Source organism: Candidatus Thiopontia autotrophica (genome assembly GCF_982804495.1).
This window is the reverse complement of record NZ_CEYDPX010000001.1, coordinates 125,760-182,168: the sequence shown is the minus strand read 5'-3', so window position 1 is coordinate 182,168 and position 56,409 is coordinate 125,760. Positions and strand designations below refer to the sequence as shown.

Here is a 56,409-nt window from a genome sequence, read left to right as displayed (position 1 = left end):
GCCTGGTTGCCCAAGCTGTGAGGTAGTGAAGAAAACCGGATCAATTTTTGCGAAATCACCCTCCTCACGCATCCTCTGCATCAGAACCGAGCCAACCATGCCACGCCAACCGACAAAACCTACTTTCTTCATCTTAATCGAACCTTCTGTTTTCCGGATCCCCGCCTTCGCAAGGATGACGGTTTTCTTTGAAAAAGCGCTATAATCTAGAATTCTAGAATTGCTGATCACCAACCACCTAAAAGAGCGATGATAGCCAAAAAAGGCTATGATAATCCTTTCAGCAACATAGCACTACGAGAAAATGGGCAACACCTCCATAACGGATCCTCTGGACAGGCTTCCACCAATTCTTAAAAAAGATCTGGACCGCCATCTATGCACCTGCAACGAGGTGATAAAGATGGATGTAATCAATGCCATTGCAGATGGAGCCGTCTCCGTGGAGGCTATTAAGGAGCAGACCTACGCCACCGATGGAAATGGCTGTTGCAGACATCAGGTAGAACGTTTAATTGAGTTCATCTGCATACCGGAAACGGAGACATGAATCGCCTCGAAAGTATCGACAATCATCCTCTCAGCGCAGCTACCACCGCATCACCCATAGCAGAACAGCTCACCTCCTGCATCCCTTCTGAGTGAATATCTCGGGTACGCAGACCACTATTCAAAACCTTATCAACTGCCTGAGAAATTCTGTCAGCCATATCTGCCTCGTCCAGACTATAACGTAACATCATGGATACCGAGAGAATGGTTGCCAACGGGTTGGCCACATTCTGTCCAGCAATATCCGGAGCAGAGCCATGAATCGGCTCATACATGCCCTTACCATTGGCATCCAGTGAGGCAGATGGCAACATTCCAATTGAGCCTGTCAACATCGCGGCACAGTCAGAGAGGATGTCACCAAACATATTTGTGGTAACCATTACATCAAACTGCTTGGGTGCACGCACCAGCTGCATGGCTGCGTTGTCTACATACATATGGGAGAGCTCCACCTCTGGATAATCCCCAGCCACACGCTCCATCACCTCGCGCCACAACTCTGTAGACTCCAGCACATTGGCTTTATCGACAGAGGTGATACGCTTGTCACGCTTCATTGCGATCTCGAATGCGGAACGGCCAATACGCTCAATCTCATGCTCTGCATAGACCAGAGTATTAAACCCCTGACGCTCTCCACTATCCAAGGTACGGATACCGCGTGGCTGGCCAAAATAGATGCCTCCTGTAAGCTCGCGCACAATCATCAGATCCAGACCAGAGACAACATCCTCTCTTAGAGTAGATGCGCTTGCCAACTGTGGATATAGAATTGCCGGACGAAGGTTGGAGAAGAGATCCAGACCTGCCCTGATTCCGAGCAACCCTTTCTCTGGACGCACCGCAATATCCAGTGACTCCCACTGATAACCACCTACAGCACCCAACAGAACTGCATCAGCCTCTCTGGCAATCTCCATAGTCTGATCCGGCAGAGGGGTTCCATGCACATCATATGCGGTACCACCGATCAATCCATCCTCGGTCTCGACTGACAACCCAAAATCACTCCGCAGAACATTCAGTACCTTGATTGCCTCTGCAACAATCTCCTGACCAATCCCGTCACCGGGCAACACTGCAACTTTCTTACTCATCAACTTGTACTCTTAAAAACTGAAAATTAATAAACCAAAAATCATTATCTCGACAATCCATCTACCTGAACAACCATGGAGCCTCAGAGCTGCGGCGTGCCTCATATACCCTGATGGAATCCTCATGCTGTAGAGTCAGACCAATATCATCCAGCCCATTTAAAAGCCGATATTTGCGAAACTCATCAATCTCGAAGGAGAAGGAGCCACCTTCCGGAGTAGTTACCGTCTGTGCATCCAAATCAATCTGCAATTGATATCCGCTACCCTCTGCCTCCTCCTGAAAGAGCTGCTCAATCTCATCCTCACTAAGGGTGATAGGCAACAGTCCATTCTTGAAGCTGTTATTAAAAAAGATATCAGCAAAACCGGGAGCTATAACCGCTCTGATACCGTAATCTGTCAATGCCCACACCGCATGCTCCCGCGAGGAGCCACAACCAAAATTCTCACGTCCCAAGAGAATTGTTGCCCCCTTATACTTATCATTATTAAGTACAAAACCGGGGTTTGGGCGACGGCTTGCGTTATCAATCGAGAGATCTCCCGGATCAAGATAACGCCAATCATCAAACAGGTTGGGTCCAAACCCGGTGCGCTTGACCGACTTCAAATACTGTTTGGGGATAATCGCATCAGTATCTACATTGGGACGATCCAACGGTACCACCAACCCCTGGTGCCTGGTAAATTTTTCCATTACCGACTCTCCCTCAACAACTCTCTAACATCTGTAAAGTGACCAGTCACTGCAGCCGCAGCGGCCATTGCCGGACTAACTAGATGGGTACGACTTCCCTGCCCCTGTCTTCCCTCAAAATTTCGGTTGGAGGTAGAGGCACAACGCTCACCAGGGTCAAGGCGATCCGCATTCATCGCCAGACACATGGAACAACCAGGCTCTCTCCACTCAAACCCGGCATCGATGAAAATCTTGTCCAGCCCCTCTGACTCCGCCTGCTTTTTGATCAAACCAGACCCGGGAACAATCAGCACCTGCTTAACATTGGGGGCAACTCTTCTGCCTGCAGCAACCAGCGCTGCCTCACGCAGATCCTCAATTCGCGAATTGGTACAGGAACCAACAAAAACCTTATCGACAGATATGGAGTCAATCGGAGTATCCGCATCCAATCCCATATAGGCCAGCGCCTTCTCCATACCACTCTTTTTTACACCATCTGTCTCATTTGCAGGGTTGGGAACACTATCCTCAATTGATACCACCATCTCTGGTGATGTCCCCCAGGTAACCTGGGGTGCTATTTCTGCCCCATTCAACTCAACCACTGAATCAAACTGTGCGTCTATGTCACTGTGCAGATCCTGCCATGCCTCTACCGCCTGCGGCCATAACTCCTCATCAGGTGCATATGGTCTCCCTTTTACATACTCAATAGTTTTCTGATCAACTGCTACCATCCCGGCACGGGCACCAGCCTCGATCGCCATATTACAGACTGTCATCCGTCCCTCAACAGAGAGTTCCTCAATTGCCTCGCCAGCAAATTCGATTGCATATCCGGTACCACCAGCAGTGCCGATCTTGCCAATGATCGCCAATACAATATCCTTGCCAGTAATCCCAGGACCAACAGATCCATTGACCTTAACCAGCATGTTTTTCGATTTTTTCTGCACCAGGCACTGGGTAGCCAACACATGCTCTACCTCGGATGTTCCGATACCAAAAGCAAGCGCACCAAGCGCACCATGAGTTGAGGTGTGTGAATCACCACAGACAATAGTCATCCCCGGAAGGGTTGCCCCCTGTTCAGGACCAATCACATGGACGATTCCCTGACGAATATCTCCCATGGCAAATTCTGTAATCCCGAAATCGGATGTATTCTGTCCCAGGGTTTCTACCTGGGTACGTGCAACTGGATCGGTAATTCCCATCTCCAAATCCCTGGTAGGAACATTATGGTCAGGCACAGCCAGACTGGCGTCCACCCTCCACGGTTTACGGCCTGCCATGCGCAGCCCCTCAAAGGCCTGTGGAGATGTCACCTCATGAAGCAGCTGTCTATCGATGTAGAGCAATGAACTTCCGTCCTCTTCCTCTCGAACAACATGTGCTTCCCAGAGTTTGTCGTATAGGGTCTTTCCGGCCATGGCTTCTGTTATCGGTCCCTGAATAAGTGGATAGCGTGAAAGCGGCCCATTTTACTCCCTGCTGTCCCCGCTGTAAAAGTGTTGATGTTGCTAGCGAATCCAGCGCCAGGTCACAACAAATGCAAGCGCTGTAAGTATGGTTGAGAACAGAAAGATCGATGATGAACCCATTGTCGTCCAGACCACACCGCCCAGCAGACTACCAACCACACCACCAGCCCCAAAACTGATGCTGGAGTAGAGAGCCTGCCCCCTTCCCTGCAATTTTCCACGAAACAGATCATGCACCATGTGAATGGAGACCGCATGGATGATGCCGAAACTGGCGGCGTGGATACTCTGCGCCACAAACATCAAACCCAGACTTTCGGGGAAAAACGCGATCACAAGCCACCGAATAGCCCCCAGGAACAGACTGATCAATAACAGGTTACGCTCCCCGAAGCGAACCATCCAGCGCGACATCACCATAAAAACCGCCACCTCGACCCCAACCCCAACCGCCCAGAGCAGACCGATCAGCCCCTTGTCATAACCAAATGACTCCATGTAGAGGGTATAGAAGGTGTAGTAGGTTCCATGTGCTGCCTGGTTGAGAAAGGCAACTGCCAGCAACGCCGCCACTACCGGGCGACGCAGTACATTTTTCAGAGATAGATGTCCATGGCCATGCTCTGGATCTGGAACTGTCGGAACGGACAGACTACTAACCCAGATTCCCACCATCAGGATCATCAGCGCAACCGGCACCAGACTCACGCTATACCACTCAAGCATTGGTCCCAGTATCGCTACTGTAACGATGAAACCAACCGACCCCCAAAGTCTGATCGAGGAATAACGCTCTACCTTCTCTCCAAGATGGTTCAGCGTCACCGCCTCGAACTGCGGTAGTGAGGCATTCCAGAAAAAACTGAATAGGGCAATTACCAGTGCCAGCCACCAGTAGCCACTACCAATAAAGACCCCTGCGAAAGCAACAATTGATGCCAACGAAGCAAAACGGACTATTGATAGATGTTCTCCCCTTCTGTCAGCCCACCATCCCCAGATATTTGGTGCCACAATCTTGGTTGCTGCCAGAATTGCTGTCAGCTCTCCAATCTCACGAATAGAGAAACCAAGACTCTCCAGATATGGCCCCCAATAGGGGATCAAAACCCCCAGAGTGGCAAAATAGAACAGGTAAAAACTGGATAGTCTCTTGTATAGAGATCTATATGTAAGAGCAGTAGTCACACGATACCCGAGAATCTCAGATTACAGGCGTATCTGAATGTGCAGCTCCATTCTGGCTTCGCTGACGCAGTGCATGGTCAAGCAAAACAATCGCTAGCATTGCCTCGGCAATTGGGGTCGCACGAATCCCTACACACGGATCATGTCTGCCCTCTGTTACTATCTCAACAGGATCTCCAGCATTATTGATGGTATCTGCCGGAATCCGCAGACTGGAGGTCGGCTTGAGCGCCATAGAGACCAGAATATCCTGACCGGATGAAATCCCACCCAAAATTCCACCTGCATTATTACTCTTGAACCCATCTGGTGTCATCTCATCACGGTGCTCTGTACCCTTCTGCTCAACAGAGTCAAATCCTGCACCGATCTCAACCCCCTTTACTGCATTAATACTCATCATTGCATGGGCGATATCAGCATCGAGGCGATCAAATACAGGCTCCCCCCAACCGGGAGGCATACCGGCAGCAACCACATTGATGCGGGCACCAATAGAGTTTCCCTCTCTGCGCAACTCATCCATATAGGCCTCCATTTCGGCAACCTTGCTGCTGTCTGGAGAGAAAAAAGGATTCTGATGAACCTGATCCCAATCCAGATCCTCAACCTTTATGGGGCCAATCTGGGATAGATAGCCATGAATCTCGACCCCAAACTGGGCCTTTAGAACAGCCTTTGCAACCCCCCCTGCAGCAACCCGCATTGCAGTCTCTCGGGCAGATGATCTGCCTCCGCCACGATAGTCACGAAAACCACCATATTTCTGATTATAGGTATAGTCCGCATGGCCAGGACGAAAGCGGTCGGCGATACCGGAGTAATCCTTCGAGCGTTGATCCTCATTGCGAATCAGTAATCCGATAGGGGTTCCCGTGGTTTTTCCCTCAAACACCCCAGAGAGTATCTCTACCTTGTCAGACTCCTTGCGTTGAGTAGTATGACGAGATGTTCCAGGCTTTCTCAGGTCAAGATCTTTTTGCAGTTCAGCCTCTGAAATCTCGACCCCCGGAGGACAGCCATCCACAATACAACCCAGTGCTGCACCATGGCTCTCACCAAACGTAGTGACAGTAAAAAGTTTTCCAAGCGAATTTCCAGACATGTTCTGAATTATACATGGTTCGTAACCATGCGCCCCGTGGTTCATGTGTATAATTTCCCCATGAAAAAATCACGCCCATCAACTTATATCTCAACCCTGCTATTTGGTATCACTCTCTGTGTATCCCTACCATCCAGTGCTGACTTGATTTCGGCAAAACGGGCCATTAGTGATGGCAATGGAGAGCTAGCCATAATGGAGTTAAGCCGCCTGGCAGGGATGGGGAACAGTGAGGCCCAGTACGAACTGGGCAAACTGTACGCACAAGGAAAACTTGTTCCCGAGGATGCCAACCGTGCCATGCTGGCTCTTACCCTTGCTGTTGAAAATGGTTTCCGCATGGCAGAGTCGCTACGCAGTGCGCAACAGAAAAAAATCAATCTTATGCAATTGGCTGCTCTACAGGAACAACTCGGCACCCTGTTTCAAGAGGGTGGGCCAGTCGCAATCGACCCAAATCGTGCAACCGCATGGCTTGAAAACCGGACCCTGAACCCGGTGCCATTCACCAATGAAGAGCGCGGAGAGGTGGCCCGCAAGATAGGCAAAATATATGAAGAGAAGATCTTCAGCTTTACAGCCGCACATACCTGGTACACCCTGGCCGAGGCCTTTGGAACCGAGAGAGCACAAAAAGATCGCAAAAGAATGGAGCTATTTCTGCAAGAGAAGAGTGTTTCTCAATCCAGAATTGATGCTATTGAAAAATACAAAAGCTATCTCAAAAACCACAAGAGGATGGTGGATGGAAAACTTTAGAAGTACTCTATTCTCACGCAACCACCCTTACTACCTGATGCATGGGAAAATATAGAACCAGCTTCTGCGGACGATCCTCCATCTGCTGTAGCACCTTGCCATAACGTTGTAGCTGTGGGGTATAACGAGCCACCTCCTCATCAAGAAAACCATCCAGATTACCGCCACTATGGCTACTGGTCTTCCAGTCCACAATCCAGCGAACTCCATCCTCATCAACAAAGGTACGATCGATAGTAATATTGAATCGCTCATCTCCAATCCTGGCTGACAGACTCCATTCACTCTTTGCTTCTGCGTGGTCAGAGAGCAGATAGCAGCCCTTATCATCCTCCAGCACAAGTCGTAGTGCCTCCATCACCTTGTCTGCCGCCTCAACCATGGTCTCTGATGCCACCCCGAGCTGCCTTAGCTGGTTTTCAGCTCTCTTGCGAACGGAGCGCAGCTTGTCAGAATCACGCCAGCTCTCGACACCAGCATCTGCAATCCACTGCAAAATCGCATGCACCACTGTGCCAACATGTACAGCACTGGCTGCCGCCCACTGATAGACAACCCGTTCACTCTCAAATGTCTGTTGACCTGCGGATGGGGTGGCAGCTGGAGGGTGAGGTTGCTCCCATATAGTGGAGATACGTTGTGGCCTTGCACTGCCTTGTATAACCATCTTTCTGTTTTTTGCTGACTCCAGATCAACAACCCCCGAATCAAACAGCTGCTCATATTTGCTCTTCACAACTGGCCATAGCTGCTCAAGCAGGGAGCCAGATTGGGGACGACCAAGCTCCCCCTCAGAATCTATTTTGCTGGCACCCAGCAGGTGCAGCTTGCGTCTGGCACGGGTAGTTGCCACATAGAGCAGGCGTGATAATTCATTACGTTCGCGCGACTGCTCCACCTTGCGAACATATCGTCCCAATCTATCCTCATCACTACCCTGCTCCGCTGGACGCACCGGAGAGAGCAACAGCTGCATGCTCTCTGCAGAATTCTCACCAACTCCAGGGATCTCCAACCAGTGCAATAGCTTCTGCTGATCTCCTCTGGGTTTTCTGCCAAGCCCGGGAAGGATCACCGTATCAAACTCCAGCCCCTTGGACTTATGGATGGTCATCACCTCTACCCGACTATCTGGATCTGCCCCGGAACGAACTGTCTGCCTGTTCAACTGCTCTCGAAGGTAGTCGAAGTCAGTTAGTTCACCGCCCTCACTCATTCGTCCAAGCAGATCAAAAAACGATGCAGACTCTCTCTCTGCCTGACCAGCAACCCCCATCTGCTCATGGATGGCTGCACCTCCCAACAATACCCATGCACGCTCCACCCATAAATCGACTACCGCTTCGCCACGCTCGGCAAAAACAGATTCGAGCATGTTTCGTAACCACCTAACTCTCTCTGCACCAATTGCTGAGAGCTGCTCCAGACGGGAGTCATCAAACAGTAACGACCAGATTGTTCGATCTGCTGCCCCTGCTGTCAGAGAGAGTAGATCCTGTAGTGAGATCCCACTCCATGGCGCCCTCAATATGGCCAGCCACGCCTCCCTGTCTGCCTGATGAAAGAGGGCACGGGTTAGAGCCAGGAGGTCACGTACTACCGGCCGATCTCCCAGGGACTCAATCTCAACCGCATTGTAGGCTACCCCCGCACTATATAGCTGCCAGGTAATCTGGTTAAGATGGCTACGAGAGCGAACCAGAATGGCGATCTTGTCCCCGCTCTCCTGCAGCAGTGGAATCTCCTCCCTGACCAACTCCACCACCTTTGACGCCTCAGCCTCATAATCTGCCAGCAGTGACGGATGAACTACTACTGATCTCTCAGCAGGTTGGGGCCTTGTAGAGATCGATTCAGAGTAGTGAATAGCCCCACTAAAACGGTCCGAGTGGGCAGGAAATATTGTGCTAAAGCTCTGGTTAATCCATCTCACCACCCCCTCCTCAGAGCGGAAATTTGCCAACAGTTTTTTATACTCAAGCTGTAGTCCGCCAACCCCATCTTTGATCGCCTTGATAAAGAGCCCCACCTCGGCATGGCGAAAACGGTAGATTGACTGCATGGGGTCACCCACCAGAAAGAGGGTACGATCCTTATCCTCATTTGACCACTCTGCAGTCAGACGGCTCAACAGATCAAACTGACCATGAGATGTATCCTGAAACTCATCAACCAGAATATGGTGTATCTGATAGTCCAGGCGCAGTGCCAGATTGGTGGGCTCAGCCTCACTGCCAAGGGCCTGGAGGGCACGCCGTGCAATCTCGTTATGGTCAACTACACCCTTCTCTTCAAACCACCCCATCAACTCAATCTGAGCTATCAACAACACCTGAAACAGTGAGGTGATAGTCTCCCACTGTGAATCCTCATAACGTACTGGTGGCAGCAGTGGAATCTGCTGAATTGCCACAGCTGCCTCATGATCTGATTCAACTGTCTGCAGCAGGGAGAGCATAAGCTGCTTTAACTTGCCCCCTGCAGCTCCAGGGGGGAAGCCGTTATTCTTGTTCCAGCTATTTTTCGATACCCTGAACTTCTCACCACCCTTGAGAAAGAGCGACGCAATCCCCTGCCACTGGGGCAGAGAGAAGGCATCTGCCTCTGGCAACCTATCCATGGCAGCACAGGCAGAGACAGGCTGATTGTTGGCACCACTATTCACAACCTCCGCAGCAGAGGCGGCAAGAGTGACTAGCTGGTCAACCCCGCTCTCCCCCAAAACTCTCAACAACCCATTCCTGGCGTTCTGTAGTGACTGCTCAACCGCCGTACAGAGTGTCTGCTCCAGTGAGTCACGATCAACCACACCACCCACCCCCGCGGCCACATGCGGCAGCCACTGATCACGATGTCCCAACATATCTGTCAACATGCGCTCAAGCTGGCCTACATCATTATCCAGCCATGCCAAAAGCTGAGCTACTGCAGCCCTATCCTTTTTCTCAAGATGCTGAATTGTTCGTCTGGCTGCTCCGGAAAATGCCTCTTCTGCATCATCGCTGATTCCTGGAACCCCCCCAAATGCCGCCATTACCGGCATCTGTCGAACCAGCTTTGCATTAAGACTGTCCATGGTGCGGATCTCCAGACGCCCAGGATTAGTCAACAGCTTCCACCCTCTCTCGCTGTCCCTCTTCAGCACCTCGCTGGCCAACCGCCATGTCACTGCCTTGTGTGGTTCAGCTGGAGATCTCCTGGAGGCCGCCATCATCAATGAATCAAGCAGTCGTGTACGCATCTCTCCTGCAGCCTTGCGGGTAAAGGTGATCGCGAGGATCTCCTCCGGCTCTTTAACGCCAGCCAATAGAGAGAGAAAACGCTGAATCAGCAACTCGGTCTTTCCCGATCCGGCAGGAGCCTGAACTATTGCAGACAACTCAGGGTTTAGCACCTCCTCACGAACAGTCCTCTCCTCCTCCATCTCTATCGACTGCATCACTTCTCTGCTACCTCATACTCAACCCGACAGAGAGACTCCAGTCCACAGTACTGACAACTGTTTTTTCCCTTTAGTGGATCAACCGTCGCAACTCCCTCTCTAAACTCAACAGCCAAATCTGTTACGACAGCACGCCACTGACCAATCTGCTCTCCCCACCCCCCACTGACAACTACTTTTCGTCTTCCTCCCCTGCCCTTTCCATCAGCCCCCTTAAGCAGACTCTCATCTTCCTGCTCCCCCTTATAGGCGACCTCACCAACCTGAACCTGACCAAAGAGCACCGCAGCGACATCATCAAGCAGGGTGGTATAGAGCGGCAACTGCGGCTCTTCCGGACGCTCCCCCTGCCAACTTGCGCTACTAACCTTGCCACTTTTGTAATCAATCAACACCCTGCGTCCATCCTCCAGCCTGTCCACTCTGTCCATCTTCACCGAGATGGTTATCCCATCCAGTGCAATCGTATGCAACTGCTCCATCTCCTCAATCCTGAACTCGGCTACACGCCCTCGATCCAGCTGTAGAAAACGCATCGCGAGCCGGCTCAATCTGGCAGCTTCATTGGCTGCAAAATCATCACCCATGCGATCCTTTCTGGAGTGCCTGAACTTCTCAACTGTCTCTTCTGCCACTGCCGCAACCAGTGATCTCAATACCTGCTCATCAATCTGCTTCAACTTTATGGACGAGAGCCCCAGTTGTTGCCAACATCTTTCGAGCAGATTGTGGACCAGGGTACCCCGTTCTCGCGGATCAAGTCCAAGCTGCTCTCGCTCCACACTCTCTGCCTGCAGGCGATGGCGGACAAATGCCCTGAAGGGACATTGTGACTGGTTTGCAAGAATTGAACTTCCACCACGAACCCTTGATCCATACTGCAGAGAGAGTGCACCCTCATCAATCTCTTCCAGTGAAATGTTGTCACTATCCAGCCACCACTTTTCAACTGTAGTTTTTAGACCAAGAGATTGATAATCCATAAATGGAACATCACCAACCATGGATGTCGCCCGCAGACTCTCCTCACCACCCTCACCCTCACTGCTCTCGGCAAAACTGAAGAAGACCTTGTCTGCTGCAACAGAGAAACCGGCAACCATCTCTTCTGCTATTTTCAGATTATTGCCGCAAGCTGCCATTGGCACCTGGCCACGCTGCCACTCCAGGGAGAGAAAAGGCGAAAGCTCTCTTCTGGCTGGCCAGCTCCGATCATCCATCCCCATCACCCATAGTGCGTCATAACCTACTCCCCGTGCCTCCTCTGGAGTCACAATCTCAACAGCTGCATCAACCGCCTGGTCATACTGAATATCCATTCTGGCAAGAATCTGCCTGAACTCCAAAATAGCTGCAGAGAATGAGATGACTCCAGTAAAGTCTCCAATCGAGGAGAATCGATCCAGTCCGTCTCGCCAGCTGTTATAGGCAGCGAGAGCAATATCACTCTTCTCACCATTTTCGGCCCACTCGAAAAATGCGAGGACACGACTAAAGTTGCCTGCCCACTCGGTCGTGGTTAATCTGGCCTCACTCAACCACAACCCCTCAAGCGCCCTCAGGGCCCCAAGAAAACGTGTGGCATATATGCCGCCATCTACACTCTCCTGCTCAAAAAGGCGAATCAGCGTAGCCAGAGATACCTCTGGATTACGCCAGTGGCGCAATCTCAGCTCAAGTATCGACCTCACCTCAATCTCTGCACCCTGCAGAAGCCAGGGTGAGCGCAACAGAGATGCCGCCTCCTGCAGAGGCAGGCCTCTACCTGCCAACTCCATGAGCTGCATTGCCGTATTTATACGCGGATCCTGTAATAGAGATGGTCCAGATGAAAATCTATAGGGCAGAAGATTGTTCGACAGAGACCGAACCCTGGTCTCAGGCATCAGAATGAAGCCAAACAGCCTCTCAAGACGATTCCGCCTCCCATACAACCCTGGAACCACAACAGCAACCTTGTGGCCCGGATTATCCTGCAGATAATCTCGCAACCAGTATGCAACCGCCACCTCCTCCTCACTCTCACTGGGCAACGAACTCTTAACCACTACACTGCTTATAGATACTCCGCCCTCCTCTCTTACCTCACAGCCAAGCTCGTTCAACTGTTCAATAATTTGTCTCTCGGATCTGCTGAATTGTGATGCCCCATAGATTGAGACAGTCTCTGGCAATATCTCCATGCCCCCATCAAACAGCAGCTCTCTTAACCACTCTGCAATACGTGCATGCTCCAACAAATCATGGCGTTCACAATACTCCTTAAACTGTAACTGCCAGCGCCGGAAAAGCTCCTGCTCGTCAACATGTGAATCTATGGGGAGCCCAGCGCCTCTCTCTCTCCAGCGGTTAAATATCTGGTTAGCCACTATCGCATGCTCAACCAGATCCCCCTTACGCAGAAACGACTCCTCCCCCAACAGCTCATGCGGAATTGTCTGGCGCCAAACCACCCGTTCCTGCTCGGCAGATAACAGATGTGGAAGATCAGCCCCTCTCTGTAGTTGCCGATCCCACTGCTCTCTTATCCAGGCCGACACAGACAGGATAGCTGGGGTTTCCCATACAGCGACTCCTCTCTGCAACTGGTCATCGCCCCACCGATCCCGGAGATATCGAGCCTGTCTGGCAGTTGCAGTTAACGTAAGATTCATCCAACAGACCTTATCACCATGGAAAAAATGGATCGACAGTAAATGACGAATCAGTCCATAATTAAGCCTCCTCTAATACAACGGAATACAACTCTTATGAGCACCAACCCAGATGACAAAGGACAGATTCGTGAAATCCGCATAAACCCGATTGTCCCTAGTGAATCCGTACTGGTGGCAACCGCCCGCAGTATGCGTCCTGTAACAGAGGAGGAACAGGCCCCGCGAGATACCCGCAGCCATGTAGAGAGCTGTCCATTCTGCAGTGGAAATGAGGAGAGAACTCCTCCTGCAATAGCCACATACCCCAATGAGGATGAATGGGAGATTCGTGTCGTGGAAAATCTGTTTCCAGTACTCGGAAAGGCCAGTGATGAGACTCAGGCAAACCTTAATTTTGGCCTCCAATCTGCCATCGAGGGGTACGGTCACCATGAGGTGATGATTGACCACAACAACCATGGGGCAGTAGTCAACGATATGAGTGAAGAGCATCTAACCATGCTCTTTACCGCCTATCAGGATCGAATGCGTGAGCTCTATGAGAGCAATCGAATCCGTTTTGTGCTGGTTTTCAAAAACTACGGCCCAGCTGCCGGCGCCAGTATTCGCCACACCCACAGCCAGATTATTGCAATGCCGGTGGTGCCACAGAATGTCCATGATGAGGTGATAAACAGTGCCGCTCACTACCAAAAATATCATCAATGCATATTCTGCACCCTGATTGATGAGGCCCTTACCTTCGAGACCACAATATATGACCGTCACTCAGGCGAGGTTCGCAGAAAAATAAATGTAGGGCAGTATGTAGTCGACAGATCAGACCACTTTATTGCCATCAAGCCATTTGCCAGCCGCTTCGAGTGGGAAGTCCATATTCTGCCACTGGTTCATCAAAGCGATTACCTGAACACCTCCGCAGAAGAGCTGGCAGACTTTGCAAAAATTGTAAAACGGACCATGCAGCGACTGGATGCAGTTCTGGGCGGGGTACAGTACAACTACTTCCTCCACTCCATTCCTCACAATGAAGATTGTGAGAGCTGTCACGCAAGCTTCCACTGGCATCTTGAGATCGTTCCCCGCACCAGTATCCCTACCGGATTTGAGTTGGGGTCAGGACTCTTTGTAAACACCATTAGTCCCGAGCAGGCTGCCGAGCAGCTACGTAACACAGTAGTGGAGTAAGGAGCCCACAAAGGAGCCTGCGGAGATTGCAAATCTTGTCTGATTCAAAGAGAATTACGCCCCTCTAATATAGGCCTGAAAATAACAAAATGACTACAACAACCAAGATGAGTGATGAAGAGTGCCGTTTTTGCAATGCCAGCCCCAACCGACGTATCTTGATCGAAGGAAAATACGGTTTTGCAGCACTGGATCGCCACCCCGTCAATGATGGCCATTTTCTGGTTATACCCTACCGCCACTTTCCAGATTACTTTGAGATAGGTGATGAGGAGCGTGAAGATCTATGGTCACTCGTAGCTCAGGGGAAAAAAATAGTTGACGAAAAGTACAATCCAGATGGCTACAATATCGGCATCAATGTAGGCGAGTCTGCTGGCCAATCAGTCCCTCACCTTCATATCCACGTTATTCCACGCTATAAAGGTGATGTAGAAAATCCCAAGGGCGGGGTTCGCGGAGTTGTCCCTAAACGAAAACTATATACCCTTCAACCCGATTAACTAAGTCACTTCGTGACCCAATCAGATCTCAAGACAAAAAAAGCCCAGCTCACTGAGCTGGGCTCTTTTATTTGTACTCTGTAAACGGTGTTACGGAGTTTTTGGAGTCTCGTATGGGACCTCTGTCTGGAATGACTCCCAGATGGTCTCATAACCAACAAAGCCCTGCTCGGTTGGCTCTTTCTGGCGGGTTGTCAGGAAACGGCTATGCCCCGTAGGGACAGTTGGTTTTGTTTTTTCTTCGCTCATAAATCACCTCTTGTCTAAAAAACACAGGATGGCCACCACAAGGGATTGCAGCTTCAAACCATCTTGAATTGTTATAAAAAAAATCCTCTATCATTAAACTGGCACAACTTATAACACCTTAAGGTACCGTTCTGTTACTCGGTCAATTCTACCATATTCTCAATTTCTGGCTCAGGCTCAATCGGGCCACCCAGTTCGATCTCCTCCTCTGTCGCATCACGCACAGTGAGAATCTCGAGCTTAAAGAGAAGATCCCGGCCACAAAGTGGATTATTGCCATCAATGGTCACACTCTTCTCATCAACCCGGGTCACCAGAAAGTTTTTTGTCTCCCCTTTATCATTCTCCATGATAATGGTGGTGCCAACCTCACGGTAATCTTCCGGCACATTCTCCAGATGATCGGTAATCACCAGGGACTCATCACGTTCACCATAGAGCAAGTCACCTTCAATTGGCACCTCAATGACCTCACCACTAGAGCGCCCCTCCAATGCCTCCATAATGGGGCCAGAGAGAATCTCGTTGCGTCCATGAACATAACCGACGGGAAATTCCACAGCAGTCAATTCTGCACCGCTCTTCTGATCCAAAACCTGGTAGGTCAGTTCAACCAGCTTATTTTCCTGAACAGTCTCACTCATAACGTTCTACACCACTAGAAAATGGAGGCGCTAAAGATTTTTACATCATCCTTTTCGTAACCCAGCACCATTCTACCGAGCCACTCTCCATCCTTCTCGGTGCTTCGCACCCGGAACAGAACAGTGACATGTTCGCCACGACGGATCATCCCCAGGTAGTCTGACTCCTCTGAGAGGTTTCTTGCCAGTTGACTCTTGGCAAACTGCTTTCCAACCTCTATCTCATTGAGACCCTGCAAGAGCTCATAAGAGAAGTGGCGGGTAAACATGCCGTACTCACCTTCATTGGAATACTTAATCAAGTCATGCCACATGGGAAGGCCAGCTTCCAGAATCTCCTCGTCACTATTGTCGATAATATTCATTCAAAAATCCTGAATTTCCCACTTTATAATCAAACTATCCTCGAACAGGTCCAATAAAAAAGATCAACAGACGAACATTTACACATTCGAATGTTGATCCTTTATTGAACCGATCCAACAAGGATCAGACTAGCTCTCTCCAGACTTTATATCTGCAAGAGCCTTATCCTCGATATCTCCAACCAGGTGATACAGTGGAGCTTTCTCCATAGTATATGCACCAGTCTTCGGATCACGACGAGATACTGTCAGAACATGCCAGTTCTTGTCATCTACCTTCATGGCATCACCACGGTAGTAGTAACCAGGCCAGCGTGTCTCCTTACGGAACAGGGTGTGCTGCATAACAGACTCAGAGGCAAGCATACGATGCTTCAGCTCCCAGGCACGTAGCAACTCGTGGATATCCTCTGCAGCAATCTTCTCAAGATCCTCTTCCAGGATCTTCATCTTCTTCAGACCAATGTTCAACAGCTTATCATTGGTCATGTAGTTAACAGATGCACCACCAGCGTACTCATCCATCATCTTCTGCAGACGATCAAGACCCTGGCGTGGGTTGATGTAGTTAGGGTTAACTGAACCAGCAACGATATCGTTACGATAAACCTTATAGTGCTCCATTGGCTTATAGATATCTTCCTTGCGGTCACTGATCTGCTTCTCGGAAACTACGATTCCATCAGCCTTGCCATCATCGATGTACTTACAGGCAGCCTTGGCAGCCAGACGACCCTCTGTGAATGAGCCAGAAGAGAATGCATGTGGAGTACCACCAACAGCATCACCAGCACCAAACAGACCTTCAACTGTGGTCATACGGTTGTAGCCCCAGAAGTACTCATCAGGAGATACATCCTCAGGACCAGAACACCATGCACCACAACCGGTAGCATGTGAACCCATAACGTATGGCTCGGAGGTTGTCAGCTCAGGATTCTCATACTTTGGATTGACGTCAGTCGCAGCCCAAAGTACAGCCTGACCAACAGTCATGCCGAGGAAGTTGTGCCAACCGATCTCCTCAAGATGCGGATCCTGGAATGAGTGCATGGTTACCATGTGAATTGGGCCACGTCCTGCATTGATCTCATTGATCAGTGCATGGTTACGCAGACAGGTTGGAATAGGACGATGAGTTGCGTGTGACGCTTCTGGATCCAGATACTCCTTGCCTACCATCTTCTGCAGATCAGGGAACCACTTGGACTCATACTCTTCACCATTACAGTTCTGAGTGTAAGTCTTAAGATGCAGGAAGTATGCACCAACAGGACCATAACCATCCTTGAATCGAGCAAGTACGATACGGTTTTCCATCTGAGTCATCTTGGCACCAGCCTGAATCATCAGACCATAAGCAGAACCAGAAGACCAAGGTGCGTACCATACACGACCAGCACCCTCACCAACAGAACGTGGCTTAAAGATATTGGATGCACCACCAGCACCAACGACTACAGTCTTGGACTTGAATACGTGATAGTTACCAGTACGTACGTTGAAACCAACAGCACCAGCAACACGATTCTCTTTACTCTCATCCATCAGCAGATGGGTAACACAGATACGGTTGAACACCTTGTCGGCAGACTTCTTGGCAGCCTCAGCCACAAGTGGCTTGTAGGACTCACCATGAATCATGATCTGCCAGCGTCCTTCACGCAGATAGGCGCCAGTCTTCGGGTCACGCATGATTGGCATGCCCCACTCCTCAAACTGATGTACTGCAGAGTCAACATGACGTGCCATATCAAAGGCAAGGTCCTCACGAACCATGCCCATCAGGTCGATACGGGCATAACGAACATGATCTTCCGGATTATTCTCACCGAAACGGGTTCCCATATAGCAGTTAATTGCATAGAGACCCTGTGCAACTGCACCAGAACGGTTAATGTTTGCCTTCTCGGCAACAACAATCTTCTTGTCCTGGCCCCAGAAGCGTGCCTCCCATGCTGCACCAGTTCCACCGAGACCTGCACCAGCAACCAGGACATCGATATTATCTTCTACGATAGTTTTATAAGCCATTAGTAGTACACCCCTTCTTTCATTTCCAGACCATTGGACTCGAGGGTGTGTAAACTACCTTCATCGAGACGAATATATTTTGGTTCATTATATAGGCGCTGGTTGTCATCACGCTGCTCCTGACTTGGTGCAGGAACATCAGCCAGCTGAGGAATTGTCTCACGCCATGGCTTGGTCGTAATTGGTGCCAACAGATTCAGATCCATCTCTCCACTACGTGATTTAATGCGCCAGGCGATAACGCCCTTCTCCTCATCACGGTCCACACGTACCGAGTGACCCAGAGGGGCAAAGTCGGCATAACCACGGACATCGATTGCATGGTGAGGACAGGCCTTCACGCATGAGTAGCACTCCCAACACATGTTGGGCTCAATGTTATAGGCACGACGATATTTATCATCGATGTGCATAATGTCGGATGGGCAGATATCAACACAGTGACCGCAACCATCACAACGAGTCATATATACAAAAGTAGGCATAATCTTTCCTTTTTGTCTAGATTAATCTTATAAATCAGTAATGCTTTGGCTCTTCATTCTTGATGCCAAGCCCCATATAGCCAGGGTTCTTACCCATATACTCAGGGATATCAGGGAATCTTGCGTGTAGTTCAGCAGATGCCAGATCAGGTATCTCGGGCAGATTCTCATTAGAACCATCAGCATGAACTGTACGCTTGTTATAAGCTGCAGCAGGCTTGAAGAACATATGAGAGAACTTGGACCAGTAAACCCCACCGAATAGTGAAGCTGTAGAGAGGATCACCAGGATAAACCAGACTCCGGTGCCGCCACCAGTTAAAGACCAGACCAGAGCTGTAGTTGATGTAGCCATCAGTGAGAGGCTGAACATATCTCTTCTAATCTCGATATTTGTCCATGTATTACCCTCGGCAGCAACATCTACCTTGAATACAAACCAGAACCACCAGCTACCTACAAACAGACTGATAGCGCCCAGGTGCCAGAACAGATTCAATGTTGAATCGGCAGCATTATCACCAAAAATCATCATTGCAGTAGCTACATTGAATGAGATAAAACCATACATAGTCAGCAGATGTACAAGTCTGCGAGTCTGGTTACAGAACTCTCCAGAGAGTGCTACATCGGTAACAATGGTCTTGACCAGAATAGAGGCTGCAGGAGCAGTTTTTGTGGCATTCTGCTTCTCTTTTGCAGCTTTCTCGAAGAAGTATTGAGCACTCTTCTTATGCATCATGTCCAGCACAGTCATAACAATAACGAGCGCAACCATCACCATTACATACGTCTGCATTGACGCATATGTGATGCCTGCATCCACTAGTGACTGGATAGGGGTATTACTTAACATAGTATTTTCCTTTTAAAATTCAACAACAAAAATAAACATTAACAACCATCAAAAACAACTTACTGGGCAGAGTGCCCCTTCATCTCAATCTTCACATTCTCATCATCACTAAGAGTTGCGTAGTAGTCCTGAAGCACCTTGGCAACCTCTGGACGGCTGAAGGTAGCAGGTAGAGCCTCACCTTCGGACAACATCTTGCGCACCTTGGTGCCAGACAACAGAATACGATCATCCTTGCCATGAGGACAGGTCTTCATTGATGCCATGCCGTCACAGGCATTACACCAGAAGGTCCAGTCGATCTTCAGTGGCTTGGTCTCCAGAGCATTCTCTGGAATCTCGTCAAAGATGGACTGCGCATCAAATGGGCCATAATAATCACCGACACCAGCGTGATCACGACCAACAATCAGATGAGAACAGCCATAGTTCTGACGGAAAACAGCATGTAGCAGCGCCTCACGAGGACCGGCAAAACGCATATCCAGTGGATAGCCTGCCTGAACCACACTGTTTGGAACAAAATAGTTATCAATAAGAGTCTGAATCGCCTCAGAGCGAACCTCTGCAGGAATATCACCCTTCTTCAGCTTACCGAGTGTAGAGTGAACCAGCACACCATCCAGAGTCTCTACTGCAATCTTTGCAAGATACTCATGGGAACGGTGCATCGGGTTACGGGTCTGGAATGCAGCAATGGTATTCCACCCCTTTGACTCGAACAGGGCACGGGTCTGCTCAGGTGTCATGAACTGATCACCATAAGTCTCGGGGAAACCGCCCAGAGAGAGCACCTTGATTGGACCGGCAAGATTAACCTCACCCTGATCCATCACCATCTGTACACCTGGATGCTCCAGATCAGTAGTCTTGTAAACCGACATGCACTCATGCTCTTTATCGATACCGTACTTCTCGGTAACTGTCATGGTTGCAACAACATCTCCACTCTCACCATCAACCAGCGCAACATCAGAACCCTCATGGGTAGTATCTGCTGTGGCACTATCAGTAGATAGAGTTACCGGAATAGGCCAGAACAGGCCGCTCTCCATAGTGTATGAATCACAAACACCCTTCCAATCGGCATGGTTCATAAAACCATCCAGTGGAGTAAATCCACCGATACCCATCATATAGATATCACCAGCCTCACGCGAGGTAATAGTGATTTTTGGAAGTGTCTCTGCACGCGCCTTCTCATCCTCAAGGGCTGTGCCCTCAAGCAATAGTGATTTCAACTCACCGCCACCATGTGGTCTGACTAGATTTGACATCGTTATCCTTTCCATTTGAATTTTCGACCGTGCAACTCTACTGTTTCCGCTACACCGTTCAAGCAGGTAAATCTTCTTTTGATATAAGCTTCACTTATTGGTTAAAGATAATTTTATGATAGGCTGATATTAGAGCTGAAAAACAGCGCCAAAAAAAACTGCTGTTTTTATTTTAGCTGTTAAATATCATCTAGTTACAATAAGCAACCTGACACATCAACCAACCTCTGCTACACTCCGTTTAACCAACTTTTTTACTCAACTATAGCACCCATATTGATGACAAAATCTTTCCCATGCCCTTTTGCCAAGGCCATTTTGAATGGACATTCCCGCTGTAAATTCAGTGAAACATTCCATATTTCAGAGCGCCACGGAGTACAGTGCACCCAGCCCTCAACCCAACAACTCTGCGCACAACTATCTTCTCAGCTCCACCACCAGAGCCACTTCGCCCTTGGAGTAACCAGAATACCAAAACAGATTACCAGCAATATGGAGTTAAGAATTCAGTGCGGAGGGCTAAATGGTCTGCAACAGTGCACATCCAGGGAGGATGAAACTACAGATATAGCAACACTGATAGAGATGGCAACCGAAATGTTTGGTGCTATAGATAAAATGCCATACCAACAGATAATACAATCAATAAGTCAATGGGCCCCCAAAAGAAGAGGACGCCAACTGCCATGAACCTCCAGGAAGTTACCCCTTATCCTGCTTGGACTGATAATCCTCAACTGCAGCCTTGATTGCATCCTCAGCCAGCACAGAACAGTGCACCTTTACCGGCGGCAGCGCCAACTCCTCGGCAATATCTGAATTCTTGATCTGCTGGGCCTCATCCAGAGTCTTGCCCTTGACCCACTCAGTCACCAGTGAACTGGAGGCAATTGCAGAACCACAGCCATAAGTCTTGAATTTTGCATCCTCTATCACACCATCCTGGTTTACCTGAATCTGCAACTTCATCACATCGCCACAGGCCGGTGCACCCACCATACCGGTACCGACATCATCTGCATCCTTATTCATCACCCCAACATTTCTTGGGTTTTCGTAATGGTCCATCACCTTATCACTGTAAGCCATCTAACTGCTCCTGGAAAACTGCCCAAATAAATACTTGACCTTTTTACTATACTATAGGCCAATCAAGCTTGCATTAAATATCAGTGACGCATTATATTCCAATTAATGGTATCTGATTAGAAGATCGATAAAAAAACGCCAGACATCATCCTGATGTCCGGCGTTACTAACTCCTCCTCTCCCTCCTCGAAGTCCATCTCGAGGGACACTCCTCCAAGTGGGTCGAAGAACTCTACACAGCGTGTAACCCATTGTCAAACAAGATAACGCTCCAATTATGACCAAAATATCTTGCTTACACCGTCACCCCCGCGCAAGCGGGGTGGAGGATCCAGAAAACAGGCAGGAACGGGCACAGAAAATACCCATATCTAGGAATATAAACCGCACTACAGTTGTGACATCATTGCCACTCAATAATTTCATGTAGGAGGAGTTATGGAGGTAACAGCAGGTGAACTGCTTGAGGATCGCACCTCAGCAAAGACCGTATCCAGGGTGATGGCAGCGATGGCACACCCAATCAGAATGAAAATTCTCTGTCTGTTGATTGATAACGAGATGAATGTGAACGAGATACTTGCCGAGGTTGGCAGCTCTCAATCAAACATCTCGCAACATCTTGATGCCCTGAAAGGTGCCAATCTTGTGCAGGTAAGGCGCAGTCAACAACACAGCTACTACTCCCTTACCCATAACGAGACATCCAGAATAATCTTGCTGGTCCGGGATCTATTCTGCCCCGGACACGCCAGGCTATTGCGTAGCAGATCGTAGCTATAACCCTTTATGACTCCTGGTTTACGATAGTTCTCCCTTAACCAGAGAGGGTTTTACAGCGACATGGCCGGCATCCACTCAATGTGTATGCCGGTTTTTTTGTTCAGCGTCAGCTTACCGCATAAACGGCATCATCAGTTTTTCAGGCTTGGTGAACTTATTGATGTCGTAGGCCATACGTCCCATGTTCTGGTCCATTGTTGCCATCGAACCCTGCATATAACCAATATCCCCACTCATATCTACAATACTGTTCGACATCAGAGCGATATTCTCGGACATCCCCTCAATCTTGCCGGACATGGAGTTGATGTTAACGTTGAGCTGATGCATATCCTTGCTCATGTTGCCGATATTTCCGGTCATCGACTGCATACCCTGACGTACCAGAGCAAAATCAGCAGACATCACCGCCTGCCCCTGCTCCATACTCTTTGCCATGGTAGCCATGCGGACACGCATCTCTCGCATATCAGTTGACATACTGTTTACATCGCTCCCCATCTGCAAAACAGCACTCGTCATTCGGTGCATGTTCCACCCCATGCTCGCCATAAACAGTGCCATTCCCGCACCCGCGAAAACCATCACCGTTGTGGCTGTAACCCCTGGTCTCTTATCCACTACCTGCCACACCCTCCTCTGTTCACAACAATAGTTGCCGGTATTCTAGCATTATCTAAATTACAATAATGCAAAACCCATAAAAAAACACCGATACCGTCGAAGAGCGGTATCGGTGCTATCTTCCCACATTTCTCCACCCAAAAAGGAGAGAGAGGAGAGGTCTGATCCCTTACTTTGAGGCCTTGGTACCTGTACCGGTAGCGCCCTTGTTATCGGTCCAGGTTACGGTGATCTTGTCACCCTTCTCACCTGCAACCTTGATACGAAGGTATGGGTTTTTTGAGACTGTAGTGTTGATATCGGCGTTCATGAATGCAACGCCATTCTTCTCTGCAACCACGGTCTGGATAAAGTGTTCAGGAATAACATTTCCTGTCTTCTTGTCCTTTCTAAGTCCAGTCTCCATGGGGTGGGTCAATAGACATTTGACATCAATTACACCCTTCTTTGATTTAGCTCTCAGCTTTACTGCTTTCTTTGCCATTTTCTTATCCTCGTTATATATGTTCTAGGGGTGAATTACTAACCGCATCCACCAGCAGTTACCTTGACCTGGGTCTTATTGCTGATTGTTCCTGATGCAGTCTTGACAACACCATAAACATCACCAGTCTTACCCATCTTGATTCTGGTAGAGACAAATGGAACTGCCCCCTCTCCCAGGTGATAGACGCCAGCAATCGGGCGGCCATTGGCTGCCGCAACAATACTGATACTCTCGATAATACCGTCAACTCCAGTAGCATTAACCTCGACCGGCACCACGGCACCATTCTCGGCAACCTCAGGGGCCTTGATCTTTACAGTATTGCTGGGTGTTCCTGTATCACCAGCATCGCTTGACTCCATTGCAGCCTTTGGCCATGCTGCCAATACTGTGCGAGGTGTCAGAAGCCCTGCACCCAGAGCAGCAGCAACTGCACTGCCTGCCAGGGTTCCCTTCATAAACAATCTTCTTTTCATGGATTTCTCCTCCTTTTTATAAAAAATATCAACCTTATTATTCTGCTGCCATTCATAACCAGACCGTGCAACATGAACGTCAGACTTTAAACAAAATCACCATAATTGTCTACAGATTACTTGAATAAGTCACTCGCTCAATACCTCAATGGCAGCCATGATAGACTCATCAATCTCTCCATTTACAAAATCACGCACCCCAAGCCCTATTATCCGCTGCTGAATCTCCACCCCCTTACGGTCAAGAAACAGCAGGGTCGGGGTCAGCCATACCCCATAACTACTGCCCACGCCTGCCGAGGTCATCTTCTCTCCTGAAAAACCCACTATTTTCTCGGTGTCACCAAGATGAATCTTTCGGATCAGTACCAGGCCGTCATATTCACTGTTTCTAAGTAACGGAACCAGGTGGTCAGACTCCATTACCACACAGTATGGACAGTCATCAGCCGAAAACATAAGGATCATCGGGATACGGCTATCACCTGCCAACCCGCCATCACTCTGTAGATTTGAGCTGAATGGCACAGAGAAGATGTAGGTGTCACGCCCGGGGGTCTCACCAAAGAGAGATGGCGCAACCAACAGAAGAGATAAAAGCAGGGCTCCTTGCATAAAAAAACCCCAACCTCACAACATGAAGCCGGGGCCCTGTTTTCAGCTAACCGGGATCTAGCGTGGTGGGTACGCAGGAGTACTGTCACCCCTGGCATCACCACTACCGTGAAGACGCGCATTCTCGGCAGCATCAGCATCGGCCTCCATGCTGGAAGCGCCCTTGCCAGATGCGTTAATGGACATGCTGAAGTTACCCTCGGCATCACCAGAACCCTTGCCCGCACCACGTGCCTTGCCATCCATTGCACCATCAGCAGAACCTGTACCAGCACCAGACTGGTTATCGTCTCCACTCATAAATGCAAATGCACTAGAGGCAGCAAACGCCATAGCGACGAACCCGACAATTAGTTTTTTCATGACTATCTCCTTTGATTAAAAGCTAATTTTTATTGGCTGAACCTTAGTCAGCCCTGTGACTATAGCAAACAATTGATTAAATTATCAATAGCTAGCTTGAGTGATAACTTTCTCCCCTTCACATCTCCACTGTTACTCGGTACAGTCTCATCCATGCACTCAAAACCCCGCTTCTCACTCCTTAAGCAGACAGGGATAATCATTGGCCTAATCAGTCTACTGGCGGTAATCGGAATCGGCAGCTCAGCATTTATTACCCAGACCATCCAGGGTGCGGCAACCACCATCAACACCTCCGGCGCCCTGCGCATGCTCTCCTACAAGATTGCAACCCAGATGATGCGGGATCAGCGCAAGGACAACCCCACCTCGACCAAAATACGTGGCCTGATCCGTCGTTTTGACTCAAAACTTAACAGCCCATCCCTACAGCAATCGATCCCACAGCCGCGACCTCTTCCAAAAGGGGGCGGATATGAGACCCCACTGCACGCCCTATACAGATCGGTGCGGTGGCAGTGGGATGAGGATATCAAACCACTACTGCTGAGCTATGCGGCACTGCTTGACATAAAACCGAAGCAGGTCACCATCGAGCCAACCAAAGCGAAAATACATGACTCATACCAGCAGACCTATCTCTCCAAAATTGATGAGTTTGTTTTTGATATCAATAACATGGTAAGCCTGATAGAGGAGCAGACCGAGGATAGAATTCAGCTGTTGCGCAACATAGAATTTATATCACTGCCATTACTGCTACTCACCATTCTGGCTGCCCCCATCCTGCTCTACTACAGAATTCTTGTCCCCCTCAAGGATCTACTGCAGATATCTGAACAGGTGCGCAGACGTGACTTCTCCAGACAGTCAAAATACATACGTAACGACGAGCTGGGTGAGCTCGCCAAGGCCTTCAATATGATGAACTCTGACCTCTCCGCCACCTATACCGAGCTGGAGGAGAAGATTACGGAGAAGACCCAGTCACTAATCGATGAATCCAACCGGATCACCCTTATGGAGGAGCGCAACACCATTGCACAGGAGCTCCATGACTCCCTCGCCCAATCCATCTTCTACCTTAATATCCAGATCGGCCGTATAAATGCACTGATCAAACAGGGCGCGTCTCATGACCATCTCAGCCCCATAATTAATGAGCTGCGTGATACCAACGGCCTGATGGACAGACAACTGCGGGAACTGATATCCACCTTCAGAATCAAAACCAACCAGGAGGGAATTGAGGCCTCGGTTGATAAAATTATTGAAAAACAGAGGGGACGGAGCACAACAGAGCTGGAGTTTAACAACCAGATTCCAGAATTCTCTTTCTCCCATAACGAGGAGACATGTCTAATCCAGATTATTCAGGAGGCCGTTGCAAACATCATCAAACATGCTGGTGCAAAACATGGATCCATTCTACTGAAAGAGGACAAAGAGAGCGGTGAGATCATGCTTACAGTCCGTGATGACGGAGTTGGAATCACGGAAAACCCACACAGAACCAACCACTTTGGGCTAAACAACATGGAGGAGCGTGCCCTCAACATCAATGGCAGCCTTACCATCCAGGCTCACCCTCATGGCGGCACCGAGGTTCGACTAAGCTTCACCCCATCCCTGCCACAACAGAGCAAACTGTAACCTGTCAACAAGATGTGACATACTCAGAACCAATACTATAAAAAGAGAACCAACCAAAGAGAAGACCATGAGCGAATCAGACAAAATCTCCCTGTTACTTATAGATGACCACCCCCTTATACGCAAAGGGATTATCCAACTCCTGGAGCTACATGATGGAATCGAACTGGCAGGTGAGGCTGATGGTGGTGCCGAAGGAATAAAGCTTATCAAGGAGCGTCAGCCAGACATGGTACTGCTGGATCTCAACATGAGCAATATGGACGGACTCACCACACTGAAAAAGATCAAAAAACAGTGGCCGGAGATAATGGTTGTCATCCTCACGGTATCCGACAACCCGCAAAACATCATTCAGGCCTTCCGCAACAATGCAGATGGCTATCTGCTGAAAAACACAGATCCGGAGATGATTGTAGAGCACCTTATCCAGGTGATGAACGGAGTAACCATAGTCAGCCCCGAGGTATCGAAGATACTGGCCCAGGCAAAACCTGACAAAAACAACAGGCTCGACATCAACCTTACTCGTCGCGAGAGAGAGGTGCTTACACTAATCGCCGATGGCCTCTCAAATCAGGATGTAGGAGATCGCCTCGGTATCTCGGTCTGGACCGCCAAGGTACATGCAAAGCATATCCTCAAAAAACTTGGCCTCAACACCCGTAACGAGCTGATTGTCTGGGGCATAAAAGAGGGGTTCTCAAGCTAGCCCAAGCTTCCTTAGACGGATTCCCGTACAGTCAAGCCATAACGATTACAGATAAAAAAAACCTCCACCCCGTAAAGGGTGGAGGTTTTTTCCGTTCTAAGAACGAGACTTAAGCGTACTGCTTAGTGCTCTAGTCTCTTAGCACGTTGCGCCTTGAATGCAGCCTGGCGTGCTTTACGCTTAGCGGCATCTTCTGGGCTCATCTTGCCAAGGAACCACTTGTGCTCTGTTGAATTCAGAACAGCATCTAGCTCAGCCTTCAGGTGGTGTGCAGCCTTCTGGTCTGCAGCATCACCGTGCTCACCCTGCTCGATCAGCTCCCTCAGCTCAGGTACCATCTCGGTGTAGAAGTTCTTACCAAGATCGTAAGTACCTTCCCAGTGAGTGATATCTGGACCCTGCATGGAAGCAGCCATACGGGCACGACGTCCCTCATGGTGCCACAGCTCGAACCATACGAAGTCAAGCTTATGAGAGAACTTAGGTCCTTTCATCAGAGGCTTGGCCGCCTTCATCAGACGCTTACCAGGTATGCCATACTTGCGGTTATAGAGATTGATCAACCCTTCATACTGAATATAGAAGTTATCAACCCAACCCTCTTCATGACAGGATAGACATACGGTATACATCTTGTCGCGACGATCTTCCCAGTTCTTCATACGCTTGGATACAGGAGGACGGTTGGTCCAGCTGATACGGTCGCCCACATCGTGAGTAATAGGCTCTTTACGAGTCGCACTCATATGACAAGTGGCACAGGTCGGTGCTACATAGTAGTCCTCACCCACAACCCACTTGGAGCCGTCCATGTTCATCTTCTCGCGGTTAGCACGATAGGCGATACCATGCTTGGACTCGTTGAAGATTTCCATCTGAGGATGGTCTGGACCCATATGACACTTACCGCAGTTCTCAGGCTGACGCGCCTGCGCTGCAGAGAACTGGTGACGTGAGTGACACGCCGCACAGGTACCCTTGGAGCCATCAGGGTTGATTCGGCCAATACCGGTGTTAGGCCATGTGGCCGCATCCAGTGAACCATCTTCAAGAACCTTGACCTGAGAACCATGACACTGCCAGCAACCATTTACTGCCGCTGCAGAGACACCACCAGGGAAGCCTTCAGTGATCATACCGCTATCACCTTCAACCACCTCTGCGAGAAGGTTATCGAGTGACCCCATAATATCACCTGCTGTCGCATGGTGAGATTTAGCCATCTCTCGTGCCTCATTCTCATGACAGTTAGCACAGTCGGCTGGAGAAACGATAATAGAGATATGTTTCTTAACCTTCTTCTCGTCATGGATGAATGCATCAACGTCACTAGAATCTGCCGCGTGACACTCGTAACAACCTACGTTGGCACCGTAGTGCTTACTTGCACCCCACATCTGAACCAGACCTGGGTTATTCTTCTTATGGCACGCTACACACTCTTTGGTCTCATCCGACATAACATTCGGAATCTCACTGACTGCAGCATTCACTGTAGTCACACCAAGCAGGAGCAGGGCACCGGTTAGTACTCTTAGGAACATATAATGTTTCCTCCCATTTTATTGTTGAACATAGATATCTATATACTCGTTCCGGGGGGAGGGTCTTGGTATTACTCTTCGAAGCGACTCCTCCTCTCAACGCGAGTAACGGCGATGGTAACTCTACCGGGGATGGGTATTCAAGTGTTATATAGAAAAAAATAACAACTAATTTGATGCAGGACAAATCACCAGGTCATTTATTGATTTTAGTCAATTTATCACCTCATGTTGTCGCCGAAACGGCCACCGAAACGGAAAACGTCAGGGCCACAGACATCCACACAGCGTCCACAATTTGTACATTGCGAGTAGTTAACTATATTAGAGGTGCCATCCTCTCCTTTAAGCGGTATACGGAGCACCTGGGGCTCGGGGCACACTGCGAAACAGTCCATACAGTCATTGCATGCCTCACGATCTGCCGCTCTCACCCGTACCAGACTTAACTTTCCAAGCAGACTATAGAATGCGCCCATGGGACAGATATGCCCACACCAGCCGTTGCGACTCCAGAGGAGGTCATAGAGAAATATCCCGCCCACAGCAACCCAGCCAATACCAAACCCGTAGAGTATGCTGCGCTGTAACAGGGTTACAGGGTTGACCAGCTCCCAGAGCAGAGTACCGCTAAGCAGTGACATAACCATAACCATCCCGAGCACCCAGAAGCGAATATTGGGTGAGAGCTCACACCTCTTTTTAAGTCCCAGTTTACGTCTCAACCAGGCTGCCGCATCGGTAACCATATTCATCGGGCAGACCCATGAACAGTAGACCCGACCACCAACTGCCAGATAGAAGAGCACCACAATCAGCGCCCCGATCAGTGCTGTGGTCTCAAAGGCGTGGCCGGCAAACAGCGTCTGCAGGTAGACAAATGGATCTGTCAGGGGGACTGTATCCAGCACCAGACTGGAGACCAGGTTACCCTTGATTATACGAACCGGCTCTCCCCACTCATCCAGGGCGTTCAGAGTTGTTGCTGACCCAACCAGAAACAGGGCAATAATGGAGAGCTGGGAGATTCGTCTCATTACCAGCCACTTGTGAGAACGGATCCACCCCTTCTCCTCAACTGCTGCCTTGCCTATAGAATCACGTGCCATTACGGTTTTCTCCTCTGCTCTCTTCTGTTACAGGTTGCCTGTGGTGTAACGTTAACGCATCAACCGGGCAGGGGGCAATACATGCACCACATCCAGTGCATCTCTCCATATCCATCTCCATCTGTACCTTTCCCCCAATGCGTGGACGGAAACGAAAAACCCGCTGCAGACACTGATCCCCGCAGATCTGGCAGACCACCCCCTTCTGGGCAATACAGGTGTGACTAACCCGAACCTCCAGCCCCCACGGCTCCCCATGATCCTCATCCGAGGCAAACTGTAGCGCCTTCGGCTCACAACAGGTCACACACTCCTCACAGAAGGTGCACTCTCCCCGCTTGAACTCCACAATCGGGAATCTGCTCCCACCCTCGACCAGGATTTTCTCTGGGCAGGCCTCTACACACTTTCCACAGCGGCTACAGATCTCGGTAAACTCAAACTCATCCAGTGCCCAGGGTGGACGGATGGGACGTTTTCTTCCACTCACATCACCACGCAGAAACTGGGTACGACTCACCCCACGGCCACCCTGCCCCTGTTTTTTTTTATCATCTCTGTTTTTTAAAAACTTAAACATTAAAACCGTCCCGTCCCTCACAAGTTATCCTAACCGTACTAAAGAGCCACCTGATTAACCCCAAATCTCGTCACTATCCAACAACATCAAGTGCCCGTGCCCGAAACCCAACCCCACACTCCTGTGCCAGTTGTTGACACGCCTCTATATCAACCCCCTCCAATCCATCTATAGCAGTTGCGGTCACCAATGGAATCTTCCCACTTGCTCTCCGCAGAAAATCCAGCATTGCCTCAAAGGCGCCCCCCAGCTGGGGCTGGCAGTGCCGATTATAGACCTCTCTGTTCTGTCCATTCATTGAGACCGAGAGCTCATCAATAACCCCCACCATCTCCGGTATCACATTGCGTTTATGGACCAGACTGGCCAGCCCATCTGTATTGATTCTGGTCTGCCCACCATGCTGCTTTATCCACCCGGCAACCTCAAGCAGAAGCCTGAGCCGCAGTGTCGGCTCCCCAAAACCGCAGAATACCACCTGACTGTAGCGTGATGGATCACCAATCGCCCCTATCACCTCCTCAACCTCCGGACGGTGGTCGACTGTAAGATCAAACTCGTGAACCTTCATCACCCCCTGGGTCTTGGGACAGAAGTCACAAACCAGGGTGCAACGGTCGGTAATACTGAGATAGAGGCTATCTTTTATCTGGTAGGCAATTGTCTGACTTCTCACTATGCTATTCTCTCACCACTTACCAACTGCAAACAAGATATGAATCCTTGCTAAAGTGATCACAATAATGAAAAAAATTGCCCTGCCATTAATCCTGGCGCAAGGATTAATACTGCTGTTCATGCCTCTATTAAGTCAGGCTAGCCCCACCCTGCTCGATGCTGCCAATCAGGGCGAGATCAGACAGGTCAAAAAACTGCTGCAGGCGGCAGCCCCCCTCTACCCCCTGACTCGCTCTGGAGAGACCCCGCTACACCGGGCCGCATATCATGGGTACAGAGAGATAGTCTCTCTGTTACTGAACGCAGGTAGCGAGGTTGATATCACCTCCAGACCAGGGGAGACTGCACTCCACAAGGCAGCACAGAGCGGCCATCTGGATGTGATTCAGAAACTTCTGGATGCCGGTGCCGATATCAACCGACGCAGTGAATATGGCATTACCCCACTACAGAAGGCGGTCGCCAATGGTCAGATAGATGCAGTAAAACTGCTGTTGGGATGGGGTGCCGACCCCGCACTGCAGGATGATCTTGGAATCACTCCACTACAGTACGCCGAGATGGGGGGCGAGAGTGAAATTGCAGAACTACTGGAATCTTACTTTACCTCTACCCAACGTTAGGTATAGACTCCCCGATCCACATAAAAAGTTATCCAAAGACAATTTCTCAACAAGGAGGAGAATCGTGAAAAAAGTTTATTCAGTTATGGCATCAACTGCCATCGCACTAACCCTGGCACTCTCACAGAGCCAGGCAGCTTCTGCCGACAACAGCATGGTCGATGCCGGACTAGACGAGGCAAAACAGCTCTATAGCAAGGCTCTGCCGATGAATATGGACTCTCTGAAAAGGGCCGAACTGCTTGGGCAGGCTGTAGATATCCTGACCGGGGTTATCGAAAACGATCCAAAATCTCTGGAGGCACACCGCAAACTAATGGGGGTCTACCTGCTACAACAGGATTACTCCAACGGTATCCGTACCCTGCAGAATGCAATCACCCTCGCTCCCGAGGATCCTAAGCTCTTTATCTCCCTGGCATTTATGTATGAACACTCTGGTGCCCTGGAGTATGCAGACGAGATGCTGAATCAGGCGCTTTCTCTGAAACCTGGAGATAAAGTCACAAAAATGGTCAGAGATTATAAGGTTGCCATCAGAAAGAAGATTGAGGCGGCAAAAGATAATAACAATATGGAGCAGCTTCATGGCGGAGAGAACCCCATGGACGCACAACATGGGCAGCTTAAACCTGGAGCAGATACCTCCGCCCACTAAACCATGAAAGCAGAACTCACAGACCCATTTGGCAGAAGAGTCGATTACCTCCGTCTCTCGGTAACCGACCGCTGTGACCTGCGTTGCGTCTACTGTATGCCACAGGGGTTTGATGACTATGAGGCACCCGCTGACTGGCTCACCTTTGACGAGATTGAACGGGTAGTCAGGATATTTGGCGAGCTGGGAGTCAGCCGGATACGGATGACTGGTGGGGAACCCCTGGTTCGCAAGGGCATTGTCGAGCTCAGTAGACGGCTTTCGTCGCTACGCGAAATTGATGATCTCTCCATGAGTACCAACTGTGTAAGCATGGAGAAATTTGCCCAGCCGCTTAAAGATGCCGGTATCAGCCGTATCAATGTCAGCCTTGACAGCCTCAACCCGAAAAAATTCCAGGAGATTACCGGCGGGGGCAAACTGAGCAAAGTAATTGCTGGTCTGTTAGCCTCCAAGGCGGCTGGCTTTACCCCCATCAAGATAAATGCGGTTGCGATGAAAGGGGTAAATGATGATGAGCTCGGTGATATGGTTGAGTTCTGTCTCAAACATGACTTTACCCTCCGTTTTATCGAGACCATGCCTATTGGTGATACCGGATGTCGTGCCAAGGACTCTCACTACCTTGATCTCGAGGTGATCCGCGAGGAGCTGGAACAGCGCTTTGATCTGGTCCCAAGCGTTATGCCGGGAGCGGGGCCAGCCCGTTATTTCAGGATTAAAGATACGGATATGCACTTTGGTTTCATCACCCCGATCTCTCAACATTTCTGCGAGACCTGCAACAGACTGCGCCTCTCTACCGATGGCACTCTCTATATGTGTCTGGGACAGGATGATAAGTATGAGTTACGACCACTGCTACGAGGTGGTGCCAGCGATGATGAGATCAAGGATGCAATCCACGAGGCGCTGACCCTAAAACCGGAACGCCACGAGTTCAACGAGGGCAAGGGGCAGACTGTTCGTTTCATGAATATGACAGGCGGATAGGGACCCTAAACCACCTACGACACAAACATTCTAATCGATAGAAACAGTAGAAAGAGTGCAAACAGCTGCTTTAGCCTCTCTGCCGGCAGTCGATGTGCCAACCTTGCACCAACTGGAGCAGCAAAGGCACTCATAACGATAATCCCAAAAAATGCGGGCCAGTAGATAAAGCCGCTGCTCCATATTGGTAGCCCGTCAACCCCCAACCCAGACCAGATAAATCCGACTCCGCCAGCCACCGCAATAGGCAATCCAACTGCTGCCGAGGTTCCCACGGCCTGATGTATCTTCACCCGATGCCATACCAACCAGGGTACAGTCATGGTTCCGCCACCAATTCCCACCAGCGCCGAAATCGCACCAATTACAACTCCTGCCAGGCCATTCAATATTCTCCCGGGGATCTCTCCATGGACTCTTGGTCCAAGATTGAACCCCATCTGAATCGCCACCAGAAGCTCAAACAGGGCAAAAAATATACGCAGAGAGTCACTGTTAACCTGTTTTGCAAACTGTGCTCCGAACCATCCACCCAGAACTATCCCTGGAACCAATAACCAGAACAGATCCCAGCGCACTGCCCCTCTCCTGTCGTGGGCAGAGACTGAGGAGATAGAGGTGATGACAATGGTTGCCAATGAGGTGCCGATGGCCAGATGCATCAACCATGGAGATGAACCCAGCTGCTGCTGAAAGATCCATAACAGAAACGGCACAATAACCAGGCCACCGCCTACTCCGAGGAGGCCGGCCAAGAGACCTGCAAAAGCACCAACCAGGAGATAGAGAGCTATTGATTCCATCGTCAGAGATTATCAAACTACGGAACGGTTTGGATAGAACTCAGTATGTTGCTCTCCCGAGAGAGCCGTTAAGAAAGCTCTGATTAAGTCACTTCGTGACCCAATCAGATCTCCCTTACAAATTATTCTATGGGGGAAGGGTTATGGTTCAGTATGTTACAACAACACCTGTTGAGCCCTTCCCCCAAACCCCCATTCCATTACGCTTTTTCAGATGGAATGGACACCGCCCTCCCTTAATCGGCATCAAAGTGCCATAGTTGGGTTGTTACACATCAACTAAATAGAGAGGACGGTATCCATGAAAGAGATTAACGTAATAGGTTTGGATTTGGCAAAAGATGTTTTCCAGGTACACGGCATTGATAGTGATGGAGAAGTTGTGACTCGCGTCAAGTGGATAGCCCGTTTGCTGTTAAAAGAGATTAAACCTGAATTCCCCCCCTCTTGTGCGCTAACCCCTCACTCCGCCGACTATTAACCACTACAATCTTAGCACGGGATAACGCATTAAAATCGGTTGCTGAAGCTGCAGTATAGGCCCCCATCTGATGCCCTACCACCAGGTCTCCCAGCTCCATCTTCGGCAGCTCAATCGCCTGCTCTACCACATCGATACTGTCACAGGTAGGGCCCGCCAATACACTTTCACGATGCGGCCCTTCACGGAACACCTCGACCGGATAGTCGGCATGGTCAAACAATTTGCCACTCCAGGAGCCGTAGACCCCATCATCCAGGTAGTACCAGGGGCGGCCATCACGCTCACTCTTGCCCACCACCGAGGTGATGACGGAGACTGCCGGGGCCACCAGATAACGGCCCGGCTCGGCAACCTTGCGTACACGCTGTGGCAACTTGTCGAGTGCCTGACGAATCGGCGCACAGAAATCCTCGATCTCCGGTACAGCATGCCGGTACTCCACCGGGAACCCGCCGCCCATATCGAGCAGGTTGATCTCGTTAAATCCCATTGCCCACGCCCGCTCCATCAGTGCATGGGTGGTCTCAATGGCTGCCACATGGCTATCGGGCTGCCCCGATTGAGAGCCAACATGGAAAGAGAAACCCTTGATGCGAATCCCCTTGCGGCGCGCCAACTGCAACAACTCCACTGCCTCCTCCGGGGAGCAACCAAATTTGCTGGAGAGGTCGACCACCGCACTCTTACCCTGGAAACGTATACGGATCAGCAGACCGACCCGGTTGTGGTAGCGCCGGAACTTCCTCAGCTCCTCTCTGTTGTCGACCACAAAGGTGGTAGTGCCGTAGCGTAGCGCAGCACGGATCTCACTATCCTTCTTGATGGGGTGGGTATGGATGGTGGCACGAGGAGATAGTCCACTCTGGCGCGCCAGTGCCACCTCACCACTGCTGGCGATATCGAGACCAACCCCTTCGGAGACCAGTGCAGCGATCACCTCAGCGCGAGGCAGCGCCTTGATCGCATAGAACAACTCTACTCCAGGCAGTGCAGCGGATAGCTGACGAACCTGTCGACGCAGTTGGGCCTCATCCACCACAAACAGTGGAGAACCATACCGGGTAACCAGCTGACGATACTGCGCCTCCTGCTCTGAAGCGGGCAGACTGCTCCAAGGATAGAGCGGTACGATATTATCGTTCATCAAATCACTCCTCATCCAGTGCCTCAGCAATCGCTTTCTGCAGATACTGCGGCAGAGCAAACGCAGCCTGATGGATCGCAGGATTGTAGTAGCGGGTCTCGATCCCCGCCTGTTCAAAGCGGGTCTGCAGTGTAGTCAGATCCACACTGCGCAGTGCCGTGTTATCGGTGGCCCAGGCAAAGGTCATGATCCCCCCCACATAGGTCGGCACTGCCGCACTGTAGAAAGTGCTGTCGGCAAATAGTGATCGCAGACGACGTGCCGTATCCTGCACCTCATCCAGCTGCATGAAGGCGACCCCGTTCTGGGTCACCAGAATACCGCCTGGGGCCAGACGTGCCTTACAGGCACTGTAGAAGTCCTGGGTAAAGAGGCTCTCTCCCGGTCCAATCGGATCGGTGGAGTCGGAGATGATCACATCAAACTGCCGATCACTGTTGCTGGCGTAGTTCATCCCATCATCGATCACCAGCTCAAAGCGTGGGTCATCAAAAGCCCCGGCGGAGTGGTTCGGCAGGTGCTCAATACTCATCTCAACCACAGCACGGTCAATCTCCACCTGGGTAATCTGCTCAATGCTCTGATGACGACACACCTCCCGCAATATCCCCCCATCACCACCACCGATGATCAGTACTCGTTTGGCATTGCCGTGTGCCAGCAGCGGCACATGGGCCAGCATCTCATGGTAGATGAACTCATCCGCCTCGGTGGTCTGCACCACCCCATCGAGCACCATCACCCGTCCGAAACGGGGGTTGTGGAAAATCTTCAACTGCTGCTGGCCAGTGCCGTGCTCAAAATAGACCTCACCCACCTCAAAGCCTTGCCAGTAGCTGTCGTAGAGGGTCTCTTCAAAGGTGTGTTGATTGCTCATTGGCCGCAAGCCCCGCGCAGATGCTCATGGATATTGATATGGGTCGGGTTGAAGGTGCGTTTGAACACCTCGATCGACAACTCCGGGCGGGCGTCTCCACACATAAAGACATCGAAGGCTGCATACCCCTTCTCTGGCCAGGTATGGACGCTGATATGGGACTCTGCCAGAACGGCCACTCCGGAGATCCCACCACTGGGGGTGAAGTGATGGAGATGGATATGGAGCAGTGTGGCTCCACATAGATCAACCGCCTCTCGCAAGGTCTGCTCCATCAGGTTCAAATCATCCAGATTCGAGGCCTTCCACAGATCCAGAATCAGGTGAGTGCCGGCAAAGGTGATGCCGTTGCGGGTAATAAAATGGTCGAGCAGATGCTCAGTCTCACCCTGCTGATTGTGGGTGGGCCAGATGGCGGAATTGATCTCCTCTCCGGTTGCAGGGAAAAGATCGGTGCTTTTAAGGTCATACTGACCAATAGAAACGGCTGTCTCCATTGTGCAAGCTCCTCCAAAACAAAGTGCAAATTGTTACTGATGCGAAGCACTTCACAGAGAGGGCAACGCACGGCCTAGAAAAACATAAAACCTTCTATCAAGTCGAAAGGGGGCGCGATTTTCAGTCCAAAATGGATTCTTGTCAACACTTTTTTACAGCCATTTTCCGGAAACTCAAAACCGACGATAGACAGTCTATTGTCTAGTGACAGAGTCTAAACAAGATCCACTTTTGAACCGATTCACAACATAGCAACCAAATTTTCATGGATACGCACTCGACAGTCGTATCCGTTGAAACTCAATCCTGACCAAGGATCGCCATGCCCACTCTAGGGAGCCATAGAGAAAATATCGTAGCCAAAGGGTGCTGATTACCATCTGCATCAAACCAAACAGAAGCGCAATCAACAGCAGCTCATAACGCTGAAAGCTGCCATGGCAACTGCTACAGACGCTTCCCGGAGTAGACCGCTGGTCAGCAACGGCTATATTGATCGAGATCGGCACCGACATGTCCCAGTTTGGGAATATTCAGCAGTTCGCTTCATGGGCAGGCCTCTGTCCCGGTAATAACGAAAGTGCCGGAAAAAGAAAAAGCGGAAAAACGCGCAAAGGGAATCGATCCCTTCGACACTCTTTATGTGAGGTGGCCAATGCCGCCAGTAGAACCACGAGTCAGTTCAAAGTCAAATATCAAGGACTTGTCATACGCAGAGGCCATAAACGGACCATTATCTCGCTGGATGAAGAAGTTATGGGAATTTGGCTATTTGCCTCAACTGGCTCAGCCTCAGACAACGTAAACTGCATCAAACTGCGGCAGGGTAAAGTCCGCCTTCAGATTAATCTGAGGGCAGGGATACCTATGTTTTTGTGGGGGTAATTATTTTCACAGTAAAGATTTAGGGAACCTCTGAATTGTCCCCAAGTAACCTGCCCCGCTCTCTCAATTCCCGGCACCGCGCATACTGCGGAAAGCCAACTTTTCAAAATGGTCGGCAATCTTGCGTACGCAGACCACACACCCCTCCTTCCCCATCAGCAGCTCTGAAAACCTCTTTTTGATGCGATTGCCATATTTGTCAGAGATCTCTACCTGCTGTTCATCAGGCAAAATCTGCGCATCCAGCCTGAACTCTCTGAGTATCTCTCCAAGCTCGGTAAATCTATTCATATCATATCTTGCTGCTACCATTTCTTAACCCTCCTCAACTACGCTTTTACATTACAGAGACCAAAAAACCCCCATAACGAGTTATCTCCACTGACTAAAAGTATCAGACAAACAAAAACTGTCAACTATCTTAAATCTTAAATGATATTGTTGAATAGGCTGACAGCTACGTAACAGCTACACTTAGATAAATTATTAATAGAGTATGGTGGAGTACAAATGCAGGGACAGCTATGGTTGAACCAATTGATGTAGATCAATTAACAAACCATGATACTTGTTGACGTAGCTATTGTTTTTTGAGATAAACACCTTTCACATGTTTTTATGTGGATATAACCAACTATAGTAGTAGGTTATATCTAGGAAAAACCGTACCTGGGGAGGGGACGGTGAACAAACTCTCCCTAAAGATACGGTTCTATAATTTAGAATTAAAACGTAAATAGTGAGGAGAAGTATCTATGGGAATCTCTAGAAGAGAGTTTATCAAATCCAATGCTGTGGCCGCGGCGGCTACTGCTGTTGGTATTAGCGGTATCCCCGTTGTAACCCAGGCAAAAGATGGCTACGATTCTGACGGTATCCGCTGGGACAAGGCCCCATGTCGCTTCTGCGGCACTGGCTGTAGTATTCTGGTTGGTACCAAAAACGGCAAGCTGGTAGCTACGCAGGGTGACCCGGACGCACCAGTCAACAGAGGGTTGAACTGTATCAAGGGGTACTTCCTCTCCAAGATCATGTACGGCAGAGACCGTCTAACCACCCCTCTGTTGCGCCAGACTGATGGCAAGTACGACAAGAATGGTGAGTTTACCCCAGTGAGCTGGGATGATGCATTCGACATCATGGCCAAGAAGTGGAAAACGGCGATGGCCAATGACCACGCTCGTGGTGATGGCAAATCCACTGTTGGAATGTTTGGTTCGGGTCAGTGGACTGTTCTTGAGGGTTATGCTGCATCCAAACTTTACAAGGCTGGTTTCCGTTCAAACAATATTGACCCTAACGCACGCCACTGTATGGCATCTGCGGTAGGTGCATTCATGCGTACCTTCGGCTCCGATGAGCCCATGGGCTGCTATGATGATTTTGAGCATGGTGAGAACTTTGTACTCTGGGGCTCCAATATGTCGGAGATGCACCCCATCCTCTGGTCGCGTATCACTGATACACGCCTGACCAAGAAAAACTCATCGGTACATGTTCTCTCTACCTATACCCACCGTAGCTGTGACCTTGCAGACAATGTACTGATCTTCGAGCCACAAACTGACCTGGTGATTGGTAACTATATTGCAAACCACATTATCCAGAGTGGCGCTGTAGACCATAATTTTGTAAAGAAACATACAAATATACGTCTCGCCAATACCGATATCGGTTATGGGCTGCGCCCAAATGATCCTCGTGAGAAGAGTGCAAAAAACAGCTCTCCACGCAAGGCTCAGGTTGGCTCCAAGCCAATGACCTTTGATGAGTACAAGGCATTTGTTGCCGAGTACACCCTGGAGAAGGCCGTCGAGATGTCTGGTGTCCCTGCAGAGAACCTGAAGGCACTGGCTGATCTCTATGCTGACCCAAGCAAGAAGATCGTCTCTCTCTGGACCATGGGAACCAACCAGCATGTACGTGGTGTCTGGATGAACCACCTGATGTATAACCTGCATCTGCTGACCGGCAAGATCTCCGAGCCTGGCAATGGGCCATTCTCTCTGACTGGACAGCCTTCTGCCTGTGGTACCGCACGTGAGGTTGGAACCTTCGCCCACCGTCTGCCTGCAGACCTGGTGGTGATGAAGAAACCACACCGTGACTTTACCGAGAAGACCTGGAAGATTCCTGCAGGAACTATCCCTGGCAAACCTGGATACCATGCGGTACTACAAAATCGCAAACTCAAGGATGGCAAGCTGAATGCCTACTGGGTAATGTGTAACAACAACGTTCAGGCGGCACCAAATCTTAATGATGAGACCATGCCTGGGTATCGTAATCCAAAGAACTTTATTGTCACCTCGGATCCATACCCAACTATTACCGCAATGGCATCTGACCTGATCCTTCCTACTGCAATGTGGATTGAGAAGGAGGGTGTATATGGTAATGCAGAGCGTCGCTCTCAGGCGTGGCGTCAGCAGGTTCCACCTGTAGAGGGTGCCAAGTCAGATCTCTGGCAGTTGATGGAGTTCTCCAAGCACTTCACTACCGAAGAGGCGTGGGGAGAGGCGCACGTTGCGGCCAACCCAGAGTTCAAGGGCAAGACCCTGTTTGATGTGCTCTATGGTAATGGACAGGTCAACAAGTATGGCCTGGAGGATCTGGAGAGAGGGTTTGATAACGAAGAGGCGTTCCACTTCGGTTTCTACCCACAGAAGGGGCTCTATGAAGAGTATCGCCTGTTTGGTCTAAATGGCCCAAAGAAGGGGCATGAGCTTGGTGAATATACCCAGTATCACAAGACGCGCGGCATGCGCTGGCCGGTAATCGATGGCAAGGAGACCCTTTGGCGCTATCGTGAAGGGTTTGACCCACTGGTTAGAAAGTCAAACCCAACGGTTGCCAAGGGTGATGTCTACTTCTATGGAAAACCGGATGGCAAGGCCAACATCTTCTGTTGCCCTTACGAGCCACCTGCGGAGTCTCCGGATGCAGAGTTCCCACTGTGGATGACTACTGGTCGTGTACTCGAGCACTGGCACTCTGGCTCAATGACTCAGCGTGTTCCTGAGCTCTACCGTGCAGTACCTGATGCATTGATCTATATGCATCCAAAGGATGCCAAGGCGGCAGGACTACATGATGGTGCAGCAGCAATGGTTACATCCCGTCGCGGCAGCATGAAAGCGCGCGTCTCCACTCGAGGACGTAACAAGATGCCAGAGGGGCTGATATTTGTTCCATGGTTTGATGCGCGTCGTCTGGTAAACAAGCTGGTTCTTGATGCAACCGACCCTCTCTCCAAAGAGACGGACTTTAAGAAGACCGCTGTTAAAGTGACTAAGGCCTAAGGAGGAGATACCAATGAAAAAGCGTAATATCATGATGTTTGTATTGGGTGCTTCTCTGGCTGCACTGCTAGGTGGAAGTTCTGTTGTTGTGGCTGGCGATGTCACCTCCCTGCGTGGAGGCAGTGATATCAATGCCGATTCGGCAATTCCTACCAGGAAAAACCGCTTTAAGGATGCTGATCCTTTTGCACGAACCTGGAAAGAGCAGCCCCCGGTAATGCCTCACAAAGACTATTCAATCTCTGTAAAAGAGAACGAGTGTATGGATTGTCATAGTGATGCGAACTACAAAGAGGAGGAGGCCACCAAGATTGGCCGTAGCCACTATGTAGATCGTGCCGGCAACACTCTTAACCACCTCTCTGGAGCAAGATTCTTCTGTAATCAGTGTCATGCCCCTCAATACCGGGTGGATCCGCTGGTTGTAAATGAATTCTCAACCAGTGCAAGACGCTAATGGCTAGAGAGTAGCTATTGAGTAGAAATAGCCGCTTGGATCTTGCATGATCCAAGCGGTTTTTTTATGCTGACGGTATAATCAGGATAAACTAAACATATAAAACAAGGGAAAGGAGGCAGATAGTGGAAGATACAGTTATACAAATTTCGGGAGTTGCAATCAGACTCAGACCAGAGATGATGGAGTCGGTTAAATCACAACTCAACGCCATTGATGGTCTGGAGATTCATGCCGAGGATGCTGCAGGAAAACTTGCCATCACTCTGGAGGGGCGTGACGCCAATACCATGACAGATAGCATCACCGAAATTGAGTCAATTGATGGTGTTATTATTGTTAACCCTGTATATATTCACGATGAGACGGAGATTGCAGAGGCCTCTTAACCGAACCTGAGCCAGCCATGAGCAAGAAGAAGGTAGACCGCAGGCAGTTCCTCACCGACAGTGGAAAGATGGTTGGTGGGCTCTCTGTTGCTGGTGCTACGATTGGCCTGTTCGGCAAGCAGGCGAGCTCAATGCCGGCCTATGCGCTGCGTCCACCTGGTGCACTTCCCGAGAATGAGTTTCTGGGCTCCTGTATCCGCTGTGGTCTCTGTGTTCAGGATTGTCCCTATGAGATCCTCCATCTGGCAGAGCTACAGGAAGAGGTGGCTCTAGGTACTCCATACTTTATCGCTCGCGACAAGCCGTGCGAGATGTGCGAGGAGATCTACTGCATCCAGAATTGTCCTACCGGGGCACTGGATAGAGGCCTGGCTGATATCAATACCTCGCGCATGGGGGTTGCAGTTCTGGTTGATCAAGAGACCTGTCTGAACCTGCTGGGGCTGCGTTGCGATATCTGTTACCGAGTCTGTCCGGTTCTTGATGAGGCGATATCACTGGAACGCTTTCACAATGCCCGCACCAAGCGTCACACAATCTTCGTGCCGACTGTACACTCCGATGCCTGCACCGGTTGTGGCAAGTGTGAATATGCATGTCCTCTACCTGTTGCAGCAATCAAGGTGCTGCCGGAAAATATAGCCAAGGGACAACTTGGCGAGCATTATCGTTTAGGCTGGAGAGAGAAGGAGCAGGCCGGAGAGTCTCTGGTGACCCCGGACATAGAGCATCAATACAACCTGCCTGAGGGATTCCAATATGACCTCGAGGGCGAGGGGTTGATTGCACCTGAGGAGGGACCAAACCTTCTTGATCTTAATATTCCGGGAATGCCAAAATTCTCGATTCCCGCCCCCAAAACAACCAAAAAATAGGTTACTGAACCATGAAAACTGTTATTGCGATAATCTGTTCGCTATTTGTCTACCAATCTGCCTATGCCAATGATGCGTCCATATCGGATCGGGTCACTGCGCTGGAGAATCGTATCAGTGAGCTGGAGGATCAGCTCAGGGATAGTATCGGTAAAAATCGCTGGAAGGATGATGTTCTGTGGCAACGGGTCAAAAAGGATATGACATCCCGCTCAATAAAGAGCCTGCTGGGCAAGCCCGGGCGAATTGAGGAGTCGATCTTCACCACCTGGTACTACCATCCAACCTCCAAGCTATATGCTTTTGTCTGGTTTGATGAGGACAAGGTTCTGGGGTGGAAGGGGCCTGAGTAAGTTTTACCCAATCCAGATGGTTTTGGCGTTCACAAACTCATGCATTCCAAGTTTGGATAACTCTCGTCCGTAACCGGAATTTTTGATTCCTCCAAAGGGGAGACGCGGATCACTTTTGACGATCCCGTTTACAAAGGTGGCACCTGATTGAATCTTGCGGGCCACGCGCTCACCACGCTCCAGATCTTCGGTCCAGACGCTCCCTCCAAGCCCAAATGGGCTGTCGTTGGCAATACGGACTGCATCGGTCTCATCTGTGGCACGAATCACAATCGCCACCGGCCCGAAGAACTCTTCACTGTAAGCCGCCATTCCAGGTTTTACATGGTCGAGAATTGAGGGGGCATAACCGGCATGGGTTATATCTGATGGGCTACATCCGGTCAACGGCTCCGCCCCCGCCTCGATACTTCTCTGTACCTGCTGATCAAGCTCATCACGCAGATCTGTTCTCGCCATTGGTGCCAGTGTGGTGGCTGGATCCATTGGGTCGCCCAACTGCAACTCCTCCACGGCCTGTTTGAACCGAGAGACAAACTGGTCGGCAACAGCCTCAACCACAATAAACCGTTTGGCTGCAATACAGCTCTGTCCACTATTAAGGTAACGAGAGGCTACTGCTACCTTTACCGCCGCATCCAGATCACAATCCTCCAACACAATGAATGCATCGGACCCCCCAAGCTCGAGCACGCTCTTTTTGAGGCTTGCCCCTGCTGTTGCAGCTACCTGTCGCCCCGCCGGCTCACTCCCTGTAAGGGTGACAGCGTGAACACGATCATCCTCGATGATTTTTGCCACCTGGGAGGCACGAATCATCAATGAGGTGAATACCCCCTGTGGCGCACCGGCCTCTCTGAACACCTCCTCAATGGCATGTGCAGAGCCGGGTACGTTGGATGCGTGCTTGAGCAGACCGGTATTACCGGCAACCAGTGCGGGGGCGGCAAAACGGAAAACCTGCCAGAGCGGGAAATTCCAGGGCATTACTGCCAATACCGTCCCCAATGGCTGGTGCGCAACCAGGCTTTTGCCAGCATCGCTTGCGATGATCTCATCCGCCAGAAAACCTGGCCCTTCATCTGCATAGTAGTCACATACCCAGGCACACTTCTCTACCTCAGCCTCGGACTCAGTTATCAGCTTGCCCATCTCTTTGGTTAGCATCTCTGCAAGTTCTCGCTTGCGCCTGCGCAACAGCTCTCCAGCCTTGCGCACAATGGCACAACGTTGCTCCAGGGGGGTGGACTGCCAGACTGGTGCTGCGGATGCGGCCTGAGCCAGTGCAGACTCTATCTGCTGTTCATCCCAATTCGGGATCTGCTCAATCACCTCGCCGCTGTATGGATTGATGGATTCAAAACTCATTGCTACCCCCTCTCTTAGTCGTTTTCTGTCTATTGGTCAGTGAGACATTCTGCCCTGACGGGCAATCTTTTCCCTGAGAACAGCCTTGACAGGATGATGATGAGCCATCTCTGCCCAGACCGAGGGCACGTCTTGAATATCGCCACAAGTAGCGCAGGGCAAAGATCAGGATTACCCCCAGCACCATGATCTCTATTGTGGTCAACTCACTCATAAAAAGTACCCCGCAACCCTTACCACAACCCATGCCAGAACCCATGCGATACCTAATCCCAGTCCAATGGAGAACGTGGTCCAGCCAACTGACTGGGTCTCTCTTTTTATAACCGCAATGGTTGCAAGGCATGGCATATAGAGGAGGGTAAAGACCATAAACGCAAGTGCCACCTCCGGAGCCATGCTCCCAGCCATCGCCTCACGCAGACTCATACTCTCCTCATCCACCTCATCACCTGTGTTGTAGAGGACTCCAAATGTAGAGACCACGATCTCCTTGGCCACAAATCCGGTCAGGAGGGCGATACTCCCCTTCCAGTCAAACCCCAGGGGCTCAAATATGGGCTGGATTGTTCTCCCAATCTGCCCCAGATAGCGCCTCTCCTGCTCCTCAGCCGCCTGCCTGTTTGCAAGCTCGGAAAGTGCCTGCTCTCTTGCCTGCCCCGCATCCATCTGCTGCTCTATACGGTGCTGCTCTGCGCCATAGTCCACGCTCAACTCAACGTTTTGAGGAAAGGCCTGCAGGAACCAGATAATGATAGAGCCCACCAGAATGATACCGCTCACCTTTTTTAGAAACTCTACCGCCTTCTCCCACATGTGGATCACAACCGAGCGGGCTGCCGGCAGGCGATATGGTGGCAGCTCCATTACAAACGGATCAGAGAGGCCTTGAAACATGGTCTTTTTCATCATCCAGGCGGCACCCATGGCTACCAGAATGCCCGCCAGGTAGAGCGCAAAGACTACTGTGCCTGCATACTCTGCAAAGAAGATTCCGGCCAACAGTACATAGACCGGCAGACGGGCCGAGCAGCTCATAAAAGGGTTGATGAGGATGGTGAGCAGCCTGTCCCTGGGGTTCTCGATGGTACGGGTCGCCATAATAGCCGGCACGTTACAACCAAACCCCATAAGCAGGGGGATAAAGGCTTTGCCATGGAGACCGATACCGTGCATAAAGCGGTCCATCAGAAAGGCGGCTCGTGCCATATATCCGGTATTCTCAAAGAATGAGATAAACAGGAATAACAGCACAATATTGGGGAGGAAGATGATGATGCCACCAACCCCGCCAATAATTCCATCCACCAGCAGATTGCGGATCAACCCCTCCGGCATTAGCTCTGTGGTTGTATCAGAGAGCCAGCCCACTCCGGAATCAATCCAGTCCATCGGGTATTGGCCAACGGTAAACGTGGTCTGAAACATCAGCCACATAAAGAAGAGAAATAGTGGCAGCCCCAGTGCTCGATTCAGCAGCACCTGGTCAATCCTGCGGGTCATGTTTTGGGCACGTACCGGTTTTGACTGCTGCATGGTCTCCTGCACCAGACCGTGAATAAATCCGTAACGGCCATCAGCCAACAGGGTTGGGGAGTCTTCGCCATGACTATCTTCAAGTTCTGTCTGCTCGCTCTTTGCTGCTGCAATCAGGTCTGCATGGTCATGCTCCTGTGCCAGCACATCGGAGTCCCCCTCCAGAAGCTTGAGTGCCAGCCAGCGAGAGCGCTCCTCCTCAATCTGTCCGGGGTGGAGTTTTGCGATATGTTCCTGGGTACGCTCAATCGCCTCTTCCACATGAGAGTCGTATGGAACCCTGATCTGACGAGAGCTGAACCCATCTTCTGCAATAGCTACTATCGCATCCAGCAGCTTCTCCTTGCCCTCGCCTGTACGTCCAACAGTCTCTACTGTTGGTGCCCCGAGAAGCTGAGAGAAGGTGGCTGTATCGATCTCCATCCCCTTGGCCCTAACCTCATCAATCATATTTAGATTGATAATACGGGGCAGGTCCATCTCGATCAGCTGGGTGGTGAGAAACAGGTTCCTCTCCAGATTTCCGGCATCTACAACATCAACCACCAGATCAGGTGACTCATTAAGGATATACTCACGAGCCACCTTCTCCTCTACTGTTTTTGAGGAGAGTGAGTAGGTTCCGGGTAGATCGATAACATTTATGGTCCACCCCTTGTGGTGTACAGTTCCCTCTTTACGGGTAACTGTTACCCCGCTGAAGTTTCCCACCCGTTGACGCGCGCCCGTCAGGTGGTTAAAGATTGTGGTCTTTCCACAGTTGGGATTTCCTGCAAGGGCTACATTGATGATCTTGTCTGTCTGACCCATGGTCATAACCCCTTATCAATATTGACAAGGATCTGATCTGCCTCTGCATTACGCAGACTTACCTGATATCCACGAATTGTATAGGAGCGTGGATCCCCAAACGGGGCGGTGGAATCAACCCCAATCGTGGAGCCTTTTAGAAAACCCATCTCTGTCAGACGTTGGCGGAGGCGGTTTTCTCCATTAATGCCAATAATGGTGCCCTCCTCTCCAGGCTTTAGTGATGCCAGTGTTGCTTCCATGATGGTCCGGGTTTATTGATGTGTTTGAGAATTATTACTATTTGCAAATAATATCACAAAAAGTATGGCAATACAAAAAGTGGATGCCTCTCCGGCACCGATCAGGCAGTCCGGTATCCCAGCCTCTCCTCGAGATCAACCTCACGAATACAGGATTCACAATAGGCAAAGATATCCGACTCTTCCGATTGCAGACAGTCGTGGATGGTATCCAGATTTTCCAGCACCTCCGCACGAAACTGCTCCCGATCAATCTCGGAACCATCTTTCATCCACCACCTTCTGATCAGAGATACAAAGACAGAGATTACACGCTGAATGTCACCCATCGACTCAAGTATCTGGCTCTTGCGACCAGCAACACAGTTCTGGTCGATAATCATCTGCGAGAACACTCTGTCCTCCAGGGTGAAATGTGCGAAAAGGAGTTTGGAGAACTCCTCAAGTTGCTGGATTATTTCAACTGGATCAAATCCAGACTCACTGTTTAGCTGTGCAACAAACTGATCAATCTGCCCGTTGATCTGTTGGTGTTGCAGTTCCAGTTCCTCATATATCCCCATACCATCTTATAAAGCAATTTTTGTACCACTTCTGGCATCAGTATGAAAAATTGGTATCTTACTGATTTATATATATTAAATAGTTTTATGACAACCCTGATGACTCGATATGGTTAACCTATATCATTCAATTTTTTAACCTTTACATTGAATGCATTGAACGTTTCGTTCAACCAAGCTCTTTTCGGAAACGGTCCAGAGTTGAGCGATATGCTTCGGCATCACCAAAATCGCTATAACGCCAATACCGTGGATGAGGATGCTGAACTCTTCTGGCATGTTTTATGGGGCACCAGTACTGTTCTGTACGACTTGCCACCTCGCTAATATATGATGCCAACCCATTGGCATAACTACAGTAGTAGCAATTTATCTTCTCTATGGCATTCAGGTATGCAAGATGTCCACGATCCATCAACCAGTAGTCACGGCGTCTAACCCGGCCCATACCCCAGAGGGTAAAACAGATCCATTGATAGATGGTGACCGAGATATCAACAATCAACAGAGGGAGTGCCAGCCCGTAGATAACAGGAACCGAGAGCAGTGTTCTTAATTTTGCCCTGCGGATAAACTGAAACAGCCCAACCTTTAGCTGACGCTGCGACTCTGTCATCTCGCGCTCGAAGTGAATTCTCTTCTCTTCAAGCCTGTACCTGAATTCGGTCTGCTTCTCTTCCAGATCACGCTCCAGCTCCTGCTCCAGGTCTACAACCTTGTCCATCAGCTGAATAATCTTGTCATGCATTACTATCTCCTCTCCACTCTATCTGAAATTTGCCATCTGTACGGGAAGGCGCCTGCTGCCCCAGCTACCGGCTTCTCCTTCAAAAACTCCGGCACAACGTGTTCTACATTTTTTACACCTGCCACTCTCGGTAAGGTTCCACTCTGAAAGCTCATACCAATCCCTGCCAATCAAGAGCTCGCCACAGTGGTGACAGTATGTGCTCTCTCCAGCCTTGTCATGCACGTTGCCGGTATAGGCGTGGTAGATACCATTCCTTTTGGCGATATCACGTGCATGAGTCAATGTCTCTTGCGGGGTAGAGGGTATATCTATCATCTTGTAGTCGGGGTGGAAGGCAGTAAAGTGGATCGGAACCTCTGGCCCCAGATTGTCGACAATCCACTTTGTCATCGCATCCAGCTCTTCAGCAGAGTCATTCTGTCCCGGAATCAGCAGTGTTGTCAGCTCAAACCAGACTGTGGTCTTCTCCTTGAGATAGAGCAGGGTATCCAGTACCGGTTGCAGTGATCCACTGCAGAGCTTGTGGTAAAAATCATCAGAAAACCCCTTGAGGTCGATATTCGCTGCATCCATCTCCTGGAAGAACTCCTCCCTGGCTGCACCGTGAATGTATCCCGCAGTAACTGCAACCGAGCGCACCCCTTTTTTCCTGCAGGCCATGGCCACATCTACCGCATACTCCATAAAGATAACCGGATCATTGTAGGTATAGGCAACACTCTTGCATCCCAACTCGCTGGCAGCTCTTGCGATCATCTCTGGTGAGGCAAAGTCCTGTAGCCTGTCCATCTTTCGTGCTTTGCTCATATCCCAATTTTGACAAAACTTACAGGTCAGGTTGCAACCTGCAGTACCAAAAGAGAGTATTGCGCTGCCCGGCAGAAAGTGGTTGAGCGGTTTCTTCTCTATCGGATCAATCACAAAACCACTGGAACGGCCATAGGTTGTCAGAACTACAGCTCCGCCCTTTGCCATCCTTACAAAACAGAGTCCACGCTGACCATCCCTCAACTTGCACTCTCGCGGACAGAGATCACACTGCACTCTGCCATCACTCAACTGATGCCAGTATGTTGTTGGATAGTCATCTATTGCTACTTCGCTTATCTTCTTGTCACTCATCAAGTTTGCCGTTTTCAGATTTTCAACTACTATTAGTCACTGCGAACACATTGATATAGTGACTATAGACGAGGAGAGGAGTATCTACCAGTGATCAGAGAACCTGCTGTTGCCGGCACCTTCTATCCTGCAGACCCTGTGGAGTTGAGCCACATGGTGAGAGGGTTTATTGATGCTGGACAATCATCAACCACTATTCCGAAGGCAATTATCGCCCCTCATGCCGGTTACATATACTCCGGGCCTGTTGCCGGATCTGCCTATCGTGCATTAAGCCCTCTTAAGGGGGTAGTGGAGAGGGTTGTCCTTCTTGGCCCCTCCCACCACCTTGCCTTTAACGGGCTGGCTGCATCGGGTGCAGATTTTTATGCCTCACCACTTGGATTGGTTCCGCTGGACAGAGACGCCCTGCAACAGGTGATTGAGTTGCCACAGGTTAAGATGATTGACGAGGCGCACCAACCGGAACACAGCCTGGAGGTACATATACCCTTTCTACAGGAGGTTCTTGGTGATTTTTCACTACTCCCTCTGGTGGTTGGCAACGCCAGCCCAACAGATGTTGCCGAGGTGTTGGAGGCCCTCTGGGGAGGCCCAGAAACAGTGATTATAATCAGCTCCGATCTTAGCCACTATCAGCCCTATGAGATTGCCCAGCAGCTGGACAGCAAGACCTCACAAGCCATTGAGGATCTTGATGACAGTGCAATCAACCACGATGACGCCTGTGGACGGATGCCAATTAACGGATTACTTTATCTGGCAAGGAAGAGAGGCCTTCAGGGTGCAGCCATTGATCTGAGAAACTCGGGAGATACTGCTGGTGACAAGAGTCGTGTGGTTGGATACGGTGCATATCTTTTTTCGGCACAGTCGACATGAACCAAACCTCTAAAGAGAACCGCAGGATCATGCTGGAGCTTGCCCACTCCTCAATCCAGTATGGAGTTGACCATGGAAGAGTCTCAACTGTTAAGCTGGAAGAGCTACCACCCCAACTACAGGAGTTGGGAGCATGTTTTGTGACTCTGGAGATAGAGAGCCAGCTACGCGGCTGCATAGGGTCACTCGAGGCATATCAACCTTTGGCTGAGGATCTGGTTAAAAACAGTTTTGCCGCAGCATTCCAGGATCCACGTTTTCCACCTCTGGGAGCCGAGGAGTTTATCAGGACAGCCATAAAGATATCTCTGCTCACTCCCGCCTCCCCAATAAACTTCAAATCCGAAGATGACCTGATCAGACAGATCAGACCCGGTATAGATGGACTTATTCTCTCTGATAGAGGGTATCGCGGTACCTTTCTCCCTTCCGTCTGGGAACAGTTGCCCTCTCCTGAACTTTTTGTCCAGCACCTAAAACAGAAGGCTGGACTGCCAGCCAATTACTGGACCGATACTATTAAGGTCGAACGTTATCAGACCGAGTTAATTACTTAAAAAGCTTAAAGAGATAATTCCCGTCTGCGCGCGGGTAACTAATTCAGGCTTCTTGATGAAAAGTTGACACAGCACCCCTTCAACTTGATAATCACCCACTTAACTATTCCGAGGAGGGGAATGTGTCAAATTTATCAACTCGTATTCAACGTATCTCTCTGGCAATTCTGCTGGGGCTATTCACTATCACCACCCACGCTTCTGTATCAGATGGCTCATCTGCCCAGACATCCAACAAGGCGGAGAGCCAAAAGGTTGCCAAGAAGCTTATTCCCAATAAAAAGTGTAACAAGTGTCACGCTGATGAGGATGAGAAGACGTATATTCTGGGTGAAGATGAGGAGGGACCAGAGGTATTCATCTATGTTGATCCTGATAAATTTGAGGGCAGTGTTCATGGAAAACAGAACTGTGTAGGCTGCCATACCAATATCACCCTGAAAAAAGGTGAGCATGAGGAGGAGCTGCCAATAACAGTGGGCTGTATTCAGTGCCACACCGAGACTATGGAAGAGCAGGAGAATGAGGCTGATCCAAAGTACAAACGACTAAATGTGGTACTGGAGCAGATTGATAGTTACATGCACTCTGTTCACGCCCAACCAAATATTGCCGATCAATCCAGGACAAATGCCACCTGTCACGACTGCCACGATGCCCATAACATTGGTACCCTTGGCAGTGAGGCACGTGCCGACCACCGCCTAAATAATCCAGAGGTGTGCGGCCGATGTCATGAGGAGCAGAAAGATGCTTACATGACCTCCATTCACGGCAAGGAGGTGGTGGAAAACCGGAACAGTGATGCAGCTGTATGCTCCGACTGTCATACCACCCACAACATAGAATCACCTGACAAGGACTCCATGAAGCTGGCAATTACCCAGAACTGCGGTAGCTGTCACGAGGAGTCACTGAACACATATGTCTCCTCCTACCACGGACAGGTCAACCGACTTGGTTACACCAATACTGCAAAATGTTTTGACTGCCATGGCAGCCATGCATTGAAAGAGGTTGATGACCCAACCTCAATGGTTCATCTCGACAACCGCCTGGAGACCTGTAACAAGTGTCATGAGGATGCTCCTGATGGATTCCTGGGCTTCTATGCTCACGGTAATGCGGATGACTACGAGCGTTATCCTGATATCTATATCGTCACCAAATTCATGAACTGGCTCATTATTGGTGTATTCCTCTTCTTCTGGACCCATGTGATTCTCTGGTTCTACCGAGAGTACAGTGACCGCAGAAAGGGCAAGGGGTATAAGCCGCCACCTCAAGCACTGATTGCTGCCAAGGGACAGGTCTACTTCCGTCGCTTCACTCTGCCGTGGCGAATCATCCATCTACTATTTGCTCTTAGTACGATGACTCTGGCACTGACCGGATCCACACTGCTATTCTCACATACAGATTGGGCCCCAGTCGTTATAAGTATGCTGGGAGGGCCAGAGGTTGAGGCTATCATCCACCGTACCGCAGCAGTCACCTGGCTGTCGGTATTTATGGCCCACTTCACTTTTGTTGTCTATAACATCTTCAGTAATCGCAAGTCGTTCCGCTGGTTTGGGCCTACTTCCATGATTCCAAACTGGCAGGATTTGCGTGACGTTACTGCAATGTTCCGCTGGTTCTTCGGCATGGCAGAGAGGCCTAACTTCGATCGCTGGTCCTACTGGCAGAAATTTGATTACTGGGCTCCGTTCTGGGGTGCTGCCATCATCGGGTTTAGCGGCATAATGCTCTTTGCACCAAAACTGACCGCAATCATTCTGCCCGGATATGTCTTCAATATAGCTACCATTATCCATGCTGAAGAGGCGCTACTGGCAACCATCTTCCTGTTCACAGTGCACTTCTTCAACGTCCACTTCCGTCCAGACAAGTTCCCAATGAGTACCACCATCTTTACCGGACTGGTGCCACTTGATGAGTACAAACATGAACACAAGCTGGAGTACGAACGCCTTAAGGCAAGCGGCGAACTGGAAAAACATCTTGTGAAACGTATGCCCAAGGGTATACAGGCAGGTTCCAACCTGCTTGGAGCGATCCTGATATTCTTCGGTCTAACTCTGTTGACCCTGGTAATTATTGGTTATCTCAGCATGCACTAGAGGTAACTGGCAGACAGCAAAAAACCTCTCACCCATCCAGGTGAGAGGTTTTTTCTTTTTGGTTACTGTCTACTGAACCCTGCAGATAAGAGCAGAGACAAACATGGAGTCTGGACGTGAATATGGATCCATCCATCCATAATTCTTGCTATGGGTGGCACGACCAGTCTGCACATTCATGTTGAAGGTATGGACCGGATCCTTGCAGGTCAACACCGGGCTGTTGTTCCTGAATCCGCAGGTATATTTATCAGCAAATCCCAACATTTTCGGCAGCACCAGCTGATCACCCTTCTGCTCAATGATGTACTGCATCATAAAGAAGCTGGCATCCCGATAGGTGTCGGTATCACTATTCCAACGAACCCCGGCACTGGCTACATCAACACAGTGCCACTTCTGGCTCTGCTCTGCATCCTCTGCGACATCTGCAGCAACTGCCATTGTTGATAAAATTACTGCGGAAATTGCAACTGCTTTTGTTATGTGTGCTGTTTTCATCTGTTACTCCCCTCTTTTGGGTTGTCCGTTACTGGTGCCGCAGGTGCTGGGGGCCTCTTTTGCACTCTGGGAGCTCGTGGCCAACCATACTGTGGTGGCGGCATATAACGTGGCGCATATCCTCTGGGGGCATACGGCTGCGTATATGGGTTGGGATAACCCCAGTATGCTGGAGGTGGGGTCTTGCGAAAACCCCAGGACGGGCCTGAATTGCGTGAACCACTCCCCCAAGAGAACCCGGAACCTGTCCCGGTACTACCGGTATCAAATGAGTTATCTGGGGTCTCCCAATTCATTTTGGAGCCTCCCATATCGAGATCACTGCCCTTGTCAAAATCCATACCCTCGTTGAAGCTGTCACCAAAATCAAACCCGAATGGGGACGCGGCTCCTGTATAGAGAATAATTACCCCCGCAAACACGGTGGAGAGTGATTTTTTTACCGCTGATTGAATAGAACTGTTCATTTTCTTGTGCCTCATGATTGTCTGCAACTTGTGTAACCTCTATTAGTTACCACTAACTATCCGCAATAAATCCCCATGAGACAAGTAATTACTTGGATGAATTTGACTGAAATCAAGCCATCAAACAAACATTACCAATAAAAATAAGCTGTTAAAGACAACACAAACACCCCGACCAGGTTGATTACGAAGCCTATTCTGGCCATCTCTCTAATCTTTATTACCCCGCTCGACATGACAATGGCATTGGGAGGAGTTGCGATTGGCAGCATAAAGGCGTAACTGGCAGCAATGGTTGCCACCATTAGCACAATCTGTTCGTTAAGGGCTGTCTGCTGAGAAAATGTATGAAATATAGGCAATACAATCGAAATAAGGGCTGTATTGCTGGTTATCTCTGTTGAGAAACTTACAAAGAGCGCGATCACAAATATAAGCGCCCAGAATGGAAGTGCCTCCATCCCCAACAGATAACCGGTGATCTCATTCACAATACCGGAGTACATAAAGGCGTTAGCGATGGAGAAACCGGCACCAAAGAGGAAGATAATCTCAAGCGGCACCTTTTTGATGTCACTCCATTGAAGAAACCCAATCCCGGGGGCAAACATCAGCACCCCAAAGCCCAACAACAACATCTTTTCATTCAACCCCAGACCACTATGAAACGGCTCAATTGGTGAGTTTATAATCAGCAACACAATGAGAGCATAAAGAGTTGATGCCAGGCGACGCTGACTTTTATTGAGCGGGGCAATCTCATCATCTCTACGGCTCTCTACATGCTCACCCTCCAGACCAATTGACAACAGTGCAGGAACAATCAACAGCATCATAAAGACCACAGGAGATGTATACGTCATCCACTCCATAAAGGTTGGAGCTGCCATCCCTATATCCTCAAGATACCCCATCAGAATCAGGTTTGGAGGAGTACCAATTGGGGTCAACACCCCGCCAATGCTTGCCCCATATGCAGTTGCTATAAGAAACCTGATCTTGAGCCTGATGTTCTCGGTCAGATATAGCGCAATTGGCAACAGCATCAGAGTAATTGTTGTATTGGATAGAAATGAGCTTAATAGCGCTGCCGTTATTGCCAGTGAATAGATCATCCCCCGTGCACTATTGGGGAATATCCTCAGCATACGATGGGCAATAACCTTGTGTAGACCACTCTCCTTGATTGCAATCGCAATCATGAAACCACCCAGAAAGAGAAATATTACCGGTTTTGCATAATTGGCAGTTACTGCCTTGAATTCAAGTATTTCAAACAGCGGGAAGAGCAGCAGAGGGAGAAGTGACACCACCCCAAGCGGCAGCCCCTCATTGGTCCAGAGGATAACCAGAAAAGAGACTACTCCGATCAACAGCGCATGCTGCGGAAGAAAAAATGCCGTTGCCACCCAGCCAACCGCGAGACTACCCGCCAGGGCCGTAATAATCTTAATCATTCAATAACCGAGCCTTCACAACAACCAACCATACCAGAGAATCCATTTAATCAGACTGAAACAATTTGAAATAATTGGAAATAAGGCGGAAATCGTGGTGGTCTACAATCTAACCAGTATAAAGTTATTAAACTACTTAATAAACGGAGTTTATCATGCATAATATAGTAAAAAACAGATTCCATACCATAATGGACCCGATCGGCGAAAAGGTCGTCTATGCCGTTGCAGTTCTCATGTTTACCATGTTTGCCGTACTTGCCATACAGCCAGTGATGATTCTTGGCATGCTACTGTGGTGATCACAGAGCGGTCAGGTAGCCACGGGTAGACTTGATCGGCTACGCTGAGGCGGCTCTGCCGCCCACTACCGTAATCGGCTCTAGCCGATTTGGTCGGT

Annotated in this window: 61 protein-coding genes and 1 pseudogene (1 of these 62 cut by a window edge); 21 read left to right on the top strand and 41 right to left on the bottom strand. The window is 49.8% G+C overall.

Annotated features, from left to right (window positions below; translation table 11 throughout):
- On the bottom strand, positions 1 to 132 hold the start of the coding sequence (asd, locus tag AC3ZFK_RS01035) for an aspartate-semialdehyde dehydrogenase (protein WP_487505920.1). Its footprint begins 981 nt before the window's first position; only the first 132 of its 1,113 coding nucleotides appear in the window; it begins with the start codon at positions 130 to 132; its stop codon lies beyond the left edge, outside the window.
- A gap of 172 nt (positions 133 to 304) precedes the next feature.
- Between asd and AC3ZFK_RS01030 the strand changes: the two genes are divergently transcribed.
- Complete coding sequence (locus AC3ZFK_RS01030) at positions 305 to 550, top strand: (2Fe-2S)-binding protein (protein ID WP_487505919.1); 246 nt, start codon at positions 305 to 307, stop codon at positions 548 to 550.
- 22 nt (positions 551 to 572) lie between these two features.
- On the opposite strand, the gene leuB is transcribed toward AC3ZFK_RS01030, so the two are convergent.
- The 5 genes from leuB to aroC all read right to left on the bottom strand — a co-directional run bounded on the left by leuB (position 573) and on the right by aroC (position 6,114).
- Entirely contained in the window at positions 573 to 1,652 is a 1,080-nt protein-coding gene (leuB, locus tag AC3ZFK_RS01025) for a 3-isopropylmalate dehydrogenase (protein WP_487505918.1), read from the bottom strand.
- Positions 1,653 to 1,713: 61 nt separating this feature from the next.
- Complete coding sequence (gene leuD, locus AC3ZFK_RS01020) at positions 1,714 to 2,352, bottom strand: 3-isopropylmalate dehydratase small subunit (protein ID WP_487505917.1); 639 nt, start codon at positions 2,350 to 2,352, stop codon at positions 1,714 to 1,716.
- A complete protein-coding gene (gene leuC, locus AC3ZFK_RS01015; protein ID WP_487505916.1) occupies positions 2,352 to 3,770 on the bottom strand; it encodes a 3-isopropylmalate dehydratase large subunit in 1,419 nt (472 codons plus the stop codon). Before leuC ends, leuD begins: the two co-directional genes overlap by 1 nt.
- A gap of 90 nt (positions 3,771 to 3,860) precedes the next feature.
- Positions 3,861 to 5,009 (bottom strand): MFS transporter, encoded by a 1,149-nt coding sequence (locus tag AC3ZFK_RS01010; RefSeq protein ID WP_487505915.1) that lies wholly within the window; start codon positions 5,007 to 5,009, stop codon positions 3,861 to 3,863.
- A 16-nt stretch (positions 5,010 to 5,025) separates the two neighbouring features.
- Entirely contained in the window at positions 5,026 to 6,114 is a 1,089-nt protein-coding gene (gene aroC / locus AC3ZFK_RS01005) for a chorismate synthase (RefSeq protein ID WP_487505914.1), read from the bottom strand.
- Positions 6,115 to 6,174: 60 nt separating this feature from the next.
- On the opposite strand from aroC, the gene AC3ZFK_RS01000 reads away from it, so the two are divergent.
- Complete coding sequence (locus tag AC3ZFK_RS01000; RefSeq protein WP_487505913.1) at positions 6,175 to 6,873, top strand: tetratricopeptide repeat protein; 699 nt, start codon at positions 6,175 to 6,177, stop codon at positions 6,871 to 6,873.
- A gap of 13 nt (positions 6,874 to 6,886) precedes the next feature.
- On the opposite strand, the gene AC3ZFK_RS00995 is transcribed toward AC3ZFK_RS01000, so the two are convergent.
- Positions 6,887 to 10,312, bottom strand: coding sequence for a UvrD-helicase domain-containing protein (locus AC3ZFK_RS00995; protein WP_487505912.1), 3,426 nt, complete (start codon positions 10,310 to 10,312; stop codon positions 6,887 to 6,889).
- A complete protein-coding gene (locus AC3ZFK_RS00990; RefSeq protein WP_487505911.1) occupies positions 10,312 to 12,969 on the bottom strand; it encodes a PD-(D/E)XK nuclease family protein in 2,658 nt (885 codons plus the stop codon). The genes AC3ZFK_RS00995 and AC3ZFK_RS00990 overlap by 1 nt, the downstream gene beginning before the upstream one ends.
- A gap of 96 nt (positions 12,970 to 13,065) precedes the next feature.
- Here AC3ZFK_RS00990 and AC3ZFK_RS00985 point away from each other — a divergent pair, with 96 nt between their 5' ends.
- Positions 13,066 to 14,160 (top strand): galactose-1-phosphate uridylyltransferase, encoded by a 1,095-nt coding sequence (locus AC3ZFK_RS00985; protein WP_487505910.1) that lies wholly within the window; start codon positions 13,066 to 13,068, stop codon positions 14,158 to 14,160.
- A gap of 89 nt (positions 14,161 to 14,249) precedes the next feature.
- Positions 14,250 to 14,663, top strand: a complete 414-nt coding sequence (locus AC3ZFK_RS00980; protein ID WP_487505909.1) for an HIT family protein — start codon at positions 14,250 to 14,252, stop codon at positions 14,661 to 14,663.
- Between the two features lie 90 nt (positions 14,664 to 14,753).
- Here AC3ZFK_RS00980 and AC3ZFK_RS00975 read toward each other — a convergent pair whose 3' ends face one another.
- The 7 genes from AC3ZFK_RS00975 to sat all read right to left on the bottom strand — a co-directional run bounded on the left by AC3ZFK_RS00975 (position 14,754) and on the right by sat (position 20,573).
- Positions 14,754 to 14,912, bottom strand: coding sequence for a hypothetical protein (locus tag AC3ZFK_RS00975; protein WP_487505908.1), 159 nt, complete (start codon positions 14,910 to 14,912; stop codon positions 14,754 to 14,756).
- A 134-nt stretch (positions 14,913 to 15,046) separates the two neighbouring features.
- Positions 15,047 to 15,556 carry an FKBP-type peptidyl-prolyl cis-trans isomerase gene (locus tag AC3ZFK_RS00970; protein WP_487505907.1) on the bottom strand — a complete coding sequence of 170 codons (510 nt, stop codon included), beginning with the start codon at positions 15,554 to 15,556 and terminating at the stop codon, positions 15,047 to 15,049.
- A 14-nt stretch (positions 15,557 to 15,570) separates the two neighbouring features.
- Positions 15,571 to 15,921, bottom strand: coding sequence for a hypothetical protein (locus AC3ZFK_RS00965; RefSeq protein WP_487505906.1), 351 nt, complete (start codon positions 15,919 to 15,921; stop codon positions 15,571 to 15,573).
- A gap of 129 nt (positions 15,922 to 16,050) precedes the next feature.
- On the bottom strand, positions 16,051 to 17,955 hold the full coding sequence (gene aprA, locus AC3ZFK_RS00960; RefSeq protein WP_487505905.1) for an adenylyl-sulfate reductase subunit alpha: 1,905 nt from the start codon (positions 17,953 to 17,955) through the stop codon (positions 16,051 to 16,053).
- Positions 17,955 to 18,440, bottom strand: a complete 486-nt coding sequence (gene aprB, locus AC3ZFK_RS00955) for an adenylyl-sulfate reductase subunit beta (protein ID WP_487505904.1) — start codon at positions 18,438 to 18,440, stop codon at positions 17,955 to 17,957. Before aprB ends, aprA begins: the two co-directional genes overlap by 1 nt.
- Before the next feature lie 34 nt (positions 18,441 to 18,474).
- On the bottom strand, positions 18,475 to 19,296 hold the full coding sequence (locus tag AC3ZFK_RS00950; RefSeq protein ID WP_487505903.1) for an adenylylsulfate reductase: 822 nt from the start codon (positions 19,294 to 19,296) through the stop codon (positions 18,475 to 18,477).
- Between the two features lie 59 nt (positions 19,297 to 19,355).
- Positions 19,356 to 20,573 (bottom strand): sulfate adenylyltransferase, encoded by a 1,218-nt coding sequence (sat, locus tag AC3ZFK_RS00945; protein WP_487505902.1) that lies wholly within the window; start codon positions 20,571 to 20,573, stop codon positions 19,356 to 19,358.
- 279 nt (positions 20,574 to 20,852) lie between these two features.
- On the opposite strand from sat, the gene AC3ZFK_RS00940 reads away from it, so the two are divergent.
- Positions 20,853 to 21,266, top strand: a complete 414-nt coding sequence (locus AC3ZFK_RS00940; protein ID WP_487505901.1) for a hypothetical protein — start codon at positions 20,853 to 20,855, stop codon at positions 21,264 to 21,266.
- Positions 21,267 to 21,278: 12 nt separating this feature from the next.
- On the opposite strand, the gene iscU is transcribed toward AC3ZFK_RS00940, so the two are convergent.
- On the bottom strand, positions 21,279 to 21,665 hold the full coding sequence (gene iscU / locus AC3ZFK_RS00935; RefSeq protein WP_487505900.1) for a Fe-S cluster assembly scaffold IscU: 387 nt from the start codon (positions 21,663 to 21,665) through the stop codon (positions 21,279 to 21,281).
- A gap of 438 nt (positions 21,666 to 22,103) precedes the next feature.
- Between iscU and AC3ZFK_RS00930 the strand changes: the two genes are divergently transcribed.
- The gene (locus AC3ZFK_RS00930) at positions 22,104 to 22,442 is read left to right on the top strand and encodes an ArsR/SmtB family transcription factor (protein ID WP_487505899.1); all 339 of its coding nucleotides are present in this window, start codon (positions 22,104 to 22,106) and stop codon (positions 22,440 to 22,442) included.
- A gap of 117 nt (positions 22,443 to 22,559) precedes the next feature.
- Here the strand turns inward: AC3ZFK_RS00930 and AC3ZFK_RS00925 are convergent, their stop codons facing one another.
- The 5 genes from AC3ZFK_RS00925 to AC3ZFK_RS00905 form a co-directional block, all read right to left on the bottom strand.
- Positions 22,560 to 23,069 carry a hypothetical protein gene (locus AC3ZFK_RS00925; protein ID WP_487505898.1) on the bottom strand — a complete coding sequence of 170 codons (510 nt, stop codon included), beginning with the start codon at positions 23,067 to 23,069 and terminating at the stop codon, positions 22,560 to 22,562.
- Positions 23,070 to 23,241: 172 nt separating this feature from the next.
- On the bottom strand, positions 23,242 to 23,556 hold the full coding sequence (gene soxZ / locus AC3ZFK_RS00920; RefSeq protein WP_487505897.1) for a thiosulfate oxidation carrier complex protein SoxZ: 315 nt from the start codon (positions 23,554 to 23,556) through the stop codon (positions 23,242 to 23,244).
- A 38-nt stretch (positions 23,557 to 23,594) separates the two neighbouring features.
- Positions 23,595 to 24,035: a thiosulfate oxidation carrier protein SoxY gene (locus tag AC3ZFK_RS00915; RefSeq protein ID WP_487505896.1), complete on the bottom strand. Its 441-nt coding sequence runs from the start codon at positions 24,033 to 24,035 to the stop codon at positions 23,595 to 23,597.
- A 129-nt stretch (positions 24,036 to 24,164) separates the two neighbouring features.
- A complete protein-coding gene (locus AC3ZFK_RS00910) occupies positions 24,165 to 24,650 on the bottom strand; it encodes a thioredoxin family protein (protein ID WP_487505895.1) in 486 nt (161 codons plus the stop codon).
- Between the two features lie 57 nt (positions 24,651 to 24,707).
- A complete protein-coding gene (locus AC3ZFK_RS00905) occupies positions 24,708 to 25,013 on the bottom strand; it encodes a hypothetical protein (protein WP_487505894.1) in 306 nt (101 codons plus the stop codon).
- Positions 25,014 to 25,109: 96 nt separating this feature from the next.
- Between AC3ZFK_RS00905 and AC3ZFK_RS00900 the strand changes: the two genes are divergently transcribed.
- Entirely contained in the window at positions 25,110 to 26,666 is a 1,557-nt protein-coding gene (locus tag AC3ZFK_RS00900; RefSeq protein ID WP_487505893.1) for an ATP-binding protein, read from the top strand.
- A gap of 67 nt (positions 26,667 to 26,733) precedes the next feature.
- Positions 26,734 to 27,378 carry a response regulator gene (locus AC3ZFK_RS00895; protein ID WP_487505892.1) on the top strand — a complete coding sequence of 215 codons (645 nt, stop codon included), beginning with the start codon at positions 26,734 to 26,736 and terminating at the stop codon, positions 27,376 to 27,378.
- A gap of 122 nt (positions 27,379 to 27,500) precedes the next feature.
- Here the strand turns inward: AC3ZFK_RS00895 and AC3ZFK_RS00890 are convergent, their stop codons facing one another.
- The 4 genes from AC3ZFK_RS00890 to AC3ZFK_RS00875 form a co-directional block, all read right to left on the bottom strand.
- Positions 27,501 to 28,922, bottom strand: coding sequence for a multiheme c-type cytochrome (locus AC3ZFK_RS00890; RefSeq protein WP_487505891.1), 1,422 nt, complete (start codon positions 28,920 to 28,922; stop codon positions 27,501 to 27,503).
- 221 nt (positions 28,923 to 29,143) lie between these two features.
- The gene (napH, locus tag AC3ZFK_RS00885) at positions 29,144 to 30,031 is read right to left on the bottom strand and encodes a quinol dehydrogenase ferredoxin subunit NapH (RefSeq protein WP_487505890.1); all 888 of its coding nucleotides are present in this window, start codon (positions 30,029 to 30,031) and stop codon (positions 29,144 to 29,146) included.
- A complete protein-coding gene (napF, locus tag AC3ZFK_RS00880; RefSeq protein WP_487505889.1) occupies positions 30,021 to 30,611 on the bottom strand; it encodes a ferredoxin-type protein NapF in 591 nt (196 codons plus the stop codon). Before napF ends, napH begins: the two co-directional genes overlap by 11 nt.
- Before the next feature lie 73 nt (positions 30,612 to 30,684).
- Positions 30,685 to 31,287, bottom strand: a complete 603-nt coding sequence (locus AC3ZFK_RS00875) for a TatD family nuclease-associated radical SAM protein (RefSeq protein ID WP_487505888.1) — start codon at positions 31,285 to 31,287, stop codon at positions 30,685 to 30,687.
- 67 nt (positions 31,288 to 31,354) lie between these two features.
- Between AC3ZFK_RS00875 and AC3ZFK_RS00870 the strand changes: the two genes are divergently transcribed.
- The 3 genes from AC3ZFK_RS00870 (at position 31,355) to moaA (ending at position 33,563) form a co-directional block, all read left to right on the top strand.
- On the top strand, positions 31,355 to 31,912 hold the full coding sequence (locus AC3ZFK_RS00870) for an ankyrin repeat domain-containing protein (protein ID WP_487505887.1): 558 nt from the start codon (positions 31,355 to 31,357) through the stop codon (positions 31,910 to 31,912).
- Positions 31,913 to 31,976: 64 nt separating this feature from the next.
- Complete coding sequence (locus tag AC3ZFK_RS00865) at positions 31,977 to 32,570, top strand: tetratricopeptide repeat protein (protein WP_487505886.1); 594 nt, start codon at positions 31,977 to 31,979, stop codon at positions 32,568 to 32,570.
- A gap of 3 nt (positions 32,571 to 32,573) precedes the next feature.
- The gene (gene moaA / locus AC3ZFK_RS00860; RefSeq protein ID WP_487505885.1) at positions 32,574 to 33,563 is read left to right on the top strand and encodes a GTP 3',8-cyclase MoaA; all 990 of its coding nucleotides are present in this window, start codon (positions 32,574 to 32,576) and stop codon (positions 33,561 to 33,563) included.
- Positions 33,564 to 33,577: 14 nt separating this feature from the next.
- On the opposite strand, the gene AC3ZFK_RS00855 is transcribed toward moaA, so the two are convergent.
- From AC3ZFK_RS00855 to AC3ZFK_RS00835, 5 genes are all read right to left on the bottom strand, one after another.
- Entirely contained in the window at positions 33,578 to 34,366 is a 789-nt protein-coding gene (locus tag AC3ZFK_RS00855; protein ID WP_487505884.1) for a sulfite exporter TauE/SafE family protein, read from the bottom strand.
- 425 nt (positions 34,367 to 34,791) lie between these two features.
- Entirely contained in the window at positions 34,792 to 35,994 is a 1,203-nt protein-coding gene (locus tag AC3ZFK_RS00850) for a type III PLP-dependent enzyme (RefSeq protein WP_487505883.1), read from the bottom strand.
- 4 nt (positions 35,995 to 35,998) lie between these two features.
- On the bottom strand, positions 35,999 to 36,871 hold the full coding sequence (speE, locus tag AC3ZFK_RS00845; protein WP_487505882.1) for a polyamine aminopropyltransferase: 873 nt from the start codon (positions 36,869 to 36,871) through the stop codon (positions 35,999 to 36,001).
- Entirely contained in the window at positions 36,868 to 37,368 is a 501-nt protein-coding gene (gene speD / locus AC3ZFK_RS00840; RefSeq protein ID WP_487505881.1) for an adenosylmethionine decarboxylase, read from the bottom strand. Before speD ends, speE begins: the two co-directional genes overlap by 4 nt.
- 264 nt (positions 37,369 to 37,632) lie before the next feature.
- Complete coding sequence (locus AC3ZFK_RS00835; protein WP_487505880.1) at positions 37,633 to 37,884, bottom strand: DUF418 domain-containing protein; 252 nt, start codon at positions 37,882 to 37,884, stop codon at positions 37,633 to 37,635.
- Here AC3ZFK_RS00835 and AC3ZFK_RS00830 point away from each other — a divergent pair.
- Positions 37,811 to 38,143 (top strand): annotated as a pseudogene (locus AC3ZFK_RS00830) (transposase); the annotation flags it as partial. The gene AC3ZFK_RS00835 and the pseudogene AC3ZFK_RS00830 overlap by 74 nt on opposite strands.
- A gap of 174 nt (positions 38,144 to 38,317) precedes the next feature.
- On the opposite strand, the gene AC3ZFK_RS00825 reads toward AC3ZFK_RS00830, so the two are convergent.
- A complete protein-coding gene (locus AC3ZFK_RS00825; RefSeq protein ID WP_487505879.1) occupies positions 38,318 to 38,545 on the bottom strand; it encodes a hypothetical protein in 228 nt (75 codons plus the stop codon).
- Positions 38,546 to 39,009: 464 nt separating this feature from the next.
- Between AC3ZFK_RS00825 and napA the strand changes: the two genes are divergently transcribed.
- The 5 genes from napA (at position 39,010) to AC3ZFK_RS00800 (ending at position 43,630) form a co-directional block, all read left to right on the top strand.
- Positions 39,010 to 41,556 carry a nitrate reductase catalytic subunit NapA gene (napA, locus tag AC3ZFK_RS00820; protein WP_487505878.1) on the top strand — a complete coding sequence of 849 codons (2,547 nt, stop codon included), beginning with the start codon at positions 39,010 to 39,012 and terminating at the stop codon, positions 41,554 to 41,556.
- A 13-nt stretch (positions 41,557 to 41,569) separates the two neighbouring features.
- On the top strand, positions 41,570 to 42,013 hold the full coding sequence (locus AC3ZFK_RS00815) for a nitrate reductase cytochrome c-type subunit (RefSeq protein ID WP_487505877.1): 444 nt from the start codon (positions 41,570 to 41,572) through the stop codon (positions 42,011 to 42,013).
- A 125-nt stretch (positions 42,014 to 42,138) separates the two neighbouring features.
- Positions 42,139 to 42,402, top strand: coding sequence for a chaperone NapD (locus tag AC3ZFK_RS00810; RefSeq protein WP_487505876.1), 264 nt, complete (start codon positions 42,139 to 42,141; stop codon positions 42,400 to 42,402).
- A 17-nt stretch (positions 42,403 to 42,419) separates the two neighbouring features.
- The gene (gene napG, locus AC3ZFK_RS00805; RefSeq protein ID WP_487505875.1) at positions 42,420 to 43,277 is read left to right on the top strand and encodes a ferredoxin-type protein NapG; all 858 of its coding nucleotides are present in this window, start codon (positions 42,420 to 42,422) and stop codon (positions 43,275 to 43,277) included.
- Positions 43,278 to 43,288: 11 nt separating this feature from the next.
- Positions 43,289 to 43,630: a hypothetical protein gene (locus AC3ZFK_RS00800; protein WP_487505874.1), complete on the top strand. Its 342-nt coding sequence runs from the start codon at positions 43,289 to 43,291 to the stop codon at positions 43,628 to 43,630.
- A gap of 3 nt (positions 43,631 to 43,633) precedes the next feature.
- Here the strand turns inward: AC3ZFK_RS00800 and AC3ZFK_RS00795 are convergent, their stop codons facing one another.
- The 7 genes from AC3ZFK_RS00795 to amrS all read right to left on the bottom strand — a co-directional run bounded on the left by AC3ZFK_RS00795 (position 43,634) and on the right by amrS (position 50,022).
- On the bottom strand, positions 43,634 to 44,998 hold the full coding sequence (locus AC3ZFK_RS00795; protein ID WP_487505873.1) for an NAD-dependent succinate-semialdehyde dehydrogenase: 1,365 nt from the start codon (positions 44,996 to 44,998) through the stop codon (positions 43,634 to 43,636).
- On the bottom strand, positions 44,988 to 45,212 hold the full coding sequence (locus AC3ZFK_RS00790) for a hypothetical protein (RefSeq protein WP_487505872.1): 225 nt from the start codon (positions 45,210 to 45,212) through the stop codon (positions 44,988 to 44,990). The genes AC3ZFK_RS00795 and AC3ZFK_RS00790 overlap by 11 nt, the downstream gene beginning before the upstream one ends.
- Entirely contained in the window at positions 45,209 to 47,344 is a 2,136-nt protein-coding gene (feoB, locus tag AC3ZFK_RS00785; protein WP_487505871.1) for a ferrous iron transport protein B, read from the bottom strand. Before feoB ends, AC3ZFK_RS00790 begins: the two co-directional genes overlap by 4 nt.
- A gap of 2 nt (positions 47,345 to 47,346) precedes the next feature.
- Positions 47,347 to 47,586, bottom strand: a complete 240-nt coding sequence (locus tag AC3ZFK_RS00780) for a FeoA family protein (RefSeq protein ID WP_487505870.1) — start codon at positions 47,584 to 47,586, stop codon at positions 47,347 to 47,349.
- Positions 47,587 to 47,687: 101 nt separating this feature from the next.
- Positions 47,688 to 48,149, bottom strand: a complete 462-nt coding sequence (locus AC3ZFK_RS00775; protein WP_487505869.1) for a hemerythrin domain-containing protein — start codon at positions 48,147 to 48,149, stop codon at positions 47,688 to 47,690.
- A 169-nt stretch (positions 48,150 to 48,318) separates the two neighbouring features.
- Positions 48,319 to 48,897, bottom strand: coding sequence for a hypothetical protein (locus tag AC3ZFK_RS00770; protein ID WP_487505868.1), 579 nt, complete (start codon positions 48,895 to 48,897; stop codon positions 48,319 to 48,321).
- An 18-nt stretch (positions 48,898 to 48,915) separates the two neighbouring features.
- On the bottom strand, positions 48,916 to 50,022 hold the full coding sequence (gene amrS, locus AC3ZFK_RS00765; protein ID WP_487505867.1) for an AmmeMemoRadiSam system radical SAM enzyme: 1,107 nt from the start codon (positions 50,020 to 50,022) through the stop codon (positions 48,916 to 48,918).
- Positions 50,023 to 50,112: 90 nt separating this feature from the next.
- On the opposite strand from amrS, the gene amrB reads away from it, so the two are divergent.
- The 3 genes from amrB to AC3ZFK_RS00750 all read left to right on the top strand — a co-directional run bounded on the left by amrB (position 50,113) and on the right by AC3ZFK_RS00750 (position 53,584).
- The gene (gene amrB / locus AC3ZFK_RS00760) at positions 50,113 to 50,904 is read left to right on the top strand and encodes an AmmeMemoRadiSam system protein B (protein ID WP_487505866.1); all 792 of its coding nucleotides are present in this window, start codon (positions 50,113 to 50,115) and stop codon (positions 50,902 to 50,904) included.
- On the top strand, positions 50,901 to 51,461 hold the full coding sequence (gene amrA, locus AC3ZFK_RS00755) for an AmmeMemoRadiSam system protein A (protein WP_487505865.1): 561 nt from the start codon (positions 50,901 to 50,903) through the stop codon (positions 51,459 to 51,461). The genes amrB and amrA overlap by 4 nt, the downstream gene beginning before the upstream one ends.
- A gap of 122 nt (positions 51,462 to 51,583) precedes the next feature.
- Positions 51,584 to 53,584 carry a cytochrome C gene (locus AC3ZFK_RS00750; RefSeq protein ID WP_487505864.1) on the top strand — a complete coding sequence of 667 codons (2,001 nt, stop codon included), beginning with the start codon at positions 51,584 to 51,586 and terminating at the stop codon, positions 53,582 to 53,584.
- A gap of 69 nt (positions 53,585 to 53,653) precedes the next feature.
- Here AC3ZFK_RS00750 and AC3ZFK_RS00745 read toward each other — a convergent pair whose 3' ends face one another.
- From AC3ZFK_RS00745 to AC3ZFK_RS00735, 3 genes are all read right to left on the bottom strand, one after another.
- Positions 53,654 to 54,085, bottom strand: a complete 432-nt coding sequence (locus AC3ZFK_RS00745) for a hypothetical protein (RefSeq protein WP_487505863.1) — start codon at positions 54,083 to 54,085, stop codon at positions 53,654 to 53,656.
- A complete protein-coding gene (locus AC3ZFK_RS00740) occupies positions 54,082 to 54,552 on the bottom strand; it encodes a hypothetical protein (RefSeq protein ID WP_487505862.1) in 471 nt (156 codons plus the stop codon). The genes AC3ZFK_RS00745 and AC3ZFK_RS00740 overlap by 4 nt, the downstream gene beginning before the upstream one ends.
- Positions 54,553 to 54,683: 131 nt before the next feature.
- Complete coding sequence (locus tag AC3ZFK_RS00735) at positions 54,684 to 56,009, bottom strand: SLC13 family permease (RefSeq protein ID WP_487505861.1); 1,326 nt, start codon at positions 56,007 to 56,009, stop codon at positions 54,684 to 54,686.
- 155 nt (positions 56,010 to 56,164) lie between these two features.
- Here AC3ZFK_RS00735 and AC3ZFK_RS00730 point away from each other — a divergent pair, with 155 nt between their 5' ends.
- On the top strand, positions 56,165 to 56,311 hold the full coding sequence (locus AC3ZFK_RS00730; protein ID WP_487505860.1) for a hypothetical protein: 147 nt from the start codon (positions 56,165 to 56,167) through the stop codon (positions 56,309 to 56,311).
- Positions 56,312 to 56,409: the final 98 nt, after the last annotated feature.

Excerpts from the sequence above, each read along its gene's own strand:
- AC3ZFK_RS01030 (WP_487505919.1), top strand. The coding sequence starts at position 305 with ATGGGCAACACCTCCATAACGGATCCTCTGGACAGGCTTCCACCAATT.
- leuB (WP_487505918.1), bottom strand. The coding sequence starts at position 1,652 with ATGAGTAAGAAAGTTGCAGTGTTGCCCGGTGACGGGATTGGTCAGGAG.
- leuD (WP_487505917.1), bottom strand. The coding sequence starts at position 2,352 with ATGGAAAAATTTACCAGGCACCAGGGGTTGGTGGTACCGTTGGATCGT.
- leuC (WP_487505916.1), bottom strand. The coding sequence starts at position 3,770 with ATGGCCGGAAAGACCCTATACGACAAACTCTGGGAAGCACATGTTGTT.
- aroC (WP_487505914.1), bottom strand. The coding sequence starts at position 6,114 with ATGTCTGGAAATTCGCTTGGAAAACTTTTTACTGTCACTACGTTTGGT.
- AC3ZFK_RS01000 (WP_487505913.1), top strand. The coding sequence starts at position 6,175 with ATGAAAAAATCACGCCCATCAACTTATATCTCAACCCTGCTATTTGGT.
- AC3ZFK_RS00995 (WP_487505912.1), bottom strand. The coding sequence starts at position 10,312 with ATGCAGTCGATAGAGATGGAGGAGGAGAGGACTGTTCGTGAGGAGGTG.
- AC3ZFK_RS00990 (WP_487505911.1), bottom strand. The coding sequence starts at position 12,969 with ATGAATCTTACGTTAACTGCAACTGCCAGACAGGCTCGATATCTCCGG.
- AC3ZFK_RS00985 (WP_487505910.1), top strand. The coding sequence starts at position 13,066 with ATGAGCACCAACCCAGATGACAAAGGACAGATTCGTGAAATCCGCATA.
- AC3ZFK_RS00980 (WP_487505909.1), top strand. The coding sequence starts at position 14,250 with ATGACTACAACAACCAAGATGAGTGATGAAGAGTGCCGTTTTTGCAAT.
- AC3ZFK_RS00975 (WP_487505908.1), bottom strand. The coding sequence starts at position 14,912 with ATGAGCGAAGAAAAAACAAAACCAACTGTCCCTACGGGGCATAGCCGT.
- AC3ZFK_RS00970 (WP_487505907.1), bottom strand. The coding sequence starts at position 15,556 with ATGAGTGAGACTGTTCAGGAAAATAAGCTGGTTGAACTGACCTACCAG.
- AC3ZFK_RS00965 (WP_487505906.1), bottom strand. The coding sequence starts at position 15,921 with ATGAATATTATCGACAATAGTGACGAGGAGATTCTGGAAGCTGGCCTT.
- aprA (WP_487505905.1), bottom strand. The coding sequence starts at position 17,955 with ATGGCTTATAAAACTATCGTAGAAGATAATATCGATGTCCTGGTTGCT.
- aprB (WP_487505904.1), bottom strand. The coding sequence starts at position 18,440 with ATGCCTACTTTTGTATATATGACTCGTTGTGATGGTTGCGGTCACTGT.
- AC3ZFK_RS00950 (WP_487505903.1), bottom strand. The coding sequence starts at position 19,296 with ATGTTAAGTAATACCCCTATCCAGTCACTAGTGGATGCAGGCATCACA.
- sat (WP_487505902.1), bottom strand. The coding sequence starts at position 20,573 with ATGTCAAATCTAGTCAGACCACATGGTGGCGGTGAGTTGAAATCACTA.
- AC3ZFK_RS00940 (WP_487505901.1), top strand. The coding sequence starts at position 20,853 with ATGACAAAATCTTTCCCATGCCCTTTTGCCAAGGCCATTTTGAATGGA.
- iscU (WP_487505900.1), bottom strand. The coding sequence starts at position 21,665 with ATGGCTTACAGTGATAAGGTGATGGACCATTACGAAAACCCAAGAAAT.
- AC3ZFK_RS00930 (WP_487505899.1), top strand. The coding sequence starts at position 22,104 with ATGGAGGTAACAGCAGGTGAACTGCTTGAGGATCGCACCTCAGCAAAG.
- soxZ (WP_487505897.1), bottom strand. The coding sequence starts at position 23,556 with ATGGCAAAGAAAGCAGTAAAGCTGAGAGCTAAATCAAAGAAGGGTGTA.
- AC3ZFK_RS00915 (WP_487505896.1), bottom strand. The coding sequence starts at position 24,035 with ATGAAAAGAAGATTGTTTATGAAGGGAACCCTGGCAGGCAGTGCAGTT.
- AC3ZFK_RS00910 (WP_487505895.1), bottom strand. The coding sequence starts at position 24,650 with ATGCAAGGAGCCCTGCTTTTATCTCTTCTGTTGGTTGCGCCATCTCTC.
- AC3ZFK_RS00905 (WP_487505894.1), bottom strand. The coding sequence starts at position 25,013 with ATGAAAAAACTAATTGTCGGGTTCGTCGCTATGGCGTTTGCTGCCTCT.
- AC3ZFK_RS00895 (WP_487505892.1), top strand. The coding sequence starts at position 26,734 with ATGAGCGAATCAGACAAAATCTCCCTGTTACTTATAGATGACCACCCC.
- AC3ZFK_RS00890 (WP_487505891.1), bottom strand. The coding sequence starts at position 28,922 with ATGTTCCTAAGAGTACTAACCGGTGCCCTGCTCCTGCTTGGTGTGACT.
- napH (WP_487505890.1), bottom strand. The coding sequence starts at position 30,031 with ATGGCACGTGATTCTATAGGCAAGGCAGCAGTTGAGGAGAAGGGGTGG.
- napF (WP_487505889.1), bottom strand. The coding sequence starts at position 30,611 with ATGTTTAAGTTTTTAAAAAACAGAGATGATAAAAAAAAACAGGGGCAG.
- AC3ZFK_RS00870 (WP_487505887.1), top strand. The coding sequence starts at position 31,355 with ATGAAAAAAATTGCCCTGCCATTAATCCTGGCGCAAGGATTAATACTG.
- moaA (WP_487505885.1), top strand. The coding sequence starts at position 32,574 with ATGAAAGCAGAACTCACAGACCCATTTGGCAGAAGAGTCGATTACCTC.
- AC3ZFK_RS00855 (WP_487505884.1), bottom strand. The coding sequence starts at position 34,366 with ATGGAATCAATAGCTCTCTATCTCCTGGTTGGTGCTTTTGCAGGTCTC.
- AC3ZFK_RS00850 (WP_487505883.1), bottom strand. The coding sequence starts at position 35,994 with ATGAACGATAATATCGTACCGCTCTATCCTTGGAGCAGTCTGCCCGCT.
- speE (WP_487505882.1), bottom strand. The coding sequence starts at position 36,871 with ATGAGCAATCAACACACCTTTGAAGAGACCCTCTACGACAGCTACTGG.
- speD (WP_487505881.1), bottom strand. The coding sequence starts at position 37,368 with ATGGAGACAGCCGTTTCTATTGGTCAGTATGACCTTAAAAGCACCGAT.
- AC3ZFK_RS00835 (WP_487505880.1), bottom strand. The coding sequence starts at position 37,884 with ATGTCGGTGCCGATCTCGATCAATATAGCCGTTGCTGACCAGCGGTCT.
- AC3ZFK_RS00825 (WP_487505879.1), bottom strand. The coding sequence starts at position 38,545 with ATGAATAGATTTACCGAGCTTGGAGAGATACTCAGAGAGTTCAGGCTG.
- napA (WP_487505878.1), top strand. The coding sequence starts at position 39,010 with ATGGGAATCTCTAGAAGAGAGTTTATCAAATCCAATGCTGTGGCCGCG.
- AC3ZFK_RS00815 (WP_487505877.1), top strand. The coding sequence starts at position 41,570 with ATGAAAAAGCGTAATATCATGATGTTTGTATTGGGTGCTTCTCTGGCT.
- napG (WP_487505875.1), top strand. The coding sequence starts at position 42,420 with ATGAGCAAGAAGAAGGTAGACCGCAGGCAGTTCCTCACCGACAGTGGA.
- AC3ZFK_RS00800 (WP_487505874.1), top strand. The coding sequence starts at position 43,289 with ATGAAAACTGTTATTGCGATAATCTGTTCGCTATTTGTCTACCAATCT.
- AC3ZFK_RS00795 (WP_487505873.1), bottom strand. The coding sequence starts at position 44,998 with ATGAGTTTTGAATCCATCAATCCATACAGCGGCGAGGTGATTGAGCAG.
- AC3ZFK_RS00790 (WP_487505872.1), bottom strand. The coding sequence starts at position 45,212 with ATGAGTGAGTTGACCACAATAGAGATCATGGTGCTGGGGGTAATCCTG.
- feoB (WP_487505871.1), bottom strand. The coding sequence starts at position 47,344 with ATGGGTCAGACAGACAAGATCATCAATGTAGCCCTTGCAGGAAATCCC.
- AC3ZFK_RS00780 (WP_487505870.1), bottom strand. The coding sequence starts at position 47,586 with ATGGAAGCAACACTGGCATCACTAAAGCCTGGAGAGGAGGGCACCATT.
- AC3ZFK_RS00775 (WP_487505869.1), bottom strand. The coding sequence starts at position 48,149 with ATGGGGATATATGAGGAACTGGAACTGCAACACCAACAGATCAACGGG.
- AC3ZFK_RS00770 (WP_487505868.1), bottom strand. The coding sequence starts at position 48,897 with ATGCATGACAAGATTATTCAGCTGATGGACAAGGTTGTAGACCTGGAG.
- amrS (WP_487505867.1), bottom strand. The coding sequence starts at position 50,022 with ATGAGTGACAAGAAGATAAGCGAAGTAGCAATAGATGACTATCCAACA.
- amrA (WP_487505865.1), top strand. The coding sequence starts at position 50,901 with ATGAACCAAACCTCTAAAGAGAACCGCAGGATCATGCTGGAGCTTGCC.
- AC3ZFK_RS00745 (WP_487505863.1), bottom strand. The coding sequence starts at position 54,085 with ATGAAAACAGCACACATAACAAAAGCAGTTGCAATTTCCGCAGTAATT.
- AC3ZFK_RS00740 (WP_487505862.1), bottom strand. The coding sequence starts at position 54,552 with ATGAACAGTTCTATTCAATCAGCGGTAAAAAAATCACTCTCCACCGTG.
- AC3ZFK_RS00735 (WP_487505861.1), bottom strand. The coding sequence starts at position 56,009 with ATGATTAAGATTATTACGGCCCTGGCGGGTAGTCTCGCGGTTGGCTGG.
- AC3ZFK_RS00730 (WP_487505860.1), top strand. The coding sequence starts at position 56,165 with ATGCATAATATAGTAAAAAACAGATTCCATACCATAATGGACCCGATC.